The sequence below is a fragment of the Serratia sp. CY38905 genome, assembly GCF_052168875.1.
GTDB classification, from domain to species: Bacteria; Pseudomonadota; Gammaproteobacteria; order Enterobacterales; family Enterobacteriaceae; genus Serratia; species Serratia sarumanii.
This window is the reverse complement of sequence record NZ_JBJNLV010000017.1, coordinates 1-55,850: the sequence shown is the minus strand read 5'-3', so window position 1 is coordinate 55,850 and position 55,850 is coordinate 1. Positions and strand designations below refer to the sequence as shown.

The window sequence follows — 55,850 nt, the reverse complement described above, 5'->3', positions numbered from 1 at the left end:
AGACCCGTGCGATGAACATCCCCACAAACGGCGACCATGAAAGCCACCATCCCCAGTACAGTAATGTCCAGCCCCCCAGCCATTTGCTCGACTTAGGCTCATACGCGTAAAGGTTGAACGTTTTACTCACCAGTTCCGAAAGATAACCGCCCGTATTTTCCACAAATGACTTCAGCAGAAGCACGGTTGGTCCCAGACACAGGACCAGCGCCAGGAGCAACAACGCCAGACCCAGATTGAGCTCAGACAGGATACGTATTCCCTTATCCAGGCCGGACACCACTGAAATCGTCGCTAACCCCGTGATGACCACGATCAGAATAACCTGCACCGTTTCATTGATGGGCACCCCGAAAAGATGGTTCAAACCGGCATTCACCTGCAAAACGCCGTAACCCAGCGATGTCGCGACGCCAAAGACCGTGCCTATAACAGCGAAAATATCAACCGCATGGCCTACAGGCCCGTATATGCGATCGCCAATAATGGGATAGAGTGCGGAGCGCAGAGTTAAAGGCAGACCGTGACGGTAACTGAAGAACGCCAGAATCAGCGCCACAATGGCATAAATTGCCCATGCGTGCAGTCCCCAGTGGAAGAAGGTCAGACGCATTGCTTCCTTGGCTGCCGCAACGGTTTCTGGCGTGCCAACGGGAGGCGAAAGATAATGCATTACAGGTTCGGCAACGCCAAAGAACATCAGGCCGATCCCCATCCCTGCCGAAAAAAGCATCGCAAACCAGGAATGGTAGCTGAAATCAGGCTGCGCATGGTCCGGGCCCAGCTTGATATCACCGTAGCGTGAGAGTCCAAGGAACGTGACACTTAGTAAAATCAGGGCCACAGCAAGGATGTAGAACCAGCTGGCATTCGTGAAGATTTGTTGCTGTAGTAGTTTAAAATTTTTGTCGGCGACATCCGGGAATACGGCGGCAAAGGCGACAAGAAGGAAAATTAGCAAAGCAGATGTAAAGAATACCGCTTTGTTAATCTGGCTTGTAGACTTCTTCGGGATTGTATCATTATCACTCATAATCATTTATTCCATTAATTAAATCCGCACTGGATAGACGGTACTACCTTTCACAGAGTAGCAAAGTTCAACTGGCTATGCGGCGTTAATCGGAACGCATGGTGTAATGAGTTCCGATACAAATCATCCGATATTCGGTAATGACTCCAACTTACTGATAGTGTTTTATGTTCAGATAATGCCCGATGACCTTGTCATACAGCTCCACCGATTTTGAGAACGACAGTGACTTCCGTCCCAGCCTTGCCAGATGTTGTCGCAGATTCAGGTTATGTCGCTCAATGCGCTGAGTGTAACGCTTGCTGATAACGTGCAGCTTTCCCTTCAGGCGGGATTCATACAGCGGCCAGCCATCCGTCATCCATACCACGACCTCAAAGGCCGACAGCAGGCTCAGAAGACGCTCCAGTGTGGCCAGAGTGCGTTCACCGAAGACGTGCGCCACAACCGTCCTCCGTATCCTGTCATACGCGTAAAACAGCCAGCGCTGACGTGATTTAGCACCGACGTAGCCCCACTGTTCGTCCATTTCAGCGCAGACAATCACATCACTGCCCGGTTGTATGCGCGAGGTTACCGACTGCGGCCTGAGTTTTTTAAGTGACGTAAAACCGTGTTGAGGCCAACGCCCATAATGCGTGCACTGGCGCGACATCCGACGCCATTCATGGCCATATCAATGATTTTCTGGTGCGTACCGGGCTGAGAGGCGGTGTAAGTGAACTGTAGTTGCCATGTTTTACGGCAATGAGAGCAGAGATAGCGCTGATGTCCGGCAGTGCTTTTGCCGTTACGCACCACGCCTTCAGTAGCGGAGCAGGAAGGACATCTGATGGAAATGGAAGCCACGCAAGCACCTTAAAATCACCATCATACACTAAATCAGTAAGTTGGCAGCATTACCAATCATCTGTTCTCCAATGACTGGTCTAAAAACTAGTATTAAGACTATCACTTATTTAAGTGATATTGGTTGTCTGGAGATTCAGGGGGCCAGTCTAGTGATCTTGACCCTCCATCTCCGAACAGCTTTTGTATCTTAAGTTAACGATGTCCGCTGCCGCCGGTATTCCCTCGGGGAGTGATATCCCAGCGCGCTGTGCGGGTGGTTTTCATTGTAATGCGTGAACGCTACTGCAAGGTTTCGCAGTGCTGTTCTCACATCCGGTTTTGGCATGAACGCGATATAGTCTTCTTTCATCGTTTTCACGAACCGTTCGGCCATGCCATTACTCTGCGGGCTGCTCACCGCTGTTGTGCGGGGCTCCAGATTCAGCTCTCTCGCGAACCTCCACGTTTCATACGCGGTATACGCTGAACCGTTGTCCGTCAGCCACTGCACCGCTGTATCGGGCAACCTGTCGCCGAAGCGCTTTTCCACCGACCTCAGCATCACATCCTGCACGGTTGAACTGTCATAGCCTCCCGTGCTTGCTGCCCAGTCTATGGCCTCACGGTCGCAGCAGTCCAGCGCGAACGTTACCCGCAGTTTTTCGCCGTTGTCGCAGCCGAACTCGAAGCCATCTGAACACCAGCGCATATCGCTTTCTGCCACCGCTATCTTGCCCTTATGTTCACGCTTCGGTCGCTCTGGTTTGTCATGCAACAACAACAGGTTATGCTCGCTCATTATCCTGTAAAGCCGTTTGGCGTTCACAGGTGGCTGTCCCTCTGTGCGACGTTGCTTGCGCAGGATGCCCCACACGCGTCGATAACCATAACTCGGCATATCGCTGATGATGTCGAGGATAGCCGACAGTATTTCTTCGTCTGCTTCGTCATTACGCCGGTTACAGCGCTTGTCCTGCCAGTCGGCAGAACGGTTAATCCGCAGTGACAGCTGCGCACGCGACACGCCCATGGTGCGGCTGACCAGGGCTATTCCCCGTCCTTTGGCAACAAGGGCGCGTGCGCTATCCATTTTCGCGACTGGCCGTACTCCACGGCTTCTTTCAGGATCTCAACTTCCATCGTCTTCTTGCCCAGAAGGCGCTGAAGTTCCCGGACCTGCTTCAGAGCAGCAGTAAGCTCAGAAGCAGGAACGACTTCCTCTCCGGCCGCAACGGCGGTGAGGCTGCCTTCCTGATATTGCTTCTTCCACTTAAACAGCAGGCTGGGCTGGATACCATGCAGGCGGGCGACATGGGAGACATTCATGCCCGGCTCCATCGTCTGCTGGATAATGGCGATCTTCTCCTGAGGAGTTTTACGTTTACGGGCTTCTTGCCCTAACAGGATCCCGGTCATCTCAAAATTGGCGTTAGTGTTAGACATATATTCAAGCCTATCTCTTATCTGGAGATACAGCTACTGTCCGGTGTTTCAGGGGGCTACATCATTATGGGCGTTGGCCTCAACACGGTTTTACGTCACTTAAAAAACTCAGGCCGCAGTCGGTAACCTCGCGCATACAACCGGGCAGTGATGTGATTGTCTGCGCTGAAATGGACGAACAGTGGGGCTACGTCGGTGCTAAATCACGTCAGCGCTGGCTGTTTTACGCGTATGACAGGATACGGAGGACGGTTGTGGCGCACGTCTTCGGTGAACGCACTCTGGCCACACTGGAGCGTCTTCTGAGCCTGCTGTCGGCCTTTGAGGTCGTGGTATGGATGACGGATGGCTGGCCGCTGTATGAATCACGCCTGAAGGGAAAGCTGCACGTTAACAGCAAGCGTTACACTCAGCGCATTGAGCGACATAACCTGAATCTGCGACAACATCTGGCAAGGCTGGGACGGAAGTCACTGTCGTTCTCAAAATCGGTGGAGCTGCATGACAAGGTCATCGGGCATTATCTGAACATAAAACACTATCAGTAAGTTGGGGTCATTACCCAGGCACAGTTAAGCAAAGAAGATCGCATTTACGTCAAAAAGTCCATTCGCTGGCTTACCCTGAAGCGACCCGGCAACCTGACGCCCGCAGAGCAAAAGGCGCTGGAGGTTGTAAAGCAGGCGATCCCAGCACTTGCCATGGCCTATGACTTCAAGGAAGCCTTCTTCTGCATCTACGACGAACCCGACAAGCAGAGTGCTCAGAACGCCTTTGAGGCTTGGAAGAACAGCCTGCCGCCTTATGGCATGGAGCCTTTCAAAAAACTGGTAAAAACGGTACACAACCATTACGACGACATCTTTGCCTACTGGGATGCGCCGTTCTCACTCACCAATGGCTATACCGAAGGGCTCAACGGTTTGATCAAGATGTCCAACCGGTTAGGTCGGGGTTATAGCTATGAGATCATCCGTGCAAAGACGTTGTACTCCAAAGAAGCCCGCAAGGTTGGCAGTGGTATTCGAGCAGGACGAGGCAAGGTCGAGTATGGACCGCACATTCCGACATTGTTGAAGCAGGCAGAAGGTGGAGAGTTGGATTAACGCGAGAGAGGGCGCGTCTGAGAATCCAACCAATGTTAGATTTTCGCAGGGTGGTGAAAAACAGAAAAATCCAACCAGAAGCAGCTTTTTGTCCGACTAAGAATCAAGGGTTAGAATGGATGAATTCCAACCCTAGAATGCAAATAGCCCATATAATAATTCCTTTCAGACAGGTACCGGTTAAGTGTAGCTGAGTCAGACAAAAAAGCCCCCTGACGGGGGGCAAAAATGTAGCAACGTTGTTTCAGGAAAATCTATCAGGGAAAAGGTAACAGCACGGATACTACCGTCGCATTCAGCCTGCATTGATCATGCGGCGGTGCGCTTCGGCCATGGCCTGATGTGGGCCGGATTGCCCGTTATTCATGAATTCATGAGCAACCGCTGCTCTTTCATGCTCATTCATCGCCGCGTAAGACGTTGACGGGACGGTCGTGGATACCGTGTTATTTCCCATCATCTTCTGATGACTTTCCACCATTTTCTGGTGAGCATCCGCCGAGCCGTTCGTCATGGTTTCATGAGCAATAATGGCCTGTTCATGCTGGTCCATACCGGTCATACGAGGAGCAGTCCCCTGGATCCCGACAGGAGCCTCAGCAGACTGCATCTGGTGAGCAGGAGCCTGTGCATTGTTGACGCGATCATGGATATTCACGGTTTCAGTGGCCCAGGCCGATGAAATTAAACCAAAGCCCAGCAAAGATGCTAATACGATATTTTTCATGATAACTCTCCATTTCTGAATTAGTGATGTCCGGGGAAGTACAACCGGTGTTTTCAGTTCCATAACTGAAACAAGTTCGGCAGCGTTTATTTCTCCGGAAGAGGGCTGGATATTCATTTCCTGGCGTACTCTGACGCCGGGTATTGATGAAGCAATCCAGCCTTCCTGATAAGTTGCACTAATTATATCGAATGGCTTCTGTTTGCTGCATGACAGGCTAATGACATCTTTGTCATTTACATCTTTATTTTCAGCATTGGGTTTCCGGGATCATTTTCTCCAGTCTGGGCACGGATAAGATAAAACGCGTGGAGCGTACGTCTGATTCCACCTGCACTCTTCCGTGATGTGCTTCCACGATTGACTTCACAATCGCAAGGCCGATGCCGCTGCCTTCTCCTTTTCGTTGTCTGGATGGATCCACCCGATAAAAACGGTCAAACAGCCTTGATAAATGTTCTTCAGGGATCGGTTTCCCCGGATTTTCAATCACAAGGTCAAAAAAGCTCTCCTGCTCTCTTATTGAGACGGTGATTGCCTGTCCCTCCGGGGTATAACGCAGGGCATTGGATAACAGATTATTGATCGCCCTTCTGAACATTTGTGGATCTCCCTCAACCAGGCAGGGCATCCCGTTAAATTTGAGCGTGATATTGCGTTCTTCGGCCCAGGCTTCGAAAAACTCGAAGACTTTCATGACTTCCGCTCTGAGGTCAAACATGACCCTGTCAGGTATCAGCTGATTATTATCTGCCTGTGCCAGGAACAGCATATCGCTGACCATTTTGGTCATCCGGTTATACTCTTCAAGACTGGAATAGAGGACATCCTCAAGTTCCCTCTGTGTTCGATCCTGACTCAGTGCGATTTCAGTCTGCGTCACCAGATTGGTGATGGGCGTTCTGATCTCATGCGCGATATCGGCAGAGAAATTGGCCTGGCGGGTAAAGACATCCTCAATCTTTCCAATCATATGATTGAACGAGATAACCAGTTGCTCCAGCTCAATGGGAACGCGTGTCGGTTCCAGTCGCGCATCAAGATTCTCGGAGGTGATGTTTTTAATGGCATTGCTGACATTACGAAGGGGCAGGTGCCCCTGACGGACAGCGATTCGAATGATCAGAACAATCAACAGGCTTATCACGACGGCAATCGCAATCAGGTTCTTTTTCAGCGCATCGAGGTAATGGAGATGGAAATTAATGGATAGGCCAGTCAGCATGACATAGTTCTGCTGTTTGCCCTGAAATATCGCCTGACCAGAGGAGGCGATAATCCTGTATGTTTCCATCTTCATTTCGGACCCGGTATCCATCGGTCCCGCAGGATCCTCCACCGTCCAGAGAAAGACATCCCGTGCGCGGCTGTGCTCGCTAAAATCTGCTGAATTCACTGCCGGGCGTAGTGCCGCCCCCTGAGCTGAGCTAAAGAGCACTTCACCCCTGGGATTGAGGAGCAAAAGGGCAACGTTGCGGTAGCTGGCAATTGATTCCTTTATTTTGCTTACTTTTTTTTCATCCGGATCTGCCGGGGACTGGAGTATACGGCTCAGTGTGGTGCTGATTTGTTGCAGATCGCTGACATCCTGCTCGGCAAAATGCTTTTCAACAGAATGCAGCATAAACCAGGTGAAGGCGATAAACGCCAGTATTGTGGACAGGCTGATAAAAAAGGTCAGCCGCAGAGCGAGTGAGAAAGGTCGTCTGGACGGTTTGCTATGCATCCGGGATCTCCAGCATGTAGCCCACGCCCCGCACTGTCTGGATCAGTTTTGTCCCGTAATCGTTGTCTATTTTAGCGCGGAGTCGCTTTACTGCGACATCAATCGCGTTAGTGTCGCTGTCAAAATTCATGTCCCAGACCTGAGAGGCAATCAGGGAGCGGGGAAGAACTTCTCCCTGATGGCGAATGAAGAATTCCAGCAAGCTGAACTCTTTACTGGTGAGCACAATGCGGTTCCCGGCGCGGCTGACTTTTCTGGATACGAGATCAACCGAGAGGTCAGCCACTTTAAGCTGGCTTTCCGTGATCATCGTGTTTCCCCGCCTGAGGAGGGTTCTTACCCGGGCGAGCAGTTCAGCAAACGCAAAGGGCTTCACCAGATAATCGTCCGCACCCAGCTCAAGTCCTTTGACCCTGTGTTCAATCGTGCCAAGGGCCGTCAGCAGTAATACCGGCATCCCCTTTCCGGCACTGCGCAGCATACGGATGATATCCCAGCCGTTTACATCAGGCAGCATGATATCCAGGATGACTAAATCATACTCGGCTGTCATGGCAAGATGATATCCGGTCAGACCATTATCAGCGTGATCCACGACGAACCCCGCCTCTGTCAGCCCCTTGCTGAGATATTCACCTGTTTTAATTTCGTCTTCAACGATTAATATTTTCATCATGCTCCCCGGCTGGCTGCTAATGTCATTTTATTGCGCCCACGATCGTTATCAACGGATTACAGCAAAAATGACAACATTGTCATTATCCTGTCACCCGGCAAACAGAGAGCGTTCGGTAAAGTATCCCTATCAATACTCTGGATTTCGTTTGAACCATTTACCAGGTCTGCCTGTACGAGAAGCGTTATGTTCAAATTAAAATTACTCAGCATCAGTACCATATTCATCCTGGCTGGTTGTGTTTCTCTGGCACCTGAATATCAGCGTCCGCCAGCTCCGGTTCCCCAGCAGTTTTCATTGTCTAAAAACAGTCTGACGCCTGCGGTAAACAGCTATCAGGATACGGGCTGGCGAAACTTTTTTGTCGATCCCCAGGTCAGCAGGCTGATCGGTGAAGCCCTGAATAATAACCGTGATTTGAGAATGGCTGCCCTGAAGGTTGAAGAGGCCCGGGCCCAGTTCAACGTCACGGATGCAGATCGTTATCCCCAACTGAATGCCTCATCCGGGATCACATACAACGGTGGTCTGAAAGGTGACAAGCCGACCACACAGGAGTACGACGCGGGTCTGGAGCTCAGCTATGAGCTCGATTTTTTTGGCAAACTTAAGAACATGAGTGAGGCTGATCGCCAGAACTACTTTGCCAGCGAAGAAGCCCGTCGTGCCGTACACATCCTGCTGGTCTCCAACGTTTCACAGAGCTATTTCAGCCAGCAACTGGCGTACGAACAACTCCGTATTGCGCGGGAAACGCTGAAAAATTATGAACAGTCCTATGCTTTCGTTGAGCAACAGCTCGTGACCGGGAGTACGAACGTTCTGGCACTTGAACAGGCGAGAGGACAAATCGAAAGTACCCGCGCCGAAATAGCCAAACGAGAAGGCGATCTGGCTCAGGCAAACAATGCCCTGCAACTGGTGCTGGGAACGTACCGCGCACTTCCGTCAGAAAAAGGGATGAAAGGCGGGGAGATCGCACCAGTAAAATTGCCACCAAATCTATCTTCACAAATTTTGCTGCAGCGACCGGATATTATGGAAGCGGAATATCAGCTGAAAGCGGCTGATGCCAATATTGGCGCAGCGCGAGCGGCCTTTTTCCCCTCCATTACCCTGACCAGTGGTCTTTCCGCAAGCAGTACGGAGCTGTCAAGCCTGTTTACGTCAGGAAGTGGAATGTGGAATTTTATCCCTAAAATTGAAATTCCTATTTTTAATGCTGGCAGGAATAAAGCCAATCTGAAGCTGGCTGAAATTCGCCAGCAACAATCGGTGGTTAATTACGAACAAAAAATTCAGTCAGCCTTTAAGGATGTTTCCGACACGCTTGCGCTGCGCGACAGTCTTAGCCAGCAACTTGAGTCACAGCAGCGTTATCTTGATTCACTTCAGATAACTCTCCAGCGTGCCAGAGGATTATATGCAAGTGGTGCTGTCAGTTACATCGAAGTGCTGGATGCAGAACGTTCCCTCTTCGCTACGCAGCAAACCATTCTCGATCTTACCTATTCCCGACAGGTTAACGAAATTAATCTGTTTACCGCGCTGGGTGGCGGTTGGGTAGAGTAAATTTATTTAATTAATCAGGAAATTAAAAATGCGTAATTCACTTAAAGCCGTTTTATTTGGTGCCTTCTCTGTCATGTTTTCTGCCGGTCTTCATGCTGAAACACATCAGCATGGCGATATGAATGCTGCCAGTGATGCTTCGGTACAGCAGGTTATCAAGGGCACCGGTGTCGTTAAAGACATTGATATGAATAGTAAAAAGATTACCATTTCGCACGAAGCAATCCCTGCTGTGGGCTGGCCTGCAATGACCATGCGCTTCACTTTTGTTAATGCAGACGACGCTATCAATGCCCTGAAAACCGGCAACCATGTCGATTTCTCGTTTATTCAGCAGGGCAATATCTCCTTACTCAAAAGCATTAACGTTACGCAATCCTGATTATCAGTCCGGAGCGAATACATCCAGTGCGCCTGAACATTCATTAAGGGATTACTGTGAATGAATGATCGGGCGCATATGCCAGGTGTTTTGATTTTTCAGCGAGAAATTGTATGGCTTCTTTAAAGATAAAATATGCTGCAATAATTATCAGCAGCCTCATAGCAGGGGGGCTGATATCGGTTACTGCCTGGCAGTATGTAAACTCATCACAAAAAACAGTACAAACCGAACAAAAGGCACCGGAGCGAAAGGTACTTTTCTGGTATGACCCGATGAAACCGGATACCAAATTTGATAAACCCGGAAAATCTCCCTTTATGGATATGGACCTGGTGCCGAAATATGCTGATGAAAGTGGCGATAAAAGCAGTGGCGGGATCCGTATCGATCCAACGCAGGTTCAGAATCTGGGATTAAAAACGCAAAAAGTCACGCGAGGAATGCTGAATTATTCCCAGACAATCCCGGCTAATGTCAGTTACAACGAGTATCAGTTTGTCATTGTGCAGGCGCGCTCTGACGGTTTCGTCGAAAAAGTGTATCCCCTGACGATTGGCGATCATGTGAAGAAAGGCACTCCGCTTATCGATATCACCATTCCTGAATGGGTTGAGGCACAAAGTGAGTTCCTGCTGTTATCCGGTACAGGCGGTACGTCAACCCAGATAAAAGGGGTTCTGGAGCGACTTCGTCTGGCTGGTATGCCGGAAGAGGATATTCAAAGGCTGCGTTCAACCCGCACAATCCAGACCCGTTTTACCATTAAAGCACCTATTGATGGTGTCATTACTGCGTTTGACCTGCGCACCGGCATGAATATTTCGAAAGATAAAGTAGTGGCTCAGATTCAGGGGATGGACCCGGTCTGGATCAGCGCTGCAGTGCCAGAATCTATCGCATATCTGCTGAAAGATACGTCGCAGTTTGAAATTTCGGTACCGGCTTATCCGGATAAAACATTCCATGTCGAAAAATGGAACATTCTTCCCAGCGTGGATCAGACAACCCGTACGCTTCAGGTCCGTCTCCAGGTTTCTAATAAGGATGAGTTTCTCAAGCCGGGCATGAATGCCTATCTGAAACTGAATACCAAGAGCCAGGAGATGCTGCTGATACCAAGCCAGGCCGTTATCGATACCGGCAAAGAACAGCGCGTGATTACTGTTGATGATGAAGGCAAGTTTGTGCCGAAACAGATCCACGTTCTGCATGAATCACAGCAACAGTCCGGCATCGGTTCCGGCCTGAATGAAGGCGATACCGTGGTGGTCAGTGGCCTGTTCCTCATTGACTCCGAAGCCAATATTACGGGCGCGCTGGAACGTATGCGCCACCCTGAAAAAACAGAAAGCAGTATGCCAGCAATGTCTGACCAGCCTGTAAATATGCATTCAGGGCACTGAGGAGACGACGATGATTGAATGGATTATCCGGCGCTCTGTCGCCAACCGTTTCCTGGTCATGATGGGGGCCCTGTTTCTCAGCATCTGGGGTACATGGACGATTATTAACACGCCGGTCGATGCCTTGCCTGACCTGTCAGATGTACAGGTCATTATCAAAACCAGCTATCCCGGCCAGGCCCCGCAGATTGTAGAAAACCAGGTCACCTATCCACTTACCACCACCATGCTGTCCGTACCTGGCGCAAAAACCGTGCGTGGTTTTTCACAGTTCGGGGATTCGTATGTGTATGTCATTTTTGAAGACGGCACCGATCTGTACTGGGCCCGTTCCCGCGTGCTGGAATATCTGAATCAGGTTCAGGGAAAACTGCCTGCCGGTGTGAGTTCTGAAATCGGTCCTGATGCCACGGGTGTGGGCTGGATTTTTGAATATGCCCTTGTCGATCGCAACGGAAAACACGACCTTTCAGAACTGCGCTCTCTGCAGGACTGGTTCCTGAAATTTGAGCTGAAAACCATCCCGAACGTGGCTGAGGTCGCTTCGGTTGGCGGCGTGGTGAAACAGTACCAGATTCAGGTCAATCCGGTAAAACTGTCCCAGTACGGTATCAGCCTGCCCGAAGTGAAACAGGCACTTGAATCGTCTAACCAGGAGGCCGGTGGCTCATCCGTTGAAATGGCCGAAGCGGAGTATATGGTCCGTGCCAGCGGTTATCTTCAGAGCATTGATGATTTTAATAACATCGTCCTGAAAACAGGTGAGAACGGCGTGCCGGTTTATCTGCGGGATGTTGCCCGCGTGCAGACCGGGCCCGAAATGAGGCGTGGTATTGCCGAGCTGAACGGCCAGGGAGAAGTCGCTGGCGGCGTGGTGATCCTGCGGTCGGGTAAAAATGCGCGCGACGTTATCACGGCAGTGAGGGATAAACTGGAGACGCTGAAGGCCAGCCTGCCGGAAGGCGTTGAAATCGTGACCACCTACGATCGCAGCCAGTTAATCGACCGGGCGATTGATAACCTCAGTTACAAGCTTCTTGAAGAGTTTATCGTTGTTGCTGTCGTTTGCGCACTGTTCCTCTGGCATGTCCGTTCTGCCCTGGTGGCGATTATTTCTCTGCCACTTGGCCTGTGTATCGCCTTTATCGTCATGCACTTCCAGGGACTGAACGCCAATATCATGTCGCTGGGAGGGATAGCGATTGCCGTCGGTGCGATGGTGGATGCCGCCATTGTGATGATTGAAAATGCGCACAAACGGCTTGAGGAGTGGGATCATCAGCATCCGGGTGAGCAGATTGACAACGCCACCCGCTGGAAGGTGATTACCGACGCCTCCGTGGAAGTGGGACCCGCGTTGTTCATTAGCCTGCTGATCATCACCCTGTCCTTTATTCCTATCTTTACCCTGGAAGGGCAGGAAGGTCGTCTGTTTGGCCCGCTGGCATTCACGAAAACGTACTCCATGGCGGGAGCGGCCGCACTGGCCATCATCGTCATTCCTATTCTGATGGGATTCTGGATCCGGGGGAAAATTCCTGCCGAGACAAGTAACCCCCTGAACCGGGTGCTGATCAAAGCGTATCATCCTTTGCTGCTGCGGGTCCTCCACTGGCCAAAAACAACCCTGCTGGTTGCGGCCTTGTCCATTTTCACGGTTATCTGGCCACTGAGTCAGGTGGGCGGTGAATTTCTGCCGAAGATTAACGAGGGCGATCTGCTGTATATGCCGTCGACCTTGCCTGGCGTCTCTCCGGCAGAAGCTGCAGCGCTCCTGCAGACAACAGACAAGTTAATCAAAAGCGTTCCTGAAGTGGCTTCTGTATTTGGCAAGACCGGTAAAGCAGAGACCGCAACGGATTCCGCGCCGCTCGAAATGGTGGAAACCACGATCCAGCTCAAACCTGAGGATCAGTGGCGTCCCGGCATGACAATTGACAAGATTATTGATGAACTCGACAGGACAGTCCGTTTACCGGGTCTGGCAAACCTCTGGGTGCCGCCTATCCGTAACCGTATTGATATGCTCTCAACCGGGATCAAAAGCCCGATAGGTATCAAAGTGTCCGGGACTGTTCTGTCCGATATCGACGCGACGGCGCAGAGTATCGAGGCGGTAGCCAAAACCGTGCCTGGCGTGGTGTCTGTCCTGGCTGAGCGACTTGAGGGCGGGCGCTACATCGATATCGATATCAACCGGGAGAAAGCTTCCCGGTACGGGATGACTGTGGGCGACGTCCAGCTGTTCGTCTCTTCAGCAATCGGTGGGGCTATGGTGGGTGAGACGGTTGAAGGCGTGGCCCGGTACCCTATTAACATTCGCTATCCGCAGGATTACCGTAACAGTCCGCAGGCGTTGAGAGAGATGCCAATCCTGACCCCAATGAAGCAGCAAATTACGCTGGGCGATGTTGCCGATATTAAGGTCGTTTCCGGACCAACCATGCTGAAAACCGAAAATGCCCGGCCAGCCAGCTGGATTTATGTTGATGCCCGCGGCAGGGACATGGTGTCGGTGGTGAACGATATTAAGACGGCCATCAGTGAGAAAGTGAAACTGAGACCGGGGACCAGTGTGGCATTCTCAGGACAGTTTGAATTACTCGAGCACGCCAATAAGAAATTAAAACTGATGGTACCGATGACGGTGATGATCATCTTCATCCTGTTATATCTGGCATTCCGCCGGGCTGATGAGGCCTTACTTATTCTGATGAGCCTGCCGTTTGCCCTGGTTGGCGGGATATGGTTCCTGTACTGGCAGGGCTTCCATATGTCAGTGGCGACCGGAACCGGGTTTATCGCCCTGGCCGGGGTGGCAGCAGAGTTTGGCGTGGTCATGCTGATGTATCTGCGTCATGCCATTGAAGCGCACCCGGAATTGTCCCGTAAAGAGACGTTCACACCGGAAGGCCTTGATGAAGCCCTCTATCATGGTGCCGTACTGCGTGTCCGGCCGAAAGCCATGACCGTGGCGGTGATCATTGCGGGTCTGCTGCCAATACTCTGGGGAACCGGTGCAGGTTCAGAAGTCATGAGCCGTATCGCGGCACCCATGATTGGTGGGATGATCACGGCTCCGCTGCTGTCCCTGTTCATTATTCCTGCCGCCTACAAATTAATCTGGCTGCGCAGACATAAAAAAAGCGTGTCCTGAACCTGAAAGGGCACCCCCTGTGGGTGTCCTTCTTTACTGATTCACCCTGACGTCAGGGTTTATATCGATAATATACAGAGGTGAGTATGAAAAAAGTGGTTCTAATGGCGCTGGCTCTCGGCCTTTCACTACCCGCGATGGCGAGTGAAAAAGTGATTGATATGTACAAATCTGAAAACTGTGGCTGTTGTTCCCTGTGGGGCAAAGCGATGGAAAAAGACGGGTTTGAAGTACGAACTCACGTCATGAATGATCAGGCGCTGTCAGCCCTGAAAGAAAAGCATGCTATTCCTGCAGGACTACGAAGTTGTCATACCGCGGTTGCCGGTAATTTGATCATTGAAGGCCATGTGCCTGCGACAACGATACATAAGGCAATGCAGTCTGGTTCGGGTATATACGGTCTCGCCACCCCCGGTATGCCAGCAGGAAGTCCTGGAATGGAGATGGGAGCCCGAAAAGAGGCTTACGATGTTATCGCATTCTCACCGGATGGAAGTAAAAAAGTCTTCCAGCGAATCGAATAGTCAGCGGAACGGCTGATAACGGGACGCCGGTAGCAGGCACTCCTGTGCCGGCGATATTCGTGGTAATCGCATCCATGACATACCCTGAAGACAGAAGATGCTTCGGTATGCATAAGGAGAGTTACTGTGAAAAATGACAATGCAGTGCAACACAACAACCAGACTGCTTCTGAGCAGACATTATCCCCGGACGAGGGCCACGTATTGCATAAGGTGAGAGATCCCGTGTGCGGGATGGCCATCCTGCCCGACAGGGCGCACAGCAGCATTCGATACCAGGACCACCAACTTTATTTCTGCTCCGCCAGCTGTGAGAGTAAATTTAAAGCCCATCCCGATCGTTATCTTACCGAAGATGCCAGTGAACATTCCCATCACCATCACCACGATCATCACGAAGTCAGCCCTGATCAGATAAAACAGCCTCACAACCAGGCGGAAAAAGAGAATTCTGAAGGTGTGTGGACATGTCCGATGCACCCGGAGATACGCCGCAGTGGTCCCGGAAGCTGTCCTGTCTGTGGAATGGCACTGGAGCCGCTCGTAGCTACGGCATCCACGGGGCCGAGTGATGAACTTCACGACATGACAAGACGCTTCTGGCTGGGGTTGTTGCTGGCGTTTCCGGTTCTGGTACTCGAAATGGGATCTCATCTGTTTCCCGACTTGAGGAATACAGTACCGCCACAGTACAACACATGGCTGCAGTTGCTTCTGGCCTCCCCTGTCGTGTTGTGGTGTGGCTGGCCATTCTTCGCCCGGGCCGGAATGTCGTTACGTAACCGCTCCCTGAATATGTTTACCCTTGTTGCAATGGGGACCGGCGTAGCCTGGGTTTACAGCGTCATTGCAACCGTCTTCCCCTCCTGGTTTCCTGCATCGTTCAGAAACATGGATGGCCTGGTGGCCGTTTATTTTGAAGCCGCAGCAGTTATTACGGTGCTTGTTCTGCTGGGACAGGTTCTTGAGCTGCGGGCACGGGAACAAACCTCAGGCGCCATTACTGCGCTTCTGAACCTTGCCCCCAAAACCGCCAGACGGCTGGATCATGACGGTCATGAAACGGATATTAATGCGGAAGATGTCCTGCCTGGCGATAAGCTCCGCATCAGACCTGGAGAGAGTATTCCGGTCGACGGTATCGTGATCGAAGGCAAAACAACCGTTGATGAATCGATGGTGACCGGGGAGTCTATGCCGGTTACCAAAACGAAGGGTGACCCTGTCATTGGGGGGACGATTAATCAGACAGGTAGTCTTATCATCCGTGCAGAGAAAGTCGGTGATGAAACGATGCTCTCACGAATTGTTCAGATGGTCGCTGATGCACAGCGTTCGCGTGCCCCCATCCAGAGAATGGCAGACAGCGTTTCAGGCTGGTTTGTTCCTCTGGTGATACTTATCGCGGTTGTTGCTTTCTTGATCTGGTCTGTCTGGGGGCCCGAGCCCAGGATGGCGCACGGTCTCATTGCGGCTGTGTCGGTCCTGATTATTGCCTGTCCCTGCGCGCTGGGACTGGCCACGCCGATGTCGATAATGGTGGGGGTGGGCAAAGGCGCCCAGGCCGGGGTGTTAATCAAGAATGCCGAAGCCCTTGAGCGTCTTGAAAAAGTGGACACGCTGGTTGTCGACAAAACAGGCACGCTCACGGAAGGTTCGCCTACGGTGACAGGGATTATCAGTCTCAGTCCGGGTGGGGAAATATCTCTTTTACGTGTAACAGCTGCAGTGGAAAAAGGTTCGCAGCATCCGTTGGGTATGGCTGTTGTCAGAGCCGCGCATGAAAAGGGGATCGTGATACCTGCCGTCAGTAATTTCAATGCCCCGTCGGGGAAAGGTGTCTCAGGCGATGTCGAAGGTCAACGGGTTGTTATTGGTAATGAACTGGCTATGCAGGAAAACAGTATCGTTATTGATAATCAAAAGGCCGTTGCGGATACGTTGCGGATGGAAGGCGCTACCGTTATCTATGTGGCCACAGACGGGAACCTTGCAGGCCTGATAGCTATCTCGGATCCCGTGAAAGCAACCACGCCGGATGCGCTTAAAGCTTTGCGTCAGGCGGGGATCCGCATTGTTATGCTCACCGGGGATAACCAGCTTACTGCTGAAGCAGTCGCACGGAAACTGGGAATAGATGAGGTTGAAGCCGGGATTCTGCCGGATGGCAAAAAAGCAGTGATAACCCGACTGAAAGCGTCTGGCCATGTGGTTGCGATGGCCGGAGACGGTGTGAATGATGCCCCGGCGCTGGCAGCGGCTGACGTGGGTATAGCCATGGGAACGGGTACAGATGTGGCAATAGAAAGTGCTGGCGTTACCCTTCTCAAAGGCGATTTGATGATACTCAACAGGGCCCGTCATCTGTCAGAAATCACCATGAAAAATATCCGGCAGAATCTGTTTTTTGCGTTTATCTACAATGCTCTTGGGGTGCCTGTAGCTGCAGGTCTGCTTTATCCTGTGTATGGAATACTGCTGTCGCCAGTTATTGCGGCGGCGGCTATGGCCCTTTCCTCCGTTAGCGTCATTGCAAATGCGTTGCGTCTGAAAAGTGTCAGGCTCGGGAAATAACCCTGAATGAAGGGTCTGTTACTAACAGAAGGAGTCCGGTATGAAAAGTACCACCTATGCGCTTATTGCTGTCGCCGCGATTGCGGCATTTGCCCTCCTGCGCGAACACTGGTCACATGTGGCAGGTTACTGGCCATATCTGTTATTGCTGGTCTGCCCGCTAATGCATCTTTTCCACGGCCACGGAGGGCATGGAGATCATCAACATCAAGGAAGTGAAAACGATAAAAAAAATTAATCCGGCAGACGGGGCCGCGTCGCGGCCCCGTTATCAGTCCAGGTATCGTTCGTAGTCTCTGGCATGCGCAAAGGCATGCTGTTCAAGTTTGTTATCAGCGGGTGCCGCTGCCCGGAACGCCAGTGAGTTAACAGGATTGTTATTGATGACCAGCTCGTAATGCAGATGAGGACCGGATGAACGTCCGCTGTTACCGGATAACGCAATAGCGTCTCCCCGGGTAACCCTGGCCCCTTTAGTAACGAGTATTTTATTGAGGTGGAGATAGCGAGTTTTAACACCGGCTTTTCCCGTTACTTCAACAAAATATCCCATGGTACTGTTGTATTCGGCCCGGGTGATTTTTCCGTCGATGACGCTGACTATTTTCGTGTTCATGGGCATGGAATAATCAATGCCATTATGGGGACTCACTTTTCCCGATACCGGGTTAAGTCTTGCAGGATTGAAAGGCGAACTGAGTCTTGCTGTGGCCGGTAACGGATAATCGAGACTGCCTTTCCCGGAAGTATCGGAAAGGTTATAGAACTTTTTATCTGATATACGATACGCCGTGTAATTAAATGAACCGGACGTAAATTTATAGGCCACGACACGTGATTTTCCCGCTTTCTTTTGCAGTACGAGTTTTAATGATTCATTTTTTTTCAAATGCCGCAGATTAAACCGGGAAGGCAAGGAGCGCTGAAGAGTAGCGATCTCGTTCGATTCCAGCCCCGAGCGGGTGGCTGAAAGGTAGGCATTTTCTTTTACGACATCGGTAGAATACATTTACTGGAATTCGCCGTTAGCATGAACACTGCGGCGTATGCTAGGGGTTTTCAGGAGGCGTGTCATCTGTCAGTTAATCGGGAGCACCGTTGATGGTCGTCATTTTTGTAACATATCTTGTTTCCCGTTTGCTCCTGAAGCTCTGGGAACTGTATGACCAGCCCGACGGTGATGATTAACGGGACTGAAACAGGTTACGGCAGAGCAATATGGGGCTCATGTCCTGCTACGTAACCCGTCAGTAAAGCCCTGCTGCGCACCTGACGCTAAGCACTAACCCGCCTGCAGTTACCTGGTCGAATACAGCCCGCGAAGCTTTCTTGCCTGCGTCTGATGTGCTTCCGCACCGGCATTATTGACCTGCTCATGCACGAGAGCGGCTTTTTCTCCGGCATTCAGTTCGTTAAAAGAAGAAGACGAGGTCTTTGAATTTGCATCACTGCCGGACAGCATTTTTTTATGTTCCTCAATCATTTTCTGATGCGCATAGGACGCGCTGTTGTTCATAAATGAATGAGCAACAATGGCCCTTTCATGTTCATTCATTTCAGAGAATGAGGGCGTGTTGTTTTTATTAACCCTGTCCGGTAAGTTTTCATGCGTCGAGGAGTTCACATGACTGACGGCTGAGGCATTATTAACAAATCGATGTGCTTCATGGGCAATATCACTGGACTGAGCAAAAGCTGCCCCACAAAATAAAGCTGTAAACGCAGTGGTCGTGATTAATATATTCATGTGTAATTACCTTCTGAGGTACATAAAAGATGTCCTTATGATCATATATAAAAAAATCAACCTGTGGAGAAGATGACGTAAATGTAATACAGCCACGTACATTACACGATTGTAATGAATTTGTTTCTTAAGGTGTGCTAGATTCATTTCATTGTAAGTGGATGAACCAGTAATTTAATTTAAATCGGTTCTCGAATTCTGTCAGTAACCATACTTTAAATAAGGGAATGCGCATGCTGTTGAAAACGTCTCGACGAACTTTCCTGAAGGGGTTAACCCTCTCTGGCGTAGCCGGAAGTCTTGGCGTATGGAGTTTCAATGCGCGTTCCAGTCTGAGCCTGCCAGTTGCCGCATCCCTGCAGGGTACTCAGTTTGACCTGACCATTGGTGAAACGGCCGTCAATATCACGGGCAGTGAGCGTCAGGCCAAAACAATCAATGGAGGCCTGCCGGGGCCCGTTCTTCGCTGGAAAGAAGGTGACACCATTACCCTGAAGGTCAAAAACCGTCTTAATGAACAGACGTCCATTCACTGGCACGGCATTATTCTTCCGGCCAATATGGATGGTGTTCCGGGGCTGAGTTTTATGGGCATAGAGCCTGATGATACCTACGTTTACACCTTTAAGGTTAAGCAGAACGGGACTTACTGGTACCACAGCCATTCCGGTCTGCAGGAACAGGAGGGGGTATACGGTGCCATTATCATCGATGCCAGGGAGCCAGAACCGTTTGCTTACGATCGTGAGCATGTGGTCATGTTGTCTGACTGGACCGATGAAAATCCTCACAGCCTGCTGAAAAAATTAAAAAAACAGTCGGATTACTACAATTTCAATAAACCAACCGTTGGCTCTTTTTTCCGCGACGTGAATACCAGGGGGCTGTCAGCCACCATTGCCGATCGGAAAATGTGGGCTGAAATGAAAATGAATCCGACTGACCTCGCGGATGTCAGTGGCTACACCTACACCTATCTCATGAACGGGCAGGCCCCGCTGAAAAACTGGACCGGACTGTTCCGTCCCGGTGAAAAGATACGCTTACGGTTTATCAACGGCTCGGCAATGACCTATTTCGATATCCGTATCCCCGGGCTGAAAATGACGGTCGTGGCTGCAGATGGCCAGTATGTAAACCCGGTTACCGTTGACGAATTCAGGATTGCCGTTGCCGAAACCTATGATGTCATTGTGGAGCCTCAGGGTGAGGCCTATACCATCTTCGCACAATCCATGGACAGGACCGGTTACGCTCGAGGGACACTGGCCACGAGAGAAGGGTTAAGTGCTGCCGTTCCCCCCCTCGATCCCCGTCCTCTGTTGACCATGGAAGATATGGGTATGGGGGGAATGGGACATGATATGGCAGGAATGGACCACAGCCAGATGGGAGGCATGGATAACAGCGGAGAGATGATGTCTATGGACGGTGCTGACCTTCCGGATAGCGGGACATCCTCCGCGCCCATGGATCACAGCAGCATGGCCGGTATGGATCATTCCCGGATGGCCGGAATGCCGGGTATGCAAAGTCATCCTGCGTCAGAAACGGATAACCCACTGGTTGATATGCAGGCGATGAGCGTCTCTCCGAAATTAAATGATCCGGGTATTGGTCTTCGAAATAACGGAAGAAAGGTTCTCACGTACGCGGATTTGAAAAGCCGCTTTGAGGATCCTGACGGACGTGAACCTGGCCGTACCATAGAACTGCATTTAACCGGCCACATGGAAAAGTTTGCCTGGTCATTTAACGGAATCAAGTTTTCAGATGCCGCACCGGTGCTGCTGAAATACGGTGAGCGGCTCAGGATCACGCTGATCAACGATACCATGATGACTCACCCCATTCACCTGCATGGTATGTGGAGCGATCTGGAAGATGAAAACGGTAATTTCATGGTTCGTAAACACACAATAGATGTTCCCCCTGGTACAAAACGCAGTTACAGAGTGACAGCAGATGCGCTTGGCCGCTGGGCGTATCACTGCCATTTGCTCTATCACATGGAAATGGGAATGTTTCGTGAAGTCCGGGTGGAGGAATGATGCGAATGAAGAGAAATTTGAAGGCCATACCTGTTCTGGTCGCCGGTTTGTTTACCTCACAGCTTTCTATTGCGGCGGGCTCCGTCTCTGCAGATCCCCACGCCGGGCACGACATGTCTGCCATGCAGATGCCAGCAGATGAGAATTTCACTGAGATGACGTCAATGGAGCCCATTGTAACTGAGAGCAGAACGCCAATTCCGCCTGTTACCGATGCCGACCGGAAGGCTGCATTCGGCAATTTACAGGGGCATGCGATTCACGACAGTGCGATTAATTATCTGGTTCTGCTGGATCAACTGGAATGGCAACGGTCGGATAACACCAACAATTTCAGCTGGAGTGTTAACAGCTGGATTGGAGGCGACACAGATCGGATTTGGCTAAAGAGTGAAGGTGAACGAAGCAATGGGGAAACGGAGGCGGCTGAAGCGCAGTTACTCTGGGGACATGCGGTTGGCCCATGGTGGGATTTGGTTGCGGGTGTCAGGCAGGATTTCAGACCTGCTTCTGCCCGGACCTGGGCTGCTGTCGGTTTTCAGGGGCTGGCACTCTATAATTTTGAGTCTGAAATTACGGGTTTTGTCAGTAATGGCGGAAAAGCAGCCCTTCGTCTGGGAGGAGAATACGACGTTTTACTGACTAACCGGCTCATACTCCAGCCATCCTATGAGGTGAATTTCTACAGTCAGGATGATGAATCGCGGGGTCGCGGCAGGGGACTGACTGACACAGAGCTGGGGCTCCGGCTGCGCTATGAAATACGCCGTGAGTTTGCACCCTATATAGGCGTTTCCTGGAATCAACTTTACGGGAAAACATCCGATATGGCGAAAAGAGAAGGTGAGAAAGACCATCAGGTAGTATTCCTGGCGGGAGCCAGAATCTGGTTTTAACGCACTGATATAAAACACTCAACTAAACAGGTAAATGAAATGTCGATTTTAAATAAAGTCATTCTTACAGGTGGCCTCGTTATGGGCGTTGCTTTCTCTGCTATGGCCCATCCGGAATTAAAAAGCTCTGTGCCACAGGCTGATTCAGCCGTAGCGGCCCCGGAAAAGATTCAGCTTAATTTCTCGGAAAATCTGACCGTGAAATTCTCAGGTGCAAAATTAACGATGACGGGTATGAAAGGCATGTCATCACATTCTCCGATGCCGGTCGCGGCAAAAGTGGCGCCAGGCGCTGACCCTAAATCGATGGTCATTATTCCGCGAGAGCCTTTACCCGCTGGCACTTATCGTGTTGACTGGCGCGCGGTTTCTTCAGATACGCACCCTATTACCGGTAATTACACCTTTACAGTGAAGTAATATTATGAACGACCTGATTATGATTGTTATTCGTTTTCTTCTTTATCTGGATTTGATGGTAATATTTGGATTGCCATTTTTTCAGATATATGGAATAAGCGGTGTCAGACATGAAACCTATAACCTGACTAATTTCAGGTCGTTTATAACCTTTGCTGTTGTTACAGGCATCATTCTTACTGGCATTAATATGCTCCTGGTATCTAATGCCATGAGTGGAGTAACTGACCTCAGAGAATTATCCATCCATGTTATCGAGATGGTGATAGAAGAAACTGATGTGGGTATTAGCTGGATTGTCAGGCTCTGTGCCCTGTTTACCACACTCGGTGCTTTGTTCCTTTACACTAATAAGAGAGTATTGTCCTGCCTGCTGATGACGATGAGTGGGGGCGTGGCGCTGGCTACACTTGCCTGGGGAGGACACGCCGTTATGCATGACGGTCTGCATTACTATCTCCATTTACTGAGCGATCTGACCCATCTCGGCGCTGCAGGTGCCTGGACAGGTGCTCTGGTTGCATTTGCTATCCTGCTGATGCGCAGAAACGAGCATAATGCACAGAGCGTCATTGTGATATCTGACTCCCTGGCAAAATTTGCCACGGCAGGAACGGTGATTGTTGTAGCCCTGATCCTGAGTGCGCTGGTCAACTATCTGTATATTGCTGAGGGTAACTTAACTCCCTTATTCAACAGTTCCTGGGGGAGGATATTGCTTGCCAAGACGGCTCTGTTTGTTCTGATGCTTCTTCTGGCTGCAGCAAACCGGTTTCACCTGGGTCCCCGGCTTGAAGTTATGGTCAGGGAAGGGAATTATGATCGCAGCGTTGCCCTGATGCGAAACAGCATCCTGACAGAATTCGTTGTTGCGATTATCATTCTGGGCGCCGTAGCGTGGCTTGGAATGCTTGCTCCGTCTCAGATCAGCTAGGGGACAGCCAAAGCTCATGCGTGAGATTTTTACTTTCATATCAGCGAGTTGACCATGCAGCGTATTTTAATCGTTGAAGACGAACAAAAAACAGGTCGTTACCTGCAGCAGGGACTGGTTGAGGAAGGCTATCAGGCCGATCTCTTTAATAATGGCCGCGATGGTCTCGGGGCCGCGTCGAAGGGACAGTATGATTTGATAATACTGGACGTGATGCTGCCTTTCCTCGACGGGTGGCAAATCATCAGCGCACTGAGGGAGTCCGGGCACGAAGAACCGGTCCTGTTTTTAACCGCAAAGGACAACGTGCGGGACAAAGTGAAAGGACTGGAGCTTGGCGCAGATGACTACCTGATTAAGCCCTTTGATTTTACGGAGCTGGTTGCACGTGTAAGAACCCTACTGCGCCGGGCACGCTCGCAGGCCGCAACAGTCTGCACCATCGCCGATATGACCGTTGATATGGTGCGCCGGACCGTGATCCGTTCGGGGAAGAAGATCCATCTCACCGGTAAAGAATACGTTCTGCTTGAGTTGCTGCTGCAACGCACCGGAGAAGTGTTACCCAGGAGTCTTATCTCGTCCCTGGTCTGGAACATGAATTTTGACAGTGATACGAATGTGATTGATGTCGCCGTGAGACGTCTGAGAAGTAAAATTGATGATGACTTTGAGCCAAAACTGATCCATACCGTTCGCGGTGCCGGATATGTCCTGGAGATCAGAGAAGAGTGAGGTTCAAAATTTCCCTGACCACACGCCTGAGCCTGATTTTTTCTGCGGTGATGCTTACGGTATGGTGGTTATCAAGTTTTATCCTGATTAGCACCCTGAATGGCTATTTCGATAATCAGGACCGCGATTTTCTGACAGGTAAACTTCAGCTCACCGAAGAGTTTCTTAAAACAGAGACGTTCAGGAACAAAACGGATATTAAGTCATTATCAGAAAAAATAAACGATGCGATGGTGGGGCACAATGGCTTATTCATTTCTATAAAAAACATGGAAAATGAAAAAATTGTTGAACTCTATGCCAAAAATTCTGTTGTTCCAGCGGTCCTGCTTAATAAGTCGGGTGATATTCTCGACTATATGATCCAGACGGAAGAAAATAACACCGTGTACCGCAGTATCTCGCGGCGGGTTGCCGTGACGCCGGAACAGGGTAAAAGCAAACATGTCATCATTACGGTTGCCACGGATACTGGGTATCACACCCTGTTTATGGACAAACTCAGTACCTGGCTGTTCTGGTTCAATATCGGTCTGGTCTTTATTTCTGTTTTTCTGGGCTGGCTGACCACACGTATTGGTCTGAAACCGCTACGGGAAATGACCAGTCTGGCTTCCTCCATGACCGTACACAGCCTGGATCAGCGTCTAAATCCCGATCTGGCTCCGCCGGAAATCTCTGAGACCATGCAGGAGTTCAATAATATGTTTGATCGCCTGGAGGGGGCATTCCGGAAACTGTCAGATTTCTCGTCTGACATCGCGCATGAGCTGCGCACACCAGTCAGTAATCTGATGATGCAGACGCAGTTTGCACTGGCTAAGGAAAGGGATGTTTCGCATTACCGCGAAATTTTATTCGCTAACCTGGAAGAACTGAAAAGGTTGTCACGAATGACCAGTGACATGCTTTTTCTGGCACGTTCAGAGCATGGTCTGCTGCGGCTGGATAAACATGATGTGGATCTGGCAGCCGAACTGAATGAATTACGTGAGTTGTTCGAGCCCCTGGCAGACGAAACAGGAAAGACAATCACGGTTGAAGGAGAGGGCGTTGTTGCCGGAGACAGCGATATGCTCCGACGTGCTTTCAGTAACCTGCTTTCCAATGCAATCAAGTATTCTCCCGATAACACCTGTACAGCGATACACCTTGAGCGTGACAGTGACTGTGTGAACGTGATGATTACGAATACGATGTCCGGCCAGGTTCCCGCTAATCTGGAACGTTTGTTTGACCGGTTCTATCGCGCAGACTCATCAAGGTTCTACAACACGGAAGGCGCGGGGCTGGGATTATCAATTACAAGGTCGATCATTCATGCTCACGGCGGCGAGCTGTCAGCAGAACAGCAGGGGCGGGAAATTGTGTTCAGTGTGCGTCTGTTAATGGATTAATACCGTTATTCAGGAGAAACCCGGAAGGTGACAAAAATGTCATCGTTCAGTCACGCGATAAACAGAGGCGGTTTTTTATAATCAGCCATAAATCAGGACAGCGTGATAATTCAATCGCCCGGTTCCTGGCGTGATGATCAACCAGCCCTGAGATCAAATGCTTTCTCTGTTATAAGCATTGATTGTTCGGGTATGAAAACACCGGAGACCCAACCATGAAAAAGATCCTTGTATCCTTTATTGCCATGATGGCTGTCGCTTCATCTGCCTGGGCTGCAGAGACAATGAACATGCATGACCAGGTAAATAATGCCCAGGCGCCTGCCCATCAGATGCAATCATCCGCTGAAAAAAGTGCAGTTCAGGGGGAGAGCATGAAAATGATGGATATGAGCGGTCACGATCAGGCCGCAATGTCCCATGAAATGATGCAAAACGGCAATTCTGCCGCCCATCAGGACATGGCTGAAATGCATAAAAAAATGATGAAAGCCAAACCTGAGAACACCCAAGAAACTGCTAAGCCATTTTCCGAAATGAGCGAGCATGAGAAAGCCGCTGTTGTGCATGAGAAGGCGAATAATGGCCAGTCTTCCGTTATTCATCAGCAACAGGCGGAAAAGCATCGCAGCCAGATCACCCAGAATTAACCCGCAGCTCCACTTGTCAGACCCTCATTTAACGCCGAAGTCACTGGCTTACGCTCCCGTCCGGGAGCGTTTTTTTTATAAGCGAAATGAATAATAATGAAAGAGTCCATACACAATGTTTTTTTTGGTCATGTCGACCTCACAATTAACTTATATTGTTTGAGAATCCTGTTCCCCGGTCATCTCCAGGGTGCATGTCGCGCCGTATCCTGAGACTGGCTGAGAATACGAATGACCGTAACCATAGAATGTGATGATACAAAATAGATCGTATGCCGGTTCTACCGGCAGTGTGCAGATATCGTCTCCCAGCTCTGCACAATGCGTGCCGATATCATGCATGGCCAGCACATCAAATACTGCAGCTATACGACCGATCTATGCATCCACCTGAACAACCCCGATCTGTCTGAAGCTGTAGTCCCAGATGGCCTCCAGATCCTCTTCTGCTTTGGGTGTCAGCTCAATCTCTTTCATTTGCCACCCTGGCCCTGACATTCCTCAGGAATGCATTCTTGTTCCATGGTTTCGCCTCGCCGCTGCTGATCCCTTCGGCCAGCAGATCGCGCAGTTCCTGAAGTCTGGATTCAGCCTGCTTTTCATGCAGCTCATCACCCACGTCCACCGTCATCGTACGAGCCATAACCCCTCCATATCTTAATGTAAGATTTATTCTTACATCATTAAATCAGCTTACTACGCTGCTTCCATCTCCGGCATTTTTTCAAAACAGCCCTGCTGCAGTCTGGAGATCCGACTTAGCCAGAAACCGGATCTGCGCGGCGGGAAACGCGCAAAGGATATGATAATTAAACCAAAAACATAAAATCATACTGAATGTGATATTTAGCATTAAACACTAACAATATTTGATATGATATTTGAATTATTAGTAAGAAATCATACATGATATGATTTTTAACCTAACCGGACATGTTCAGACGGAGCGAGCAGGATGGATGAGAAAGAAGTGAATTTTTCACTCAGCTATGAGCAGCTGACCCGGATAGCGGAAGAGCGTATCCGTGAATGCAATCTGGACAGCCAGGGCGCGATTTACATCAGCGAGTCAGCCAAGGCCGGTGCCGTGCTGAGCTATTGGTATGAACTGGCCATAAATGGCTATGCCTCAGTGAATGCCATAAAGAGACAAGAGCTCATAGACGCCGATCACCTGCGCCTCAGACAACTCATCTGGCCGGAGGCGGACAAGCAATGACTCAGGCGCGCCGACCATCGCCGCTGCAGCGGCGGGTGCTGATTGTGCTGGCCGCCCTCGATGCGAAACGGCCGGGCCCGGTGGCGACGCGGGATATCGAGCGGGTGCTGGAGCAGGGCGGGGACGCCCCGGTGTACGGGCCGAACCTGCGCGCCTCCTGCCGGCGCATGGAAGCCGCGGGCTGGCTGCGCACCCTGCGCGCCCCGAACCTGCAGCTGGCCGTCGAGCTGACGGAGGCCGGTCGCGGCATTGCAGAACCGCTCTTCCAGGCAGAACGCGAGGCTGAAACGGCACGACAACGACTGACAGACGTCCGGCGTCTGCCGTTACGCCAGACGGCTGCCGGTGACGCGGTGGAGCTGCAGCTGGATGACGGCCATTACACCATCAGGGAAGCGGCCTACGTGATCCGTCTGGACGGTACCACCTGTCTGCAGCTGACGGATGCCGGCGGCATACGCCGGATAAAAGAGGGCGATCCCCTGCAGGTGGCCAGCTGGTATCAGACCTGTTTTGATGCAGGCCTGCCGGTCACCGTCCAGGTGAATGAGAGCCGGGACTGATCGCCACCACACAAGGAACATGAGCATAAAATGAAAGTCACTGAACCCGGGCTGAATAAGCTGATCGATAACCTGAACACCCTGATTTGCGAGGACAGCCTGCTCACGCGCCAGGAGCGTGAAACGCTGGTACTGGCCGTCGCCGCTATCGGCGCCATGAAAGCGCGCGTCGGCTTGAAAAAAGGCGATGCGCCGACCGTTGCCAGACGGGAAAAAAGGGAGAAAAAAGACCGCCAGCCTGATCCGCGTTTTCCGCGAGCCGGTCATCCCTGGCAGGAAGACGAAAAAACCTTACTGAGTGATGCGCTCGATTCGGTACCGGACGAAGAGATTGGCAAGCATCTGTTCTGGCTTTCCGAGAAACTGGGCAGAACGCCTTTCAGTGTTGCTTTCCAGATCGCGGCAATCAGGGAGCTGCAGGACGGGTGGGAGGAGCAGTTCAGGGAGATTTCGGATAACATACGCTTGTCCGGTCTGAGCATCAGTGATTATCTTACGCAGAACGGCACGGGCCATAACGCCTGAAAGAAATTTGCGTTATTTGTAAAATTAAATACCATGGAAGCCTCAGGATATAAAAAAATAATGACCAAACAGGAATGGATTTTACGACTACGGCGCTGTACATCGAAGGAAACCCTGGAAAGGGTAATAGAAAAAAATAAATATTCTCTGTCAGATGATGAGCTTGAGCATTTCAATGCTGCGGTTGATCACCGGCTGGCGGAAATGGCAATGGGGAAGTTTTATGACAAAATACCTGCAGGCGTCTGGAAATATGTTAAATAATACAGCCGGCATCAGTCTGTTTGAAGTGGTTTACTGAATTTGGCCACCTGAACAGAGGTGATATGCTCACCTCAGAACAACACAGGTGCCATAATGAAAAAAAGAAATTTCAGCGCAGAGTTTAAACGCGAATCCGCTCAACTGGTCGTTGACCAGAACTACACCGTGACAGATGCAGCCAGCGCTATGGATGTCGGCCTTTCCACAATGACGCGATGGGTGAAACAATTACGTGATGAACGGCAGGGCAAAACACCAAAAGCCTCCCCCATTACCCCGGAACAAATTGAAATCCGTGAGCTCAGGAAAAAGCTACAACGTATTGAAATGGAAAATGAAATATTAAAAAAGGCTACCGCGCTCTTGATGTCAGACTCCCTGAACAGTTCTTGATAATCGGGAAACTCAGGGCGCGTTATCCTGTGGCCACTCTCTGCCATGTGTTCGGGGTTCATCGCAGCAGCTACAAATACTGGAAAAACCGTCCTGAAAAGCCAGACGGCAGACGGGCTGTATTACGCAGTCAGGTACTTGAACTGCATGGCATCAGCCACGGCTCTGCCGGAGCAAGAAGCATCGCCACAATGGCAACCCAGAGAGGTTACCAGATGGGGCGCTGGCTTGCTGGCAGACTCATGAAAGAGCTGGGGCTGGTCAGTTGCCAGCAGCCGACTCACCGGTATAAGCGTGGCGGTCATGAGCACGTTGCTATCCCGAATCATCTTGAGCGACAGTTCGCCGTAACGGAACCAAATCAGGTGTGGTGCGGTGATGTGACCTATATCTGGACGGGTAAGCGCTGGGCGTACCTCGCCGTTGTTCTCGACCTGTTCGCAAGAAAACCAGTGGGCTGGGCCATGTCGTTCTCGCCGGACAGCAGGCTCACCATGAAAGCACTGGAAATGGCATGGGAAACCCGTGGTAAGCCCGTCGGGGTGATGTTCCACAGCGATCAAGGCAGCCATTATACGAGCAGGCAGTTCCGGCAGTTACTGTGGCGATACCGGATCAGGCAGAGTATGAGTCGGCGTGGAAACTGCTGGGATAACAGCCCAATGGAGCGCTTCTTCAGGAGTCTGAAGAACGAATGGGTGCCGGCGACGGGCTATGTAAGCTTCAGCGATGCAGCTCACGCAATAACGGACTATATAGTTGGATATTACAGCGCACTAAGACCGCACGAATATAATGGTGGGTTACCGCCAAACGAATCAGAAAACCGATACTGGAAAAACTCTAACGCGGTGGCCAGTTTTTGTTGACCACTTCAGTGGGTGGTGGTGTTAAGAGCATGCGGTCTGCGTAAGAGAAAGGGGTGAGCATTTTACGCTGCTGTTGCTGCCGGATGCGGCTCGCGCCTTATCCGGCCTATAAATGAGCGTGAAACGCAGGCCTACAAATGAGTGTGAAATGTAGGCCTGATAAGCGAAGCGCCATCAGGAATAAGTGCCAGGTATTACACGCGGAAGTAGCGTGGTGGAATCAACGCGGAAAAGGCGTCGAACTTCTTCACCATCTTTTTCCAGAACAACATAACAACAATCCTCGATTTGAAACATCGGCGCTATTTTAGTCAGCGCCGACAAATCGTAAAGCCTGTCGCCTTGTTCCGTTTCTGGGGTGGTGTAAACCTTTTTGGTCACTGTGTCGTCAAATACGATTGCCGCGAATTTGACGGGGTTGACAATGGCTTACGCCATAAACCAGTAATAAAAGAGACCGACTTTCAGGCCAAGGATCACAATGTAGGCACAGCAGTATTTCATGGTGCCAGACATGATCTGATTGGCCTGACCGTCCATTTTGGTGGCAGAAACCGCGATGGCGATGCTTTGCGGCGAAATCATTTTGCCCCCCGTAGCGCCAGAGGTATTGGCCGCCGCCAGCCAGTTGGGATCGATATGTAACTTGCTGGCAGCTATGGTTTGCAGCTTGCCAAACAGAATGTTCGAGTTGGTATCGCTGCCGGTAACGAACGTGCCCAGCGCGCCAATCACCGGGGCGAGGAAGACGTACGAGCTGCCGGTCAGATCGACAATCGACTGCGCCAGTGTGGAGATAATCCCGCTGAGATCCATCACCGTGGCCAGCGCGACGATCGCCATAATTGCCACGATAGAGTTTTTAAGCTGGAAAATCGTTTTGATAAATACTTCCAGCATCCCGCGTGCGGACGCTCCCTGAATAAAACCGCCGATAATGGTCGCAAAGATAATCAGCATCCCTGGTGTGGTCACCCATTCAACTTTCAGTGCCATCGTTTTGCCGTCAGCCAACGTGAAATGCAGCACCGAAGCCAGTTGGGACGCCGCGCCTTTTATTGTCGGGAACAGCGGCGAACACAGCAGGATAAACACAAAAATAAACAGATAGATAGAGCCCACGCGGAACAACACTTTTGCCGAGCGCGGCGTGGTTTCGCGGGTATGGCTGACCTCAATGCGCCACTCTGGATCGGTTTTCCCTTTGCGCAGGCGACTGACCATCGCCACGGCAAACAGGCTGACCAGGCTACCGGCAAAAGCGGGTAATTCCGCGCCAAGATGGATGGCGACAAAATATTGCGGAATCAGCGTGGAAATGCCGCAAATCAACGTGATCAGAAATACGCCGCGAATGGCTTTCAGGCCACCGCCAATAATGCAGACAATCACAAACGGCAGCAGGATATTAAACAACGCGAGCTGCAAAATAATGGTTCCGCCTAAGGTATAAACCGGCAGATTAACCTGTTCAGCCAGAATAGAAACCGGGATCCCGACCGCGCCGAATGCGGTAGGAACTGTATTTGCCACGAGAGAGGAAATCGCCGCCTTCAACGGGTTGAATCCCAGCGCAATGAGAATGCCGATCGGAATAGCGACCGCCGTGCCATAGCCCGCTGCGGCTTCAAGAAATCCACCAAAACACCATGAAATCAGCAGCACCTGAATACGCTTATCTTCGCTAATGCTGGCGAGAATATCGCGCAAAATATCCAGCGCTTTGGTCGCCTGCATGACGTTATAACTGAAAATAGCGCCGAGGATCACAATCACGATCGGCCATAGTCCCTTCAGTGCGCCATACCCTATCGCGGCTTTCAGATTTTGTACGGGCATTTCCCAGAATATTGCCGATAGTGCAGCGGTGAATACCAAAGAGATCAGTACGGAATAATGGATGGGCATTTTTAATTTCAGTATTAAAAATACCATCAGCAGCAAAGGAGAGAGTGCCAGAGCAAACATTAAATATTCTTGCATTACAATTCCCGATTTACTTTTTTAGACTGAACTATATTTAGGGGGAAGGAAGCTACCTGAATAATAAAATAAAAAATGCTAACTGAATCGCTTCAGTGAAATAAAGTTATAAAGGTTAATAATTGTATAAATAATGTTATTTTTTTATTAAATATGAATAACTACTAAATATTACAACACACATTAGAGTTAATCATTAATAGGTATGGGATGATCTTTGCAATAAATGAAATAAGTGTTTTGGCATCCCCTCAAAGGGCGAGGTATGAATTATATGGCGGTGGTAATTTCATTAAAAAATGTGAGCGGTACCGAAAGAAATAAAATGGGGTATTGCATGTGGATATTGATTGAGGGAATATTCTGCTTTGTCATACAAATGAACTTATAGCCATTTTCACTGGCCCTGATATAAGGAGCGGAGAGCCGCCCTCCATGAAACATACTGATAATAAGACCTTTTTGACGACTCTTACCCAATTGGTTGGCCCTGCTCATATCCTCACCGAACCGTCAAAAACTGCGCGTTACCGTAAGGGATTCCGCTCGGGTCAGGGTGATGCTCTGGCGGTGGTTATCCCCGGCTCTTTGCTTGAACTCTGGAAAGTCCTCAGCGCCTGCGTTGAGGCTGATAAAATAATCCTGATGCAGGCGTCGAACACAGGCCTGACCGAGGGTTCGACGCCAAATGGTAATGACTACGACCGCGAGATCGTCATTATCAGCACGCTGCGGCTGGACAGTCTGCATGTGCTGGATGAGGGCAAGCAGGTGCTGGCTTATCCGGGCACCACGCTGTACTCGCTGGAAAGGGCGCTGAAGCCGTTTGGCCGTGAGCCGCATTCGGTGATCGGCTCTTCGTGCATCGGCGCGTCGGTTATCGGCGGTATCTGTAATAACTCGGGCGGTTCTCTGGTCCAGCGAGGCCCGGCTTACACCGAGATGTCGCTGTTTGCCCGCATTGATGAACAGGGACGCTTGCAGCTGGTCAATCACCTTGGCATTGAGCTAGGTCAGACGCCAGAGCAAATCCTTGCCCAGCTGGATAACAATGTGATTGAAGCCGCGCTCGTCAACCATGACGGGCGTCACGCGCACGATCACGACTATGTTAGCCGCGTGCGGGACATCAATGCCGACACGCCAGCACGTTACAACGCTGACCCGGATCGCCTGTTTGAATCCTCTGGCTGCGCGGGCAAGTTAGCGGTGTTTGCCGTACGTCTGGATACCTTTGAAGCCGAGAAGAACCAGCAGGTCTTTTATATCGGTACCAATCAGACTGATGTCCTGACTGAGATTCGCCGCCACATCCTGGCGAATTTTACAAACCTGCCGGTTGCTGGGGAGTATATGCACCGCGATATCTATGATATTGCAGAGAAATACAGCAAAGATACCTTCCTGATGATCGACAAACTTGGCACGGACAAAATGCCGTTCTTCTTCAACCTGAAGGGGCGTACCGAGGCCATACTTGAGAAGGTGAAGATCTTTCGCCCGCACTTTACTGACCGCGCGATGCAGGCTTTTAGCCATCTGTTCCCGAGCCATCTCCCGGCGCGGATGAAGACCTGGCGCGATAACTATGAACACCATCTGATGTTGAAAATGTCCGGCGAGGGTGTGGCCGAAGCCCAGGCATGGTTAACGGACTATTTTAAATCGGCCGAGGGCGCGTTCTTTACCTGTACCGCGGAAGAGGGCAGTAAGGCGTTTCTGCATCGTTTTGCCGCCGCGGGTGCTGCCATTCGTTATCAGGCCGTTCATTCTGACGAGGTTGAGGATATTCTCGCGCTGGATATTGCATTACGCCGCAATGATACCGAATGGTATGAGAATTTACCGGCGGAAATTGACAGTCAGTTGGTGCATAAACTCTATTACGGCCATTTTATGTGCCATGTATTCCATCAGGATTATATCGTTAAAAAAGGCGTAGATGCCCACGCGTTAAAAGAACAGATGCTGGAATTACTGCGCCAACGCGGAGCGCAATATCCGGCGGAACACAATGTCGGCCATCTGTATAAAGCGCCGGAAAATTTGGCACGTTTTTATCAGAAAAATGATCCGACCAACACTATGAACCCAGGTATTGGTAAAACCAGCAAACATAAAAACTGGGCATGAAATACGACTGAACTTTTGCTTGATATCGCGATATCAAGCGCAATAAACAGAAATGAAGCAATGGAGTAGTTATTGTGAATGTAAATTTCTTTGTTACCTGTATTGGTGACGCACTGAAATCACGGATGGCACGAGACTCCGTATTGCTGCTGGAAAAACTGGGTTGTCGCGTTAATTTCCCCGAGAAGCAAGGGTGTTGCGGTCAGCCAGCCATCAACAGCGGTTACATCAAAGAGGCGATCCCCGGGATGAAAAACCTGATCGCCGCGCTGGAAGACAACGACGATCCGATTATCTCCCCGGCGGGCTCCTGTACCTACGCGGTTAAAAGCTACCCGACGTATCTGGCCGATGAACCGGAATGGGCGCTACGTGCTGAGAAAGTTTCCGCGCGTATGCAGGATCTCACCTCCTTTATCGTCAACAAACTGGGCGTGGTGGACGTTGGCGCCAGCCTGCAGGGGCGCGCTGTGTATCATCCTTCCTGTAGCCTGACCCGCAAACTGGGGGTGAAGGAAGAGCCGCTCACGCTGCTGAAAAACGTGCGCGGACTGGAGCTGCTGACGTTTGCCGATCAGGACACCTGCTGCGGCTTTGGCGGAACGTTCTCGGTCAAGATGGCCGAAATATCCGGTGAGATGGTGAAAGAGAAAGTCTTACATCTGATGGATGCAAAGCCGGAATATTTGATTGGCGCAGACGTCAGCTGCCTGCTGAACATTGGCGGCCGACTGCAACGGGAAGGCCAGCCGGTCAAAGTGATGCATATTGCTGAAGTGCTGATGAGCCGCTGAGGGGAAAGAGATGTCGATAAAAACCAGCGATGTAGAATTTAAACTGCGCATTCGTCAGCAGATAGAAGATCCGATCATGCGCAAAGCCGTGGCTAATGCGCAGGAGCGTATCGGCGCAAATCGGCAAAAAATGGTCGATGAGTTAGGCCACTGGGAAGACTGGCGCGATCGTGCCAGCCAGATCCGCGATCACGTTCTGAGCAACCTCGACGCTTACCTGTATCAACTCTCCGAGAAAGTGACGGAAAACGGCGGGCACGTCTATTTCGCCAAAACCAAAGAAGATGCCACTCGCTACATTTTGCAGGTTGCGCAAAGTAAAAATGCGCAGAAGGTGGTGAAGTCCAAGTCGATGGTGACCGAAGAGATCGGCGTCAACCATGTGCTGCAGGATGCCGGAATCCAGGTGATCGAAACCGATCTCGGGGAATATATCCTGCAACTGGATCAGGATCCGCCTTCGCACGTCGTGGTCCCGGCTATTCATAAAGATCGCTATCAGATCCGCCGCGTGCTGAACGAACGTCTGGGGTATGACGGCCCGGAAACCCCGGAAGCCATGACCTTGTTCATTCGTCAGAAGATCCGTGAGGATTTCCTCAGTGCCGAAATCGGTATTACCGGCTGTAACTTTGCCGTGGCGGAAACCGGCTCGGTGTGTCTGGTAACCAACGAAGGCAACGCGCGCATGTGCACCACGCTGCCGAAAACGCACATTGCGGTGATGGGCATGGAGCGTATCGCGCCGACCTTTGCCGAGGTGGATGTGCTGATCACCATGCTGGCGCGCAGCGCCGTGGGTGCACGTCTGACGGGCTACAACACCTGGCTGACCGGCCCGCGCGAGGCGGATAACGTTGACGGACCGGAAGAGTTCCATCTGGTGATTGTCGATAACGGTCGCTCGCAGGTGCTGGGCTCAGAGTTTCGCGATGTGCTGCGCTGCATCCGCTGCGGAGCCTGTATGAACACCTGTCCGGCGTACCGCCACATCGGCGGACACGGCTATGGCTCTATCTATCCTGGACCTATCGGCGCGGTGATTTCTCCGCTGCTCGGCGGCTATAAAGATTTTAAGGATCTGCCGTACGCCTGTTCTTTATGCACGGCCTGTGACAGCGTCTGCCCGGTGCGCATTCCGTTGTCAAAACTGATCCTGCGTCATCGCCGGGTGATGGCCGAGGAGGGCATTACGCCGAAAGCCGAGCGACGGGCGATCAGGATGTTCGCTTATGCCAATAGCCATCCGGGGCTGTGGAAAGTCGGGATGATGGCGGGCGCGCATGCGGCGAGCTGGTTTATCAATGGCGGCAAAACCCCGCTCAAGGTTGGCGCGATTGGTGACTGGATGGAGGCGCGCGATCTGCCTGATGCTGACGGCGAGAGCTTCCGCAGCTGGTTTAAGAAACATCAGGCGCAGGAGAAAAAGAATGGATAACCGTACCGCGTTTTTAAACACCATCGCCCAGGCGCTGGGTCGCCCGCTGCGTTTCGAACCGCAAGCAGATGCCGCGCCGGTTAACAACTATGCCAACGAGCGCCTGACCGAACTTAGCCCGCAGCAGCGCTGCGATGCGTTTATCCAGTTTGCCAGCGAAGTGATGCTGGCCCGCTGCGAACTGACCAGCGAGGACCAGGCCGCAGACGCGGCGCTGCGCCTGTGCGAAGAATTGGGTCAGCAGCCGGTGGTGCTGAGCGGCGACAGCCGGCTGGTGGAGCTGGGTATCACCGAACGCTTGCAGCAGGAATGCAACGCCGTGGTTTGGGACCCAGCGCGAGGTAGCGAAAATATTACCCAGGCAGAACAGGCGAAAGTCGGCGTGGTGTATGCCGAATATGGCCTGACCGAGTCCGGCGGCGTGGTGCTGTTTTCCGCACCGGAGCGCGGGCGTTCCCTGAGCCTGTTGCCAGAGTCCTCGATTTTCGTGCTGCGTAAAAGCACCATCCTGCCGCGCGTGGCGCAACTGGCAGAAAAGCTACATCAGAAAGCACAGGCCGGTGAGCGTATGCCATCATGCATTAATATCATCAGTGGACCCAGCTCGACGGCGGATATTGAGCTTATCAAGGTGGTTGGGGTGCATGGCCCGGTGAAAGCGGTGTATCTGATTATTGAGGATTGTTGAGGCAGGATGGAAAACCGCTCTGGCGCTATAGGCCAGAGCGGTATCGACGTTATGCAATCATGCTGATGATCAACACGATTATCAGGCCAACCACGGAGTTTACCAGCTCCAGCAGACCCCAGGTTTTCAGCGTATCCTTCACCGACAGGTCAAAGTAGCCTTTGAACAGCCAGAACGAAGCATCGTTGATATGGGTCAGGGTGTTGGAGCCGGCCGCTGTTGCCAGCACCAGCAACGCCGGGTCGACGCCCACCAGTTGACCGGTTGCCGGGTCGAGGATCGCTGCGCTAATAATCCCCGCCGCCGTCATGGCTGAGACCACGCCCTGACCCGTTGCCAGACGAATCAGCACGGTTATCAACCACGCCATGATGTAGGGAGAAATATTACCGTGCGACATCAGCATGCCGATGGTATCGCCGATGCCGGTAACCGGTGCGACTGTTACCGGCCTTGTGTCGTCTAACCATTCATCAAAACGGCCCATTCTGTGCCTCACTGACGGGGTTAATTTGCGTATGTGAGCACTGTATGGAGATTGTGAATTGCAGAGGCACTAATTATTTTCAGTTTCCAACTTGTCAACTCTGCGGGAGTGCGATATTATGTTTCCAAGATGGAAACACAAGGAGAGCGAAGGATGCACATTGTATCGAGAGCACCTTTCGATACAGCCACCAGGCAATTCCCCAATCAGGCAGCGGCACTAGACGACGTATACCGGACTTTGAAGAGAGAGAACTACACTTCACCGGACGAAATGAAAAAACGATTTGCCTCGCTGGACAGAATGAAATATCGGGAGAAGTGGTGGGTGATCGATGTTGGCGGTGGGAATTTAAGGGTGATGTTTTTTGCTGATTTTGAACGTGGGAAAATCTTTATAAAGCACATAACCACACACGCCGAATACGACAAGCTGACAGATTTTTACCGGAGAACTAAAGAATGATGTACACCGATGCTATCCAGGCGGCAAACAGCCTGGTTAGCATTGTCCCCCTCCTGGGGGGCAATGCCTCTCGCAAGGACTATGAAGACGCGCTGACGCTGGTTGAATACCTGGTTGAACACGAGCCAGATCATCCGCTGGTGGACATGCTGGTTGCGAAAATTGCCCAGTATGAAGATGAGGCGGAAGAGTTCGCAGAGTTCAACGACCGTATTGCAGCGTTACCAAGTGGCGTGGCCCTGCTGCGTGTCCTGATGGACCAGCACAAACTGACTCAGAGTGATTTTGAGGAAGAGATTGGTAAGAAATCGCTGGTGAGCCGCATCCTTAACGGGACTCGCTCACTAACACTAGATCACATGAAAGCACTTGCGCGGCGCTTCAACATTCCGCCCAGCTCATTCATGGACGCGTAAAACAGCCCCCTGACCGAAAGGTTGGGGGCTTTTGTATTAACCCCTGCCTTTGTTTTTCACGTAGTCCAGGAAGCGTTTCTCGGCATCCTGACGTGATACACCAGTCATTACCATCGCATCAATAAACGCCTGGCGTTCCACCTTGAAACGGTCGGCGAGCTGCTGCAGCAGCACCTTGTTTTTATCCTGCTCGGCTTTAAGCTTTTGCTGACTTTCTTCTGCCTTTGCCCGTTGTTTTTGCGTCATTTTCCGGGCTTTTAACAGTTTGTCGCTGAGGGTGCGTAGCTTTGTACTGTCTCGCGCAATCTGATTACCCAGCGCTTTCTGGCGGCGCTGGTATTTATCCCACTCCTGACGCATCGCCCCCTGGTTAGTCTGTGAGTTACGGTTCTTGTTGAATCTTTTCCGGTCTTCCTCAGTGAAATGCTTAGTAGTACGTCGTTTGTCGTCACCGAACCCTACACGTTTAGCGGCCTGCAGCATGGCCTGACCGATCCGCAATTGCCAGCTTGCCGACTGGAGTCGGGTCATTGCGTGGATCACGTGCTTACAGGCGATCCCTTTGAGATTAGGGTTACGGATTTTGGGGAAGGCATATTCTTTTGGCGGTGCCAGGGCAAAGTTACCGGCGGTCGCGATGTAGCGATACCAGTATTGATGACGACCACAATCACAATCGAAGGATACGCGACCGGCACACAGCTTTTTCGTCACTTTTACCGCGCTAGTCTCATCCCCCAGCTCATCAATCAGTGAATCCCATTCCTCAAAGCGCACTTTTACGCGGTGATGCTGGTCTTCTGAGCGATCTGAAGCCTCCACGCTGACTGTGACGACGTTATGTTTCAATGATGAAGGCACGGCGCGCTTAATGCCGGAACCGTCGTCTACGGCGTTGTTAGCACGTTTAACGTCGATCGCCTCACTTCCGGCTATGAGCTGGGCATAGGTGATCCCGGCTATGCCTGAATTGAACGTCTGTCGAATATCCTTGCGGCGACCTTCAAATGCCTTTAGATCTTCGACGGTGAAGAACGTACCGCCTTTTTTCTTCTTGCCCAGCGAGATGATATCTTCGGCTGTTTTGTTCTTCAGTGAAAACGGCGTCAGAGTGCGGCGAGCGGCGCGGCGCTTGCTTCGCTTATCCTTCTCAATCTGGTTGAATAGGCGTTCGAACTCGCGCGCGCTTAGGCCTTCTGTCTGGTATCGCCCGTTACTGGCGCGGGGAAAATCAGCCACTGATTAACTCCACTGTTCCCGACGCATAGTCTCGCATCCGGTCACGTATCCAGGCCACCGGCGGCACGGTTAACGTTATGCCAACCGGCATGGCTTCAGTTTCAGATTCATGCCCCACCAGCAGGCGGAATACCCAACGTAATTCTTCATTGCCGTAACAGCGAAACGCCGACAAATCAGAACGGTAAACCTCATCTGGCTTGATGGTGTAAGAGATGTTGTCGGCGCTGTAGCTGGTGGCCCGTGCAATGACTTCCTGATGAAACAATGCCAGCAGGATAGGATCGTCAATTGTGCGGTCATCCAGGCGGTTGTAACTCATAGAATGACCTCGTTATCACTGATCCGCTGCCCGGTTAGCGATGGCGGAACTGCGCTTGCGCTGGTCACTTCCTGATGCTTAATGAGGTTCCCGAAAACGCGTAATAGCGGGTGCTGCTCGCGTTCTTCGCTGCCGCCGGTCATGGCTTTGATGTACGCAGCTGAGGTGACAGGATGGTATACCGTGGCAAAACAGCACATGATCGTGAGCAGATGCTCAGGTCGAATATCCTGCCAGTTGATGTGATACACCTCGTCACCGGCGGCGTTGTAATCAATGTCCACGATAGAAGACGGGATCTCATATGCGCCGGGGTTTTTCTCAGGAAGAGAAATGGCTTTCTGGAGGCGCAATTCGTTGTAGCGCTCGATGCCGACGAGAACGGCTGCGCGCGAGTCTGTATGTCGCGTCTTCAGTGAAACATGGTGAGCGCCGCTTTCACTAGCAATGGTCCCACTGGTTTCATCCACCAGTACCTTAAAGTCAGCTTTAAGCAGCTTCTCGATGGCGGGGATCACCTTTACTCGTTGTTGTTTTAATGAGTTGGGGAGTGATTTCGGGATGCTCATTATCAGGTTGTTGTCATCGTCATAGATGGCAGTGACATAGAGCGGGTTTGATGTTGAGAGACTGAAAACAGCTATTTTTTGACTCAATTTTCTATCCTCCAGAAAGCAAAAAGGCCGCGATTGCGGCCCCTTACTGGCTATTGATGTTCCCAACCGCGCTAAAGCAGGAAGTTAAATTGTCAAAAGTACCCTCAAGGGAACACAAAAGCTGCGAGGATTTTATGCGGTTTGTACTTTGTGTTTTTTAGCGTCAAGGAATTATTTACCGCCCTGCAGCCGGTTATGGTTCGTCTTCGTTGTCGGGGTTTGCATTGTTATGCCAGTCCCGCTGTTCCTCCGTATTGAGGCCGCACGGCGGCTCTGTCTTACTCCACTTACCAGCCCACCAATATTGTCCGTTTCGGCGCTCACAGGTTCCGCAAATCTTGCAAATATGGAGTTTGGTCAATCCATCCAGTAAGTATACGTGACCGTGGGGATTTAAGGCCCGTTCCGTTGTTGTGCGAGCCATTAGCGCCCCTCTCTGGTTATTCCAGCCTGTTTGTAGGCCATGAGTAGCAAATCCTCTTCCGAGGCGTTCAGGCGCGTAAATTCGGCCTTTCCGCCAACGTTTCCGCTGGCATGAACCGGCACCAGCCACGGGTATTGCTCGCGATCTGCTTTTGGGGCCGCGTCCTGGTGATGCCACCGGCACAACGGTAAAACATCCATATGCGCGCCAGCTGCAGTGCGCCCATTTACATGATGCAGACTGACAATTAGCTGGTGGTGCTTATGCAGCCAGCAAGCGGTGCAGGGGAGTTTGGCTAACGCATCCATTACGCGCCGTTCGTCTGCAGTTGGGGTTCGGCCTTTCAGTCCTCGCATTGAGGTTTTGCGGGGTTTGGTAACGGTAAGTGTTGTACGTGGTTTCTGTGCCGATTCCTGTCGCTTAATGCGCTGTTTTTCACGCTGCGCTTCCTGATACTCCGGCGAATGGATACGGGCTAATCGTTTTTCGGCGGATCGTTGTGCTGCCGCCTGGCGTTTTTCCTGTTGATGTTGCCGATAAGCTGGGTCAGCCAGCTTGGTCTTCTGACGTTCGCGCTGCCGTTGCGCTGCGATTCGCTGTTTTTCGTAGAGTGCATCCCGATCCTCTGTACTAGGGGTCTGAGGGCCAATGGAACGAAAACGTACGCTAAGGAAATAACCAATTGTTATAATTGATATTATTCATTCTTCTCTATGAACTGAAAGCCCGCACTAAGCAATGTTTTAGCCTCAAATGACTTTTTTACCTACCCAACTAACGTAACGATCGCACATCAGGTCGTTTTTCAACCGCATAGTGACACCTGCACTCACATGCGAGAAAACACATATGATTTTGACTTCTTGTTTTGGTGGAGAGACAATACCCATTCATAGCAGGAGTACATAATGCCAGAAATTGCATCCCTACAACTTTTCAAAATACTATCTGATGAAACCCGCCTGGGTATCGTGCTACTGCTCAGGGAGATGGGGGAGCTGTGCGTATGCGATCTCTGCACAGCGCTGGAACAATCACAACCCAAGACCTCCCGCCATCTGGCGATGCTTCGGGAAAGTGGCCTGTTGCTGGATCGCAAGCAGGGGAAATGGGTTCATTATCGCTTATCCCCGCATATTCCTTCCTGGGCTGCCCTGGTGATTGAGCAGGCCTGGTTAAGTCAACAGGACGACGTACAGGCCATCGCCCGTAAGCTGGCATCGGCCAACTGCTCTGGCAGCGGTAAGGCTGTTTGTATCTAAAAATTTTGCCTGTACATATATGTTTTTACGAATGTGAGGTGTTAAAGATGAAAATGTTAACGGTGTTTGATCCGGCGATGTGCTGCAGTACCGGCGTTTGTGGTTCAGATGTCGATCAGGTTTTGGTCAATTTTTCTGCTGATGTGCAATGGCTGAAAGGGCGTGGGGTTCAGATCGAACGTTATAACCTGGCGCAGCAGCCTATGAGCTTCGTTGAGAACGAAAAAGCGAAAGCATTCCTTGAGGCTTCTGGAGCTGAAGAGCTTCCGCTGCTGTTGCTTGATGGTGAAACGGTGATGGCCGGGCGATACCCAAAACGCGCTGAACTGGCTCGCTGGTTTGGTATACCGCTGGAAAAGGTGGGTTTAGCTTCCACCAGTTGCTGTGGTGGTAAAACTTCCTGTTGTTGAGTATGTCAGGAGGACATATGAAATTCTTAGAGAATATCCCGTCTTACCTGTTTTTCACCGGTAAGGGAGGTGTAGGCAAAACTTCGATTTCCTGCGCAACGGCTATACGTCTGGCTGAACTGGGAAAGCGTGTTCTGCTTGTCAGTACCGACCCGGCTTCCAATGTCGGTCAGGTATTCGATCAGACTATCGGTAACACTATCCAGCCCGTGACTGCTGTGTCTGGTCTTTCGGCTCTGGAGATTGACCCGCAGGACGCCGCCCAGCAATACCGCGCCAGAATCGTTGACCCTATTAAAGGTCTTTTGCCTGATGACGTTGTTAACAGCATCAGTGAACAGCTTTCAGGAGCTTGTACGACAGAGATCGCTGCATTCGACGAGTTTACTGGCTTACTGACTGACGCTTCTCTGCTGACCCGCTTTGATCACATCATTTTTGATACTGCCCCAACTGGCCACACTATTCGCCTTCTTCAGCTTCCCGGAGCCTGGAGCAGCTTCATCGAAAGTAACCCGGATGGTGCTTCCTGTCTTGGTCCAATGGCTGGGCTGGAAAAACAACGCGAGCAATATGCTCATGCGGTTGAGGCATTATCCGATCCTGAACGAACTCGCCTTGTGCTGGTCGCGCGATTGCAAAAATCAACACTGCAGGAAGTCGCTCGTACTCATGACGAATTATCAGCTATTGGCCTTAAAAATCAGTATTTAGTCATTAACGGTGTCCTGCCTGCGAGCGAAGCAGAACGTGATGCACTGGCCGCTGCAATATGGCAACGGGAGCAAGAGGCGCTGGCAAATCTTCCTGCCGGGTTATCTGATTTGCCGACAGACAACTTATACCTGCAGCCGCTGAACATGGTTGGTGTATCCGCATTGAAAGGCCTGCTCAACGAACACGCTGAGATAACATCGCTTCCTGAACAAAGCCCACAGAACAAGCCAGAGAATATGTCGTTGTCTGTCCTGGTTGATGATATCGCCCGCAGTGAACACGGTTTGATTATGCTGATGGGCAAAGGTGGTGTGGGCAAAACCACAATGGCTGCGGCTATCGCCGTCAGTCTGGCGGATAAGGGTTTTGATGTGCATCTCACCACCTCAGATCCTGCTGCACATCTCAGTACAACGCTCAATGGCAGCCTCAAAAATCTGCAGGTCAGCCGAATCAACCCTCACGATGAAACTGAACGCTATCGTCAGCATGTTCTTGAGACGAAAGGCAGGGATCTGGATGAGGCTGGGAAACGGCTGCTCGAAGAGGATTTACGTTCTCCTTGCACAGAAGAGATTGCGGTGTTCCAGGCGTTTTCACGCGTAATTCGTGAAGCTGGCAAACGGTTTGTGGTCATGGATACGGCACCTACCGGGCATACGCTATTACTGCTTGATGCTACCGGGGCTTATCACCGTGAGATTGCCAGGAAGATGGGGGATAAAGGTCATTTTACCACTCCGATGATGCAGCTTCAGGACCAGGAACGTACCAAAGTTTTGCTGGTCACTCTGCCTGAAACCACACCTGTACTGGAAGCGGCAAACCTGCAGTCCGATCTTGAACGTGCGGGGATTCATCCCTGGGGCTGGATTATCAATAACAGCCTTTCGATTGCACAGACGCAATCGCCGCTGCTTTGCCAGCGCGCCCTACAAGAGCGTCCTCAAATCGAGGTTGTGAAAAACCAGCATGCAAGCCGCATAGCGTTAGTACCGGTAATGGCTGCAGAGCCCACTGGCATCGAGAAACTCAGAGAGCTGGTTGTTTAATTTTTTTTGTATATACAGGGCGGCAAAGCCGTCCTGTCTGGAGGATTTATGTTACTGGCAGGCGCTATTTTTGTCCTGACCATCGTTTTGGTTATCTGGCAACCGAAGGGATTAGGGATCGGCTGGAGTGCGACGCTGGGCGCGGTACTGGCGCTGATCTCTGGCGTAGTCCATTTTGGTGATATCCCTGTAGTGTGGAATATTGTCTGGAATGCGACGGCGACCTTTATTGCCGTGATTATTATCAGCCTTCTGCTCGATGAATCGGGCTTTTTCGAATGGGCGGCGCTGCACGTTTCACGTTGGGGTAACGGTCGCGGGCGTTTGCTGTTTACCTATATCGTTTTGCTCGGCGCAGCGGTGGCGGCACTGTTTGCCAACGATGGTGCGGCATTGATTCTGACGCCAATTGTTATCGCCATGCTGCTTGCATTAGGTTTCAGCAAAGGCACTACGCTGGCATTTGTCATGGCCGCCGGGTTTATTGCCGATACGGCCAGTCTGCCGCTTATCGTGTCCAACCTGGTTAACATCGTTTCTGCAGACTTCTTTGGGCTGGGTTTCACTGAGTATGCGTCGGTAATGGTGCCGGTGGATATCGCAGCCATTATCGCCACGCTGGTGATGCTGCATCTGTTCTTCCGCAAAGATATTCCGCCAACTTACGACCTGGCTCTCCTGAAAGCACCGGCAAAAGCGATTAAAGATCTGGCAACCTTCAGAACCGGCTGGATAGTGTTGATCCTTCTTCTGGTTGGCTTTTTCGTCCTTGAGCCGTTGGGTATCCCGGTCAGTGCGATTGCTGCTGTAGGGGCTGTCATTCTGTTTGCGGTGGCGAAGCGAGGCCATGCCATTAACACTGGCAAAGTGCTTCGCGGTGCGCCATGGCAGATCGTCATATTCTCTCTGGGAATGTATCTGGTGGTCTATGGTCTGCGTAATGCCGGACTAACAGAATACCTCTCCGGTGTGTTGAACGTGCTGGCAGATAAAGGACTTTGGGCCGCGACGTTTGGTACTGGCTTCCTGACGGCTTTCCTCTCTTCCATCATGAACAATATGCCTACCGTGCTGGTTGGTGCTCTCTCTATTGATGGCAGCACTGCAACAGGCGTTATCAAAGAGGCGATGATTTTTGCCAACGTGATTGGCTGCGATCTTGGACCGAAAATTACACCTATTGGTAGCCTGGCAACGTTGCTCTGGCTGCATGTCCTTTCACAGAAGAACATGACCATCACATGGGGATACTATTTCCGCACCGGGATCGTCATGACTCTGCCTGTGCTGTTTGTAACGCTGGCCGCGCTGGCGCTACGTCTCTCTTTCACTTTGTAATGAGATACTGATATGAGCAACATCACCATTTATCACAACCCAGCCTGCGGCACGTCGCGTAATACGCTGGAGATGATCCGCAACAGCGGTATCGAGCCGACCGTTATTCTTTACCTTGAGACTCCACCTTCACGCGATGAGCTGCTCAAACTCATTGCGGATATGGGCATTTCCGTCCGGGCTTTGCTGCGTAAGAACGTCGAGCCGTATGAGGAACTGGGTCTTGCAGAAGATAAATTTACTGACGACCAGCTCATCGACTTTATGCTACAGCATCCGATTCTGATCAACCGTCCGATCGTAGTGACGCCACTGGGAACTAAACTTTGCCGTCCTTCAGAGGTTGTTCTCGATATCCTTCCAGATGCCCAGAAAGCGGCTTTCACCAAGGAAGACGGTGAAAAAGTCGTTGATGATTCAGGTAAAAGACTGAAATAAAGACGAAGGGGGCATTTGCCCCCTTCATTATTACTTCGCCATTTCTTCCAGCAGGTCAATACCAACCGGCTCTTCGCTCTGTAGCGCTGTTAATGCAATACGCTTTGCATACTGCTCTTCCACATCAGAGATGAGAGGCAGCTCGCGGTTCGCCCTGATCTTCAGGAAAGGCGAAGACGGTTGAGCAGCTGCCAGGCTGTTATTAACGACCCATGCCCACGGCTCGATGCCAGCTCGGCGTAGATCCTGCTGCAGGTTAGCGGCTTCCAGTACAGGTGTCGTTTCGGCAAGCGTCACGATAATCACCTTCGTCTTCTCCGGGTCTGCTGCTTTTTCGCTATCACCTGTCTTCGATGTCAGAAAGCGAGAGAATTCGGCTTCATGCTGTCGCCAGAACACACTCATGCAATTGTTGAATGCCTTTAGGGGTCCGCTTGGGAAACGGAAATTATCCCACGCTAAGACTATATTTTGTACAGCAGTGGAGAAGGATGAGAGACCAGCAGTTCATTAACAGGGACTCCTTTTTGCTTAAGCGGCTCAATGGTTCTTTCTATATAAACCGTATTCCAGAGTGTTATCGCCGCCGTATGTAGTGTCAGCGCCGGTGGCGTGGTAACGCTGATCCTCCCACCCCCAGATCCCTGATTTCATTCAGCCGGTGCATGAAGGATGCTCGCCCAAGGGCCTCACCCTTATTCAGCCCCGCCTGTATGCATCGGCCTAAGCCTTTATCGCAAAATCAGTCCAGCATAAACAGCGTCCGATCTCTGCAGAAAATCGCCCTCAGCGCTACGAGTTTGAACGCATTTACTCTGTTTATAGGTAACATTCGCTCCACGATATAATGATATCGGCAACGTATTCAGCATCCTGAGCATGTGTCAGAAGGTGATCAGCCTTACCCAGGGAAATGAAACTCTTGGGATGCTTAGCTGCTTTGAATATTTTCTCGGCCTGCTCAATTAACACGGTATCATCTTCAGTCGCATGAAAAATCAGCAGAGGTTTGTTCATGGCGAACACCTTATGAGCGATTTTGTGTTCCTGAATATTGTCCAGCATCTGTTTCTTTAACGTAAATACCCGCCCGGCCAGCTCAACGGGATAGGCTCCATGCTGGTTAATGTTTTCAACATCATCCTTAAAAAGACGTTTTACGTGTGTCAGTTCTCCGGGTGATCCTATGGTGACAATGGCCTTTGCCTCAGGAACTTCGCCGGCGATAGACAGGATGGCCGATCCCCCCAGGCTATGACCGATGAGCAAAGAAGGCGCTTCGTACTGTCGGCGGAGATAATCTACCGCGCAAAGCAGGTCCGAAATATTGGATGAGAAGTTGGTGTTGGAAAAATCCCCTTCGCTGTTTCCCAGACCAGTAAAATAAAACCGGAGAACGGCGATAGCTTTCTCTGTCAGTTTCCGCGCAATACGCGCCGCGCCTTTGAGGTCTTTGCCACACGTAAAATAATGAGCTAACAGCGCAAACGCTTTAGGATTTTCAGGAAGTTCAAGCAATCCGGCCAGTTCTTCACCCGCCGCATTTTTGAACGTAAATTTTAGTTTTTTCATAGGATATTCCGGGCCTTAAACTGATGTCATATGTTTGATCGCAGGAGAAAAATAATCTTCTGCTCTGCATCTGGCATAACGCGTTTTCCGTCCTCCACTGGGGATGTGAAACAGAATTCATTCCGAATGCCTGTCCTCACCTTCCAGTTTGGAAGCTGGTTATTGCTTCCTGTTCGGCGATCACTTACGCTATGCTACCAACTAGATGGTAGTTTACAAGGCTTTTGTGAGGACTTCTCGAATGGCCAGGTGCGCGCTCATTCTTAAAATATCACTGGCAATGCTGGCATTTGCGGCAAACTCCATTCTGTGTCGTCTGGCCCTGCAGGGAGGCCACATTGATCCCCTTTCATTCAGCAGCCTCAGGCTGGCCAGTGGTGCATTCGTCCTGTCCCCCTTCCTCTTTTATCACGCCAGGACCACATTATCGCTGTGGCGTCCGCTGAGCGGGTTTTACCTCATGGCGTATGCGGTGCTGTTTTCTGTCGCCTATATCCATCTCGATACCGGGGCTGGTGCGCTGTTACTTTTTGGTGCCGTACAGTTTGCGATGGTGATCCACGGATTATTTAAAGGAGAATCACTCTCCGCTATGCGGGCTTGCGGTTTAGTTCTGGCTCTGACGGGAATTGCTGCCCTGCTGTTACCCGGGACGAAGGCACCGCCGCTTTACAGTGCACTTATGATGATCGTTTCCGGATTAGCCTGGGCTTCAACGGCGGCTAATTTTATTCTCGCAGCGCCGATGGCTCTCGCTCTTACGTTGCTGTTTATGAAGCAGGGTCACTCTGATGCTGCAGGCATTGCTTTGTCATTGCTGTCCGGTGCCGTCGCCTCAGCCGGTGCCTATGTATTGTGGTATACCCTTTTACCCTCCCTCGGCTCTATTACCGCCAGTATCCTTCAGCTCAGCGTTCCCTGCCTGGCAATGCTAGGGGGTGTGGTATTCCTGGGTGAATCACTGACGGTCAGAACGATATTTTCTGCCCTGGCAGTGCTGACTGGCATTGTGATGGTGACACGCGAGAAATCCCCCCGTCAGCCGATGGCAAAGGCGAGAAAACCTCAATAACGCAATTAATTCATGCAGTTGTAATGATTCTCTTATGTTAATCACACGAGCCAGTTTTCCCGCTCCGGCATCAGACTGACAGGAATACTGAGGTCGACGTTTCAGACTACACCTAAGGCAGGTTCATGAAATGAAATATGATTTTGATGAGTACGTAAGCAGAGAGAAAACAGACAGTCTTACCGTGGACGGCTGGCGGGAATACCTGTTTGCGGGGCAGTCCGAATTTGCAATGCGGTATCCGGCAGAAGGGCTAATCAACCTCTGGGTTGCTGACATGGCTTTTGCCACACCAGAGCCGATTCTTCAGGCCATCAGAGACCGTCTGGATAGAAAAATACTCGGCTACACTAAAATCTACGACGAAGAATACTATGAAATCTTTGGCAACTGGTGTGAGCGACAATATGGTCACCGTTTCAAAACGGAAGACATTGTGCTGTCTCCGGGCATTATTCCCGCGCTGAACCGTCTCGTCCCGCTTCTGACCGACAAGGATGACAGTATTCTTATTATGACGCCTTCATATGGCCCGTTTAAAAAGGCGGGTGAATACAGTCAGCGTCGCGTGGTGTACTCGGCGTTAAAAAAATCAGCAGGTGGCTGGGAACCTGACTGGGAAGACTTTACACGCAAAGCCAGTCAGGCCGACTTACGTGTGAAAATTCTTTTCCTGTGTAATCCGCATAACCCGACCGGACGAGTCTGGCGGCCTGATGAACTTAAGCGGATTATTGAAATTTGCCTGGCCAATGATATCTGGGTGATATCTGACGAAATTCACTGTGACCTGTCCCGAAGTGGTATCGGTCATACACCGGCCGCCTCTCTTTTCCCTGATTCTACACGCATTATTACCTGCATGTCCTCGAGTAAAACATTCAATCTGGCCGGGAATTTGTTGGCAAATATCATTATTCCGGATCCCGGTGTCAGAAGCGAGTGGCGTCTCAGACACGACGAGTTCATCTCTCCGCTGAGCCTGGCAGCAAACAAAGCGGCGTGGAGTGAATGCGATGACTGGCTTGTCCATCTGAGGGAATATATTGACGGCAATTTCCAGTACCTGCACGACTACCTCAAAAGCTATTTACCCGAAACCAGGTTCTCGATCCCCGAAGGGACATATCTGGCCTGGATAGATATTAGCCACTACCTGCCCGACACTGTGGGTGAGGATTTATCGCTGTATTTTGCCCGGGAGTCAGGGGTGCTTCTTGAAGGGGGCTTGCTGTTTGTCGACAATGGGGAAGGACATATCCGGTTAAATCTGGCGTGCCCACGGACTATGCTGACAGCAGGGATGAAAAGAATTTCACAGGTACTGCGGACACCGGCCCCTAACAGGGTATAACCCCTTTCTCTTTGGCAGTTTGTCCTGTCAGGATGTCGTCAGAACCCGGCATAACACCCTGTGCCGGGAACAAAAAAGGCACGGATGAACAGGTTGTGAATATCCTGAGTGAAGCCTGCTGATGACATTTCTGGCGACAAAAAAATGCCGCCCGTAAAGGGGCGGCTCTTGTCAACGTACCGGGGTTATCGTCTGACCGCCATAATGCCGGCATCGACATCCCAGATAGCGCCCGTCACCCATGATGTTTTGTCAGACAACAGGAATAGAATGGTGTTTGCCACATCCTCTGCGGTTCCGACGCGGCCTAACGGGTGGAAATCGTTCAACGACTTCATAGCATCAGCGATATCCGCTTTGTCCATGAAGCCTTCGTATATTGGTGTATGAACAATCCCGGGAGACACAGCGTTGACACGAATACCCGCGCTGGCCAGTTCAATCGCCAGATTACGCGTCAGGGCATGCAGACCCGCTTTTGCCATTGAATAGGCCGAGGACGGCGAGTCACCCAGTGCTGCCTGGGCACCAATCGAACCGACGTTGACGATAGACCCTTCGAGCTTCGCGGCGAGCATGTTCTTCACGACATCCTGCGTAATAAAGAACGTGGCGCGGTTCAGCGAAAAGTACATGTCATAATCGGCAAAGCTGTGCTCGGTAAACCCTTTCGGCATAAAGATCCCGGCGGCATTTACCATCAGGCTGATATCGCGATGGCTGGCATTGATTTCATGACGGATAGTTTCCATACCTTCTTCAGTCATCAGGTTGGCCGCGATGACCGCCACCGGTCCCAGCGGGCTCAGCTCTTTTTGTACCGCTTCGGCTTTGTCTTTTTTATTCCCGGTCAGCACCACACTGCCGCCCGCTTCCAGTACCATGCGTGCCACGGCGAGACCCATGCCGCTGGTGCCGCCGACGACAAGCAGTTTTTTACCTTTGAAAAATGTATTCATTTTCAGACTCCATTACTGGTGGGTAAGACGTTGCCGGCAGCGTGAAACTGCCGGCGGTTGACGGATTAAATGCTGCAGCCATCCGTTCCGCAGGTCTGACCCGCTGTGGCTGAAAATTCGGTTTGCTGTTCATCCCAGACCTGACGCAGGGCATTCAAAAAGTTGTCTGCCCCCTGAGCCCCGCTGATGGCGTATTTCTCGTTCATCACAAAAACCGGAACGCCGCTGAGGCCAATAGACTGTGCGTGGGCTTCATCGTCGGAAACGGTGGCGCGAAAATCGTCATTTTCCAGAGCGGCTTCGGCGTCAGCTTTCTCCATACCGGCTTCTACGGCCATTGCAACGAGCTGCTGACGGTCAAAGAGAGAGCGACCTTCGGTGATACTGCCGTGATAAAAACGTTCTTCCACCGCGTCCGCAATTCCGGCCTTACGCGCGGCAACCAGCAGGGTGTGTGCATCTTCTGTATCACCAAACATCATGCCGTCAAAGTTGTAGATCAGACCTTCAGATTTACCGGCGGTGCCCACCTGATTCATCATCAGCTCCGCTGAATGCTGACTGCCCAGTTTTTTAACGATGGCATCCTTAAAAGGCATAGCGGGAGTACCACCGGCCAGACGGTAGCTGTGATGACGGATCACCACCTGATCGCGAAATTCAAAGCGATTCAGACCCTGTTCAAATCTTTTCTTAGCAATCCAGCACCACGGGCAGACCAAATCTGACCAGATATCGATGGTGAGGGTGGGTTTCAGCGTTTGCATAATGATTCCTCAAAGACCTTGGGCGGTCGGGTCTCACTTATCAGAGAACCGCGACCGTATGGGATTTATTGCGCCTGCCAGACCGGGTAATCGGTATAGCCTTTTTCCGGGGAACCACTGACGCCGTAGTAGGTGGCGCGGTCACTTTCTGCCAGTGGCCAGCCGTTTTGCATTCTTTCAACCAGATCCGGGTTAGCGATGTAGGGCACACCAAATGCCACCAGATCCAGCTCATCATCTTCCAGAGCCTGCTCTGCGATATCACGGGTGAAACCGCCGGCAGCGATGATGGTGCCTTTAAACGTGTTGCGAAAACGGCGGCGGAATCCTTCCGGAAGTGGCGCTTTGGTGTACACCGGCTGATAGTAAAGGTGTACGTAAGCCAGCTCCCGCTGACCGAGCGCGTCGGTGATGGCTGACCAGGTTTGCTCTTCACCTTCATACGGCGCGAGGTCATAAATGCGGCCGAACGGTGACAGGCGCACGGCAACGTGGCTGTTACCCACGGCTTCCGCCACGGCGTCAATGGTCTCCAGCAGGAAACGCTGACGATTTTCCACCGAGCCGCCGTATTCGTCGGTGCGGGTGTTCAGTTCGCTACTGAGGAACTGGTCAAAGATGAATCCGTTTGCAGCCATGATTTCCACACCGTCAAAGCCGGCTTCCATCGCCAGGCGTGCGGAGTGCACGAAGTCTGCAGTGATGCGTTTCACTTCATGCGTTTCCAGCGCGCGTGGCTGGCTTGGTACAACCGGGCCCGGTTCTCCGGATTCAGTCAGCGCAAAAACGGTGGTATTGACCGCCTGAACGGTGCCCGCTGAAACCGGCGCTATGTGGCCTGGCTGAAGAGAGACGTGAGACATACGGCCGACGTGCCAGAGCTGCGCGAAAATACGGCCACCTTTGGCGTGAACCGCTTGTGTCACCTTACGCCAGCCCTGGACGTGTTCGTCGTTGTAGATACCAGGGGTATAGAGGTAACCCCGGCCTTCTTCTGAAACCGGCATCCCTTCGGTGATGAGCAGGCCAGCAGAAGCACGCTGTGCATAGTACAAAGCCACGACCTCATCCGGCACGTCATTCATGGTGCGGGTGCGGGTCATCGGTGCCATGACTACACGGTTTTTTAACGCCAGGCCAGACAGATTGTAGGGGGTGAAAAGCTTACTCATCGTATACCTCACAGAAACAAAAAGGAGTATCCCGGCAGGGATTTGCACAACCCGGAAGTATCATCGACCGGACGTCGCGCACTGGAGTTGCATAAACATCTGATGGATGGCAATATACCAACCATCTAGTAGGTAGGTCAACAGGTGTGCCGTATTTTTTTGTCATAACGCAGCCATTTCTGAATTGTCACTCATTTTGCGAGGTCATCACCATGCGTACATTAACAGCTTATAACGAAGATAATTTCCGCCAGATAGAGCAGTACAAAGGAATATCGGTGGTACGTTTCTCTGCACCCTGGTGTCCGCCCTGTCAGGCCAGCGAAGAAATGTTCAGTCAGTTTGCAGACCGGCTCGATGGAGACATTCAGGTGGGGAAAGTCAATGTAGATCAGGCGCCGGTGCTGACAACCAAATACGAGATCTGGGGGCTGCCGTCTGTGCTGATATTTCATGAAGGGCAATTAGTTAAACGCATACCGGGTGTGAAACCTGCATCGGTATATGCTCAGGCGATTGCGGACATAAAAAAAGGGCAGTAATGCCCTTTTAACGTGGAATTTATTAATGCTTAACCGCGTGCCTGACCGACGGCATCCAGAGTGCGGGCTGAATAAATGACCGCCGCGCCAGCGTTGAGGTTAATCGCCACGCCCAGCGCTTCAGCAATTTCAGCGTCGGTTGCACCGGCTTTCACAGCGGCGTCGGCGTGAAAAGCAATACAGCCGTCGCAGCGGGTTGTGACTGCGCACGCCAGGGCAATGAGTTCACGCACTTTTGCGCCCAAAAGGTCAGTTTTGTTACCTGCGTTGCCCAGGGCAACCACGCCTTTCATGGTCTCGGGGGTCAGTTTGCCCAACTCGCCTAAACGTTGCATTAACTCTGAGCGATAGTTGTTCCAGTCCAGCATAGTGTCATTCTCCTGAATGAGGGGTATTAAGAAGCAGTTTTATATACTTAAGGCTGTTGGCGAAGACTTCGGGTCTGGCCGTTGCATGCGCCACTACGCTTGAGCCTTCACAGACATTAATGATCATCAAAGCAATATCTGATGGTTCGGCATGGGATGAAAACTCACCTGACTCCATGCCCGCCCTGACGACTTTTGTGAGCCACTCGATTTGCATATCGAAATAAAGTGATGTCTGTACAGTAATTGCCTGAGGCAGATTGGCGGTCTCTGCTGACAACGCACAACACAGTGGCAGTAGTGAAGCTTTATGGCTTTGCGCGAAGATATCGATGTAGGCCGCAATTCTTTTCTCCGCGCTTTTCTCAGTAGCCTCTATCTGCTCAAATACGCGTTGCGTATCAGAGAACGCCTGTATTACCACCTGCTCACCCAGAATATCTTTGGTCGGGAAATGGTGATGAATACTGGCCTTGGTGATACCCACTATTTTTGATAAATCAGCATAGCTGAATGCTGAATACCCTTTTTCGCGCATCAGGTGTTCTGCTTCGCTGAGCAGCCGTTCCCGTGTCATGGTTGTCATAATTACTCCATATAATCTACTAGTTGATAGATTATATTGTTGCTATTTTTCCGTAGCAAGTTGTATCACTGACTCAGTATCGTGCAGAGCTGAACGTCACTGCCATCCTGCATTCTGAATGGCAGCATTACATCTCTGACATCACGCCAGGCGTGTAATCATTTCAACCGGATTAGCCAGAGTATCGTGGATTGGCGAATTCTTTTGCATTTCGCTGACCAGCGCTTCTAACTCCTCGCGACTGGCGGTCTTGCTCGTAAGGTGAACATCGACGCGAATAGATTTCGCACCTTTACGCACGTTGCTGTCCAGCCCAAGGAAGCCGTTGAGGTTGATATCGAAATTAAGATCCAGCTCGATACCGTCCAGGTCGATCCCTTTTTCAGCAGCCATCATGGTAAGGGTGGCGGTATAACAGCCAGCCAGCGCCTGCATGATGTATTCAGTCGGGCTCATGCCGGTATCGGTGCCGAGTAAACCTGCGGGTTCATCACCGATATTAGAAAATTTCCCCACACGGCTGGTATCGATAACGCCGTTCTGGATTGTGGCGCCGGTCTCTGTGCGAATGGTTAATCCGCCGCTGGAACGGGCTTTCATCTGGAAAGTCAGGTTACCCAGGCCAGGCTGGCTGCGAACTGCTTCACGGGTATTGTGGATCGCAGCTGCGTCTGCAGAAGGTTTAACGGTAGTAGACATAATGGCTCCTGTAATTTCTTGATAAAAGGTATAGCTGGTGTAATCAGTACCAACCATCTAGTTGGTAGATTAGTATCGCGAACCTCTTTTGTCTACTCTTTTATAAAAAATAGGGGGGAAAAGAACCCAGCAGGCTGTTTTATTTCATAATAACCATTTGATTTTTTTTATAATCTTCCCAGCCGCTCACTCTTGCAGCAATCCAGCCTTTACCCGAAGGATAGTCTGGCGGGTGGTATTAAATTCCCGGGCAATAGCACTGATACTGATGCCAGCATTTAGGCGCTCTGTCACTGTTTGCTTTTGTTCCTCGCTCAGGATGGGGGGGCGACCGAAGCGTTTTCCAGCCGCTTTTGCCCTCGCAATACCTGAATACGTTCGCTCAAGCAGCAAATCCCGCTCAAACTCCGCTACAGCAGAAATTACCTGCATAGTCATTTTTCCGGCCGGACTGGTCAAGTCAACGCCTCCGAGTGCGAGACAATGAACGCGAATATCTAAAGCCGCCAGTTGCTCTACTGTTTTTCGGATATCCATCGCATTACGACCCAGACGGGGCACTGTTGCAAATAGTCGGTGGTGATAAACTTATCATCCCCTTTTGCTGATGGAGCTGCACATGAACCCATTCAAAGGCCGGCATTTTCAGCGTGACATCATTCTGTGGGCCGTAC

Annotated in this window: 57 protein-coding genes and 6 pseudogenes (1 of these 63 running past the window's edge); 35 read left to right on the top strand and 28 right to left on the bottom strand. The window is 51.2% G+C overall.

The features are described from left to right. The 3 genes from ACJ8MK_RS23700 to ACJ8MK_RS23690 all read right to left on the bottom strand — a co-directional run. Positions 1–1,033, bottom strand: the 5' portion of a protein-coding gene (locus ACJ8MK_RS23700; protein WP_004178088.1) for a BCCT family transporter. The gene continues 965 nt to the left of window position 1, outside the view; only the first 1,033 of its 1,998 coding nucleotides appear in the window; the start codon lies at positions 1,031–1,033; its stop codon lies off the left edge, out of view. Between the two features lie 151 nt (positions 1,034–1,184). Then, a protein-coding gene (locus tag ACJ8MK_RS23695; protein ID WP_223174975.1) for an IS1 family transposase occupies positions 1,185–1,882 on the bottom strand; the annotation gives its coding sequence in 2 pieces (ribosomal slippage) (positions 1,185–1,633 and positions 1,633–1,882; 699 coding nt in all). A 190-nt stretch (positions 1,883–2,072) separates the two neighbouring features. Further along, positions 2,073–3,280 (bottom strand): IS3 family transposase gene (locus ACJ8MK_RS23690; RefSeq protein WP_087530333.1). Its coding sequence is split into 2 segments (ribosomal slippage): positions 2,073–2,959 and positions 2,959–3,280, totalling 1,209 coding nucleotides; the frame shifts between segments, so codons are not numbered across the junction. Between the two features lie 90 nt (positions 3,281–3,370). Here ACJ8MK_RS23690 and ACJ8MK_RS23685 point away from each other — a divergent pair. After that, a pseudogene (locus ACJ8MK_RS23685) lies at positions 3,371–3,855 on the top strand (IS1-like element IS1X2 family transposase); the annotation flags it as partial. A 15-nt stretch (positions 3,856–3,870) separates the two neighbouring features. After that, positions 3,871–4,413, top strand: a pseudogene (locus ACJ8MK_RS23680) (ISL3-like element ISKpn25 family transposase); the annotation flags it as partial. A gap of 295 nt (positions 4,414–4,708) precedes the next feature. On the opposite strand, the gene silE reads toward ACJ8MK_RS23680, so the two are convergent. The 3 genes from silE to silR form a co-directional block, all read right to left on the bottom strand. Next, entirely contained in the window at positions 4,709–5,140 is a 432-nt protein-coding gene (gene silE, locus ACJ8MK_RS23675; protein WP_004178091.1) for a silver-binding protein SilE, read from the bottom strand. 250 nt (positions 5,141–5,390) lie between these two features. After that, the gene (gene silS, locus ACJ8MK_RS23670) at positions 5,391–6,866 is read right to left on the bottom strand and encodes a copper/silver sensor histidine kinase SilS (RefSeq protein WP_003032875.1); all 1,476 of its coding nucleotides are present in this window, start codon (positions 6,864–6,866) and stop codon (positions 5,391–5,393) included. Next, positions 6,859–7,539, bottom strand: coding sequence for a copper/silver response regulator transcription factor SilR (gene silR / locus ACJ8MK_RS23665; protein WP_001572351.1), 681 nt, complete (start codon positions 7,537–7,539; stop codon positions 6,859–6,861). Before silR ends, silS begins: the two co-directional genes overlap by 8 nt. A gap of 189 nt (positions 7,540–7,728) precedes the next feature. Between silR and silC the strand changes: the two genes are divergently transcribed. The 7 genes from silC (at position 7,729) to ACJ8MK_RS23630 (ending at position 17,398) form a co-directional block, all read left to right on the top strand. Then, positions 7,729–9,114 (top strand): Cu(+)/Ag(+) efflux RND transporter outer membrane channel SilC, encoded by a 1,386-nt coding sequence (gene silC, locus ACJ8MK_RS23660; RefSeq protein WP_000475512.1) that lies wholly within the window; start codon positions 7,729–7,731, stop codon positions 9,112–9,114. Between the two features lie 28 nt (positions 9,115–9,142). Next, positions 9,143–9,496 (top strand): cation efflux system protein CusF, encoded by a 354-nt coding sequence (gene cusF / locus ACJ8MK_RS23655; RefSeq protein ID WP_001246153.1) that lies wholly within the window; start codon positions 9,143–9,145, stop codon positions 9,494–9,496. A 113-nt stretch (positions 9,497–9,609) separates the two neighbouring features. Then, complete coding sequence (gene silB, locus ACJ8MK_RS23650; RefSeq protein WP_004098959.1) at positions 9,610–10,902, top strand: Cu(+)/Ag(+) efflux RND transporter periplasmic adaptor subunit SilB; 1,293 nt, start codon at positions 9,610–9,612, stop codon at positions 10,900–10,902. A gap of 10 nt (positions 10,903–10,912) precedes the next feature. Beyond that, the gene (gene silA / locus ACJ8MK_RS23645; protein ID WP_004098958.1) at positions 10,913–14,059 is read left to right on the top strand and encodes a Cu(+)/Ag(+) efflux RND transporter permease subunit SilA; all 3,147 of its coding nucleotides are present in this window, start codon (positions 10,913–10,915) and stop codon (positions 14,057–14,059) included. A gap of 86 nt (positions 14,060–14,145) precedes the next feature. Next, a complete protein-coding gene (locus ACJ8MK_RS23640) occupies positions 14,146–14,586 on the top strand; it encodes a DUF411 domain-containing protein (protein WP_000758228.1) in 441 nt (146 codons plus the stop codon). Positions 14,587–14,712: 126 nt separating this feature from the next. Continuing rightward, on the top strand, positions 14,713–17,160 hold the full coding sequence (silP, locus tag ACJ8MK_RS23635; RefSeq protein ID WP_004098955.1) for an Ag(+)-translocating P-type ATPase SilP: 2,448 nt from the start codon (positions 14,713–14,715) through the stop codon (positions 17,158–17,160). A gap of 40 nt (positions 17,161–17,200) precedes the next feature. Continuing rightward, complete coding sequence (locus tag ACJ8MK_RS23630) at positions 17,201–17,398, top strand: DUF2933 domain-containing protein (protein WP_000843497.1); 198 nt, start codon at positions 17,201–17,203, stop codon at positions 17,396–17,398. A 33-nt stretch (positions 17,399–17,431) separates the two neighbouring features. Here ACJ8MK_RS23630 and ACJ8MK_RS23625 read toward each other — a convergent pair whose 3' ends face one another. Next, positions 17,432–18,169, bottom strand: a complete 738-nt coding sequence (locus ACJ8MK_RS23625; RefSeq protein WP_004118669.1) for a peptidoglycan DD-metalloendopeptidase family protein — start codon at positions 18,167–18,169, stop codon at positions 17,432–17,434. Positions 18,170–18,457: 288 nt separating this feature from the next. Continuing rightward, positions 18,458–18,907 carry a copper resistance protein gene (locus ACJ8MK_RS23620; protein ID WP_001023257.1) on the bottom strand — a complete coding sequence of 150 codons (450 nt, stop codon included), beginning with the start codon at positions 18,905–18,907 and terminating at the stop codon, positions 18,458–18,460. A 233-nt stretch (positions 18,908–19,140) separates the two neighbouring features. On the opposite strand from ACJ8MK_RS23620, the gene pcoA reads away from it, so the two are divergent. The 7 genes from pcoA (at position 19,141) to ACJ8MK_RS23585 (ending at position 25,990) form a co-directional block, all read left to right on the top strand. Continuing rightward, positions 19,141–20,958, top strand: coding sequence for a multicopper oxidase PcoA (gene pcoA / locus ACJ8MK_RS23615; protein ID WP_000925242.1), 1,818 nt, complete (start codon positions 19,141–19,143; stop codon positions 20,956–20,958). A gap of 5 nt (positions 20,959–20,963) precedes the next feature. Next, positions 20,964–21,854, top strand: coding sequence for a copper resistance outer membrane transporter PcoB (gene pcoB, locus ACJ8MK_RS23610; protein ID WP_001378118.1), 891 nt, complete (start codon positions 20,964–20,966; stop codon positions 21,852–21,854). Positions 21,855–21,893: 39 nt separating this feature from the next. Continuing rightward, positions 21,894–22,274 (top strand): copper resistance system metallochaperone PcoC, encoded by a 381-nt coding sequence (gene pcoC, locus ACJ8MK_RS23605; RefSeq protein WP_001549790.1) that lies wholly within the window; start codon positions 21,894–21,896, stop codon positions 22,272–22,274. A gap of 55 nt (positions 22,275–22,329) precedes the next feature. Beyond that, entirely contained in the window at positions 22,330–23,208 is an 879-nt protein-coding gene (pcoD, locus tag ACJ8MK_RS23600) for a copper resistance inner membrane protein PcoD (RefSeq protein ID WP_080821469.1), read from the top strand. Between the two features lie 54 nt (positions 23,209–23,262). Beyond that, entirely contained in the window at positions 23,263–23,943 is a 681-nt protein-coding gene (gene pcoR, locus ACJ8MK_RS23595) for a copper response regulator transcription factor PcoR (RefSeq protein ID WP_001188930.1), read from the top strand. Further along, positions 23,940–25,340, top strand: a complete 1,401-nt coding sequence (gene pcoS / locus ACJ8MK_RS23590; RefSeq protein ID WP_002436614.1) for a copper resistance membrane spanning protein PcoS — start codon at positions 23,940–23,942, stop codon at positions 25,338–25,340. The genes pcoR and pcoS overlap by 4 nt, the downstream gene beginning before the upstream one ends. A 215-nt stretch (positions 25,341–25,555) precedes the next feature. Then, a complete protein-coding gene (locus ACJ8MK_RS23585) occupies positions 25,556–25,990 on the top strand; it encodes a hypothetical protein (RefSeq protein WP_004118347.1) in 435 nt (144 codons plus the stop codon). Between the two features lie 179 nt (positions 25,991–26,169). On the opposite strand, the pseudogene ACJ8MK_RS23580 reads toward ACJ8MK_RS23585, so the two are convergent. The 3 genes and pseudogenes from ACJ8MK_RS23580 to ACJ8MK_RS23570 all read right to left on the bottom strand — a co-directional run bounded on the left by ACJ8MK_RS23580 (position 26,170) and on the right by ACJ8MK_RS23570 (position 26,633). Next, positions 26,170–26,332: pseudogene (locus ACJ8MK_RS23580) on the bottom strand (type II toxin-antitoxin system RelE/ParE family toxin). 36 nt (positions 26,333–26,368) lie between these two features. Then, positions 26,369–26,488 (bottom strand): type II toxin-antitoxin system RelE/ParE family toxin, encoded by a 120-nt coding sequence (locus tag ACJ8MK_RS23575; RefSeq protein WP_020323820.1) that lies wholly within the window; start codon positions 26,486–26,488, stop codon positions 26,369–26,371. Beyond that, complete coding sequence (locus ACJ8MK_RS23570; protein ID WP_004118349.1) at positions 26,454–26,633, bottom strand: type II toxin-antitoxin system ParD family antitoxin; 180 nt, start codon at positions 26,631–26,633, stop codon at positions 26,454–26,456. The genes ACJ8MK_RS23575 and ACJ8MK_RS23570 overlap by 35 nt, the downstream gene beginning before the upstream one ends. Before the next feature lie 312 nt (positions 26,634–26,945). On the opposite strand from ACJ8MK_RS23570, the gene ACJ8MK_RS23565 reads away from it, so the two are divergent. The 5 genes from ACJ8MK_RS23565 to ACJ8MK_RS23545 all read left to right on the top strand — a co-directional run bounded on the left by ACJ8MK_RS23565 (position 26,946) and on the right by ACJ8MK_RS23545 (position 29,823). Next, positions 26,946–27,209 carry a hypothetical protein gene (locus tag ACJ8MK_RS23565; protein WP_009310051.1) on the top strand — a complete coding sequence of 88 codons (264 nt, stop codon included), beginning with the start codon at positions 26,946–26,948 and terminating at the stop codon, positions 27,207–27,209. After that, positions 27,206–27,772 carry a hypothetical protein gene (locus tag ACJ8MK_RS23560; protein ID WP_009310052.1) on the top strand — a complete coding sequence of 189 codons (567 nt, stop codon included), beginning with the start codon at positions 27,206–27,208 and terminating at the stop codon, positions 27,770–27,772. The genes ACJ8MK_RS23565 and ACJ8MK_RS23560 overlap by 4 nt, the downstream gene beginning before the upstream one ends. Positions 27,773–27,802: 30 nt before the next feature. Continuing rightward, positions 27,803–28,297 carry a hypothetical protein gene (locus tag ACJ8MK_RS23555; protein WP_004213594.1) on the top strand — a complete coding sequence of 165 codons (495 nt, stop codon included), beginning with the start codon at positions 27,803–27,805 and terminating at the stop codon, positions 28,295–28,297. A 60-nt stretch (positions 28,298–28,357) separates the two neighbouring features. Then, on the top strand, positions 28,358–28,561 hold the full coding sequence (locus tag ACJ8MK_RS23550) for an HHA domain-containing protein (protein WP_004150739.1): 204 nt from the start codon (positions 28,358–28,360) through the stop codon (positions 28,559–28,561). Between the two features lie 93 nt (positions 28,562–28,654). After that, a protein-coding gene (locus ACJ8MK_RS23545; protein WP_087530307.1) for an IS3-like element ISEc52 family transposase occupies positions 28,655–29,823 on the top strand; the annotation gives its coding sequence in 2 pieces (ribosomal slippage) (positions 28,655–28,904 and positions 28,904–29,823; 1,170 coding nt in all). 429 nt (positions 29,824–30,252) lie between these two features. Here ACJ8MK_RS23545 and ACJ8MK_RS23540 read toward each other — a convergent pair. Continuing rightward, entirely contained in the window at positions 30,253–31,806 is a 1,554-nt protein-coding gene (locus ACJ8MK_RS23540) for an L-lactate permease (RefSeq protein ID WP_020324174.1), read from the bottom strand. A 435-nt stretch (positions 31,807–32,241) separates the two neighbouring features. Here ACJ8MK_RS23540 and dld point away from each other — a divergent pair, with 435 nt between their 5' ends. The 4 genes from dld (at position 32,242) to ACJ8MK_RS23520 (ending at position 36,859) form a co-directional block, all read left to right on the top strand. After that, positions 32,242–33,939 carry a D-lactate dehydrogenase gene (gene dld / locus ACJ8MK_RS23535; RefSeq protein WP_047670018.1) on the top strand — a complete coding sequence of 566 codons (1,698 nt, stop codon included), beginning with the start codon at positions 32,242–32,244 and terminating at the stop codon, positions 33,937–33,939. 74 nt (positions 33,940–34,013) lie between these two features. Next, entirely contained in the window at positions 34,014–34,733 is a 720-nt protein-coding gene (locus ACJ8MK_RS23530) for a (Fe-S)-binding protein (protein WP_001102107.1), read from the top strand. Positions 34,734–34,743: 10 nt separating this feature from the next. Next, positions 34,744–36,171 carry a LutB/LldF family L-lactate oxidation iron-sulfur protein gene (locus ACJ8MK_RS23525; protein ID WP_000023895.1) on the top strand — a complete coding sequence of 476 codons (1,428 nt, stop codon included), beginning with the start codon at positions 34,744–34,746 and terminating at the stop codon, positions 36,169–36,171. Further along, positions 36,164–36,859, top strand: a complete 696-nt coding sequence (locus tag ACJ8MK_RS23520) for a LutC/YkgG family protein (protein ID WP_004118595.1) — start codon at positions 36,164–36,166, stop codon at positions 36,857–36,859. Before ACJ8MK_RS23525 ends, ACJ8MK_RS23520 begins: the two co-directional genes overlap by 8 nt. 49 nt (positions 36,860–36,908) lie before the next feature. On the opposite strand, the pseudogene ACJ8MK_RS23515 reads toward ACJ8MK_RS23520, so the two are convergent. Continuing rightward, a pseudogene (locus ACJ8MK_RS23515) lies at positions 36,909–37,289 on the bottom strand (GntT/GntP/DsdX family permease); the annotation flags it as partial. Positions 37,290–37,499: 210 nt separating this feature from the next. On the opposite strand from ACJ8MK_RS23515, the gene ACJ8MK_RS23510 reads away from it, so the two are divergent. Beyond that, positions 37,500–37,811, top strand: coding sequence for a type II toxin-antitoxin system HigB family toxin (locus ACJ8MK_RS23510; protein WP_004118600.1), 312 nt, complete (start codon positions 37,500–37,502; stop codon positions 37,809–37,811). Next, positions 37,808–38,227 (top strand): helix-turn-helix domain-containing protein, encoded by a 420-nt coding sequence (locus ACJ8MK_RS23505; RefSeq protein ID WP_000990392.1) that lies wholly within the window; start codon positions 37,808–37,810, stop codon positions 38,225–38,227. Before ACJ8MK_RS23510 ends, ACJ8MK_RS23505 begins: the two co-directional genes overlap by 4 nt. Positions 38,228–38,263: 36 nt before the next feature. Here ACJ8MK_RS23505 and ACJ8MK_RS23500 read toward each other — a convergent pair whose 3' ends face one another. From ACJ8MK_RS23500 to ACJ8MK_RS23480, 5 genes are all read right to left on the bottom strand, one after another. After that, positions 38,264–39,466 (bottom strand): hypothetical protein, encoded by a 1,203-nt coding sequence (locus ACJ8MK_RS23500; protein WP_003031541.1) that lies wholly within the window; start codon positions 39,464–39,466, stop codon positions 38,264–38,266. Then, positions 39,459–39,788, bottom strand: a complete 330-nt coding sequence (locus ACJ8MK_RS23495; protein ID WP_004118613.1) for a hypothetical protein — start codon at positions 39,786–39,788, stop codon at positions 39,459–39,461. Before ACJ8MK_RS23495 ends, ACJ8MK_RS23500 begins: the two co-directional genes overlap by 8 nt. Beyond that, a complete protein-coding gene (locus ACJ8MK_RS23490) occupies positions 39,785–40,444 on the bottom strand; it encodes a hypothetical protein (protein ID WP_000078540.1) in 660 nt (219 codons plus the stop codon). The genes ACJ8MK_RS23495 and ACJ8MK_RS23490 overlap by 4 nt, the downstream gene beginning before the upstream one ends. Before the next feature lie 423 nt (positions 40,445–40,867). Then, on the bottom strand, positions 40,868–41,224 hold the full coding sequence (locus ACJ8MK_RS23485; protein ID WP_077253206.1) for a Ref family recombination enhancement nuclease: 357 nt from the start codon (positions 41,222–41,224) through the stop codon (positions 40,868–40,870). Between the two features lie 119 nt (positions 41,225–41,343). Then, a complete protein-coding gene (locus ACJ8MK_RS23480; protein ID WP_004118614.1) occupies positions 41,344–41,484 on the bottom strand; it encodes a hypothetical protein in 141 nt (46 codons plus the stop codon). 292 nt (positions 41,485–41,776) lie between these two features. Here ACJ8MK_RS23480 and arsR point away from each other — a divergent pair, with 292 nt between their 5' ends. The 5 genes from arsR to arsC are packed head-to-tail and all read left to right on the top strand — an operon-like array spanning position 41,777 to position 46,085. Next, positions 41,777–42,130, top strand: coding sequence for an As(III)-sensing metalloregulatory transcriptional repressor ArsR (gene arsR / locus ACJ8MK_RS23475; RefSeq protein ID WP_001114073.1), 354 nt, complete (start codon positions 41,777–41,779; stop codon positions 42,128–42,130). 47 nt (positions 42,131–42,177) lie between these two features. Further along, the gene (gene arsD / locus ACJ8MK_RS23470; RefSeq protein ID WP_020324593.1) at positions 42,178–42,540 is read left to right on the top strand and encodes an arsenite efflux transporter metallochaperone ArsD; all 363 of its coding nucleotides are present in this window, start codon (positions 42,178–42,180) and stop codon (positions 42,538–42,540) included. 17 nt (positions 42,541–42,557) lie between these two features. Beyond that, positions 42,558–44,309: an arsenite efflux transporter ATPase subunit ArsA gene (gene arsA, locus ACJ8MK_RS23465; RefSeq protein WP_001556710.1), complete on the top strand. Its 1,752-nt coding sequence runs from the start codon at positions 42,558–42,560 to the stop codon at positions 44,307–44,309. 48 nt (positions 44,310–44,357) lie between these two features. Next, positions 44,358–45,647, top strand: coding sequence for an arsenite efflux transporter membrane subunit ArsB (gene arsB, locus ACJ8MK_RS23460; protein ID WP_000922630.1), 1,290 nt, complete (start codon positions 44,358–44,360; stop codon positions 45,645–45,647). Between the two features lie 12 nt (positions 45,648–45,659). Beyond that, complete coding sequence (gene arsC, locus ACJ8MK_RS23455) at positions 45,660–46,085, top strand: glutaredoxin-dependent arsenate reductase (RefSeq protein ID WP_000065758.1); 426 nt, start codon at positions 45,660–45,662, stop codon at positions 46,083–46,085. A gap of 30 nt (positions 46,086–46,115) precedes the next feature. Here the strand turns inward: arsC and ACJ8MK_RS23450 are convergent, their stop codons facing one another. The 3 genes and pseudogenes from ACJ8MK_RS23450 to ACJ8MK_RS23440 form a co-directional block, all read right to left on the bottom strand. After that, the gene (locus ACJ8MK_RS23450) at positions 46,116–46,490 is read right to left on the bottom strand and encodes an ArsA-related P-loop ATPase (RefSeq protein ID WP_000110555.1); all 375 of its coding nucleotides are present in this window, start codon (positions 46,488–46,490) and stop codon (positions 46,116–46,118) included. Between the two features lie 74 nt (positions 46,491–46,564). Beyond that, a pseudogene (locus ACJ8MK_RS23445) lies at positions 46,565–46,878 on the bottom strand (Tn3 family transposase); the annotation flags it as partial. A 26-nt stretch (positions 46,879–46,904) separates the two neighbouring features. Next, positions 46,905–47,657: an alpha/beta hydrolase family protein gene (locus tag ACJ8MK_RS23440; RefSeq protein WP_020324592.1), complete on the bottom strand. Its 753-nt coding sequence runs from the start codon at positions 47,655–47,657 to the stop codon at positions 46,905–46,907. A gap of 241 nt (positions 47,658–47,898) precedes the next feature. On the opposite strand from ACJ8MK_RS23440, the gene ACJ8MK_RS23435 reads away from it, so the two are divergent. Beyond that, on the top strand, positions 47,899–48,729 hold the full coding sequence (locus ACJ8MK_RS23435; protein WP_020324597.1) for a DMT family transporter: 831 nt from the start codon (positions 47,899–47,901) through the stop codon (positions 48,727–48,729). Between the two features lie 130 nt (positions 48,730–48,859). Next, positions 48,860–50,083 (top strand): MalY/PatB family protein, encoded by a 1,224-nt coding sequence (locus ACJ8MK_RS23430; protein ID WP_000872613.1) that lies wholly within the window; start codon positions 48,860–48,862, stop codon positions 50,081–50,083. Between the two features lie 185 nt (positions 50,084–50,268). Here the strand turns inward: ACJ8MK_RS23430 and ACJ8MK_RS23425 are convergent, their stop codons facing one another. The 3 genes from ACJ8MK_RS23425 to ACJ8MK_RS23415 all read right to left on the bottom strand — a co-directional run bounded on the left by ACJ8MK_RS23425 (position 50,269) and on the right by ACJ8MK_RS23415 (position 52,981). Continuing rightward, positions 50,269–51,042 carry an SDR family NAD(P)-dependent oxidoreductase gene (locus ACJ8MK_RS23425; protein ID WP_001091224.1) on the bottom strand — a complete coding sequence of 258 codons (774 nt, stop codon included), beginning with the start codon at positions 51,040–51,042 and terminating at the stop codon, positions 50,269–50,271. A 65-nt stretch (positions 51,043–51,107) separates the two neighbouring features. Then, the gene (locus tag ACJ8MK_RS23420) at positions 51,108–51,809 is read right to left on the bottom strand and encodes a DsbA family oxidoreductase (protein ID WP_008502228.1); all 702 of its coding nucleotides are present in this window, start codon (positions 51,807–51,809) and stop codon (positions 51,108–51,110) included. 65 nt (positions 51,810–51,874) lie between these two features. Next, positions 51,875–52,981, bottom strand: coding sequence for an alkene reductase (locus tag ACJ8MK_RS23415; protein ID WP_006687059.1), 1,107 nt, complete (start codon positions 52,979–52,981; stop codon positions 51,875–51,877). A gap of 212 nt (positions 52,982–53,193) precedes the next feature. Here ACJ8MK_RS23415 and ACJ8MK_RS23410 point away from each other — a divergent pair, with 212 nt between their 5' ends. Then, positions 53,194–53,523 carry a thioredoxin family protein gene (locus ACJ8MK_RS23410; RefSeq protein WP_008502229.1) on the top strand — a complete coding sequence of 110 codons (330 nt, stop codon included), beginning with the start codon at positions 53,194–53,196 and terminating at the stop codon, positions 53,521–53,523. 29 nt (positions 53,524–53,552) lie between these two features. On the opposite strand, the gene ACJ8MK_RS23405 is transcribed toward ACJ8MK_RS23410, so the two are convergent. The 4 genes and pseudogenes from ACJ8MK_RS23405 to ACJ8MK_RS23390 form a co-directional block, all read right to left on the bottom strand. Beyond that, complete coding sequence (locus ACJ8MK_RS23405; protein WP_000888080.1) at positions 53,553–53,891, bottom strand: carboxymuconolactone decarboxylase family protein; 339 nt, start codon at positions 53,889–53,891, stop codon at positions 53,553–53,555. A 4-nt stretch (positions 53,892–53,895) separates the two neighbouring features. After that, positions 53,896–54,477, bottom strand: coding sequence for a TetR/AcrR family transcriptional regulator (locus ACJ8MK_RS23400; protein WP_008502230.1), 582 nt, complete (start codon positions 54,475–54,477; stop codon positions 53,896–53,898). A gap of 141 nt (positions 54,478–54,618) precedes the next feature. After that, positions 54,619–55,176, bottom strand: coding sequence for an OsmC family protein (locus tag ACJ8MK_RS23395; RefSeq protein WP_032445547.1), 558 nt, complete (start codon positions 55,174–55,176; stop codon positions 54,619–54,621). Positions 55,177–55,362: 186 nt separating this feature from the next. Continuing rightward, a pseudogene (locus ACJ8MK_RS23390) lies at positions 55,363–55,731 on the bottom strand (recombinase family protein); the annotation flags it as partial. Positions 55,732–55,850: the final 119 nt, after the last annotated feature.

What these genes read in the sequence shown, in the direction of transcription:
- ACJ8MK_RS23510 (WP_004118600.1), top strand. Translation starts at nt 37,500, where the DNA reads ATGCACATTGTATCGAGAGCACCTTTCGATACAGCCACCAGGCAATTC.
- ACJ8MK_RS23560 (WP_009310052.1), top strand. Translation starts at nt 27,206, where the DNA reads ATGACTCAGGCGCGCCGACCATCGCCGCTGCAGCGGCGGGTGCTGATT.
- ACJ8MK_RS23410 (WP_008502229.1), top strand. Translation starts at nt 53,194, where the DNA reads ATGCGTACATTAACAGCTTATAACGAAGATAATTTCCGCCAGATAGAG.
- ACJ8MK_RS23640 (WP_000758228.1), top strand. Translation starts at nt 14,146, where the DNA reads ATGAAAAAAGTGGTTCTAATGGCGCTGGCTCTCGGCCTTTCACTACCC.
- pcoC (WP_001549790.1), top strand. Translation starts at nt 21,894, where the DNA reads ATGTCGATTTTAAATAAAGTCATTCTTACAGGTGGCCTCGTTATGGGC.
- silA (WP_004098958.1), top strand. Translation starts at nt 10,913, where the DNA reads ATGATTGAATGGATTATCCGGCGCTCTGTCGCCAACCGTTTCCTGGTC.
- ACJ8MK_RS23585 (WP_004118347.1), top strand. Translation starts at nt 25,556, where the DNA reads ATGAAAAAGATCCTTGTATCCTTTATTGCCATGATGGCTGTCGCTTCA.
- ACJ8MK_RS23520 (WP_004118595.1), top strand. Translation starts at nt 36,164, where the DNA reads ATGGATAACCGTACCGCGTTTTTAAACACCATCGCCCAGGCGCTGGGT.
- pcoB (WP_001378118.1), top strand. Translation starts at nt 20,964, where the DNA reads ATGAAGAGAAATTTGAAGGCCATACCTGTTCTGGTCGCCGGTTTGTTT.
- ACJ8MK_RS23435 (WP_020324597.1), top strand. Translation starts at nt 47,899, where the DNA reads ATGGCCAGGTGCGCGCTCATTCTTAAAATATCACTGGCAATGCTGGCA.
- silC (WP_000475512.1), top strand. Translation starts at nt 7,729, where the DNA reads ATGTTCAAATTAAAATTACTCAGCATCAGTACCATATTCATCCTGGCT.
- ACJ8MK_RS23575 (WP_020323820.1), bottom strand. Translation starts at nt 26,488, where the DNA reads ATGTCAGGGCCAGGGTGGCAAATGAAAGAGATTGAGCTGACACCCAAA.
- ACJ8MK_RS23565 (WP_009310051.1), top strand. Translation starts at nt 26,946, where the DNA reads ATGGATGAGAAAGAAGTGAATTTTTCACTCAGCTATGAGCAGCTGACC.
- ACJ8MK_RS23540 (WP_020324174.1), bottom strand. Translation starts at nt 31,806, where the DNA reads ATGCAAGAATATTTAATGTTTGCTCTGGCACTCTCTCCTTTGCTGCTG.
- ACJ8MK_RS23400 (WP_008502230.1), bottom strand. Translation starts at nt 54,477, where the DNA reads ATGACAACCATGACACGGGAACGGCTGCTCAGCGAAGCAGAACACCTG.
- ACJ8MK_RS23625 (WP_004118669.1), bottom strand. Translation starts at nt 18,169, where the DNA reads ATGTATTCTACCGATGTCGTAAAAGAAAATGCCTACCTTTCAGCCACC.
- silS (WP_003032875.1), bottom strand. Translation starts at nt 6,866, where the DNA reads ATGCATAGCAAACCGTCCAGACGACCTTTCTCACTCGCTCTGCGGCTG.
- ACJ8MK_RS23620 (WP_001023257.1), bottom strand. Translation starts at nt 18,907, where the DNA reads ATGAATATATTAATCACGACCACTGCGTTTACAGCTTTATTTTGTGGG.
- ACJ8MK_RS23525 (WP_000023895.1), top strand. Translation starts at nt 34,744, where the DNA reads ATGTCGATAAAAACCAGCGATGTAGAATTTAAACTGCGCATTCGTCAG.
- cusF (WP_001246153.1), top strand. Translation starts at nt 9,143, where the DNA reads ATGCGTAATTCACTTAAAGCCGTTTTATTTGGTGCCTTCTCTGTCATG.
- arsB (WP_000922630.1), top strand. Translation starts at nt 44,358, where the DNA reads ATGTTACTGGCAGGCGCTATTTTTGTCCTGACCATCGTTTTGGTTATC.
- ACJ8MK_RS23630 (WP_000843497.1), top strand. Translation starts at nt 17,201, where the DNA reads ATGAAAAGTACCACCTATGCGCTTATTGCTGTCGCCGCGATTGCGGCA.
- ACJ8MK_RS23440 (WP_020324592.1), bottom strand. Translation starts at nt 47,657, where the DNA reads ATGAAAAAACTAAAATTTACGTTCAAAAATGCGGCGGGTGAAGAACTG.
- pcoD (WP_080821469.1), top strand. Translation starts at nt 22,330, where the DNA reads ATGGTAATATTTGGATTGCCATTTTTTCAGATATATGGAATAAGCGGT.
- arsR (WP_001114073.1), top strand. Translation starts at nt 41,777, where the DNA reads ATGCCAGAAATTGCATCCCTACAACTTTTCAAAATACTATCTGATGAA.
- ACJ8MK_RS23555 (WP_004213594.1), top strand. Translation starts at nt 27,803, where the DNA reads ATGAAAGTCACTGAACCCGGGCTGAATAAGCTGATCGATAACCTGAAC.
- ACJ8MK_RS23430 (WP_000872613.1), top strand. Translation starts at nt 48,860, where the DNA reads ATGAAATATGATTTTGATGAGTACGTAAGCAGAGAGAAAACAGACAGT.
- dld (WP_047670018.1), top strand. Translation starts at nt 32,242, where the DNA reads ATGAAACATACTGATAATAAGACCTTTTTGACGACTCTTACCCAATTG.
- silB (WP_004098959.1), top strand. Translation starts at nt 9,610, where the DNA reads ATGGCTTCTTTAAAGATAAAATATGCTGCAATAATTATCAGCAGCCTC.
- arsC (WP_000065758.1), top strand. Translation starts at nt 45,660, where the DNA reads ATGAGCAACATCACCATTTATCACAACCCAGCCTGCGGCACGTCGCGT.
- ACJ8MK_RS23425 (WP_001091224.1), bottom strand. Translation starts at nt 51,042, where the DNA reads ATGAATACATTTTTCAAAGGTAAAAAACTGCTTGTCGTCGGCGGCACC.
- ACJ8MK_RS23405 (WP_000888080.1), bottom strand. Translation starts at nt 53,891, where the DNA reads ATGCTGGACTGGAACAACTATCGCTCAGAGTTAATGCAACGTTTAGGC.
- silR (WP_001572351.1), bottom strand. Translation starts at nt 7,539, where the DNA reads ATGAAAATATTAATCGTTGAAGACGAAATTAAAACAGGTGAATATCTC.
- pcoR (WP_001188930.1), top strand. Translation starts at nt 23,263, where the DNA reads ATGCAGCGTATTTTAATCGTTGAAGACGAACAAAAAACAGGTCGTTAC.
- ACJ8MK_RS23570 (WP_004118349.1), bottom strand. Translation starts at nt 26,633, where the DNA reads ATGGCTCGTACGATGACGGTGGACGTGGGTGATGAGCTGCATGAAAAG.
- arsD (WP_020324593.1), top strand. Translation starts at nt 42,178, where the DNA reads ATGAAAATGTTAACGGTGTTTGATCCGGCGATGTGCTGCAGTACCGGC.
- ACJ8MK_RS23415 (WP_006687059.1), bottom strand. Translation starts at nt 52,981, where the DNA reads ATGAGTAAGCTTTTCACCCCCTACAATCTGTCTGGCCTGGCGTTAAAA.
- arsA (WP_001556710.1), top strand. Translation starts at nt 42,558, where the DNA reads ATGAAATTCTTAGAGAATATCCCGTCTTACCTGTTTTTCACCGGTAAG.
- ACJ8MK_RS23505 (WP_000990392.1), top strand. Translation starts at nt 37,808, where the DNA reads ATGATGTACACCGATGCTATCCAGGCGGCAAACAGCCTGGTTAGCATT.
- ACJ8MK_RS23550 (WP_004150739.1), top strand. Translation starts at nt 28,358, where the DNA reads ATGACCAAACAGGAATGGATTTTACGACTACGGCGCTGTACATCGAAG.
- pcoA (WP_000925242.1), top strand. Translation starts at nt 19,141, where the DNA reads ATGCTGTTGAAAACGTCTCGACGAACTTTCCTGAAGGGGTTAACCCTC.
- silE (WP_004178091.1), bottom strand. Translation starts at nt 5,140, where the DNA reads ATGAAAAATATCGTATTAGCATCTTTGCTGGGCTTTGGTTTAATTTCA.
- ACJ8MK_RS23420 (WP_008502228.1), bottom strand. Translation starts at nt 51,809, where the DNA reads ATGCAAACGCTGAAACCCACCCTCACCATCGATATCTGGTCAGATTTG.
- ACJ8MK_RS23480 (WP_004118614.1), bottom strand. Translation starts at nt 41,484, where the DNA reads ATGCACTCTACGAAAAACAGCGAATCGCAGCGCAACGGCAGCGCGAAC.
- ACJ8MK_RS23495 (WP_004118613.1), bottom strand. Translation starts at nt 39,788, where the DNA reads ATGAGTTACAACCGCCTGGATGACCGCACAATTGACGATCCTATCCTG.
- ACJ8MK_RS23485 (WP_077253206.1), bottom strand. Translation starts at nt 41,224, where the DNA reads ATGCGAGGACTGAAAGGCCGAACCCCAACTGCAGACGAACGGCGCGTA.
- ACJ8MK_RS23395 (WP_032445547.1), bottom strand. Translation starts at nt 55,176, where the DNA reads ATGTCTACTACCGTTAAACCTTCTGCAGACGCAGCTGCGATCCACAAT.
- ACJ8MK_RS23450 (WP_000110555.1), bottom strand. Translation starts at nt 46,490, where the DNA reads ATGAGTGTGTTCTGGCGACAGCATGAAGCCGAATTCTCTCGCTTTCTG.